This window comes from uncultured Massilia sp. (assembly GCF_913773735.1).
Lineage (GTDB): Bacteria > Pseudomonadota > Gammaproteobacteria > Burkholderiales > Burkholderiaceae_D > Telluria.
Map to the genome: position 1 here is coordinate 1 of NZ_CAJYEB010000005.1, position 47465 is coordinate 47465.

The following is a 47465-nucleotide window of genomic DNA, read 5'->3' on the forward strand; positions in this document are numbered from 1 at the left end:
GCCGTTCTTGCAGCGGTTCTTCACCATGCCGCTCCATGGCCGGCCGCTGCCGATGGTCGCCCACAGGTCGGCGAACGCCTCGGGCGGCATGTCGGGGTGGCGTACGATGTTCTGCGGTGCGCCGATCACTTCATCGAGAGCGAAGCCGCTGACCTCGAGGAAATACGGGTTGGCATAGGTGATGCGGCCCTTGAGGTCGGTCGTCGACACGATGGTGCGGCGCTCCGCGAGCATGACCTCGTGCTGGGTGATCGGAAAGTTCTTTCTCACGCGTGGACTCCTGGATGACGATGAAGGGGATGATCGTCCTCATGGCCTGGCCGCGCCGTCGACGCGGGGAGCAGGCGCCGGCCGCGGGCATGCCGTCGCGCACCCGCGGCCTGGGCGGGCCGGCTTGCTGGTTCGGAAAGCGATGGCAATCATACGGTTACCCTGTCCGGCAACGATCATGCAAGGATGCAGTTCATGACGACAACGGCGGAGTGGGGCCGTGGGGGGCCGGGCGGTCCGGAATGGGGCCGGCAGGCGGTGGAAGTCGCTCGGGCTGCCGCAGCAAAAGGGGCTGGGCGACCGGAAGAGCTGGTGCGATGACATCAAGGCTAGCATCACACTTGGTTGCATGCAATATCAGACCGAGGGGCAGGCCCCATTGCGTTCAAAATGATGTCATTAAGCAACACGGCAGGCGCTGGCGTGCACGTCGCCGCGGCCGGGGCGTCCCGCGCCTTCGCTGCCCGCGCCCGCCGTCTGGACCGGCGCCTACGCCTGTGCTAGGCTCGATCCCACCATCGCCGCGGCAGGGGCTGCCGTCCCGTCGTCCGTGGCGCGATGGCAGCCATGTCGCAGGAGACGTACCGATGTCAGCATCCATTCTGTTGGTCGACGACGACCCCCTCCTGGTGCGCATGATGGGGGTGATGCTGGGCGACCTCGGCCGGGTGCGTTTCGCCACCAGCGGCGAGGCCGCGCTGCGGCAGATGGCGAGCGAGCTTCCCGACGTGGTGCTGCTCGACGCGGAAATGCCCGGCATGGGCGGCCTCGAGGTATGCCGGGCGATTCGCGCCTGCGCCGAGTACGACGCGGTGCCGGTCATCTTCGTCACCGCCCACCGCGACGAGGAATTCGAGGCGCGCGGGTTCGACGCGGGCGCCGCCGATATCGTCAACAAGCCGGTCAGCGCGGCGCTCCTGCGCGCGCGGGTGCGCACGCACGTGCGCCTGAAACAGGCGCTGGAGACGATCCGGCGCCTGGCGCCGGCGGATCCGCCCGCCGGCCTGGAGGATGCGCAGCGCAGCGGGACCGCCGCTGCCGCTGCTGCTGCCGCTACGTGCGCGCGCGCCGGGGACGCGCTGTCGCCGTGAGCGCGGGACCGGCGCCGGCGCTGGCGGGCAGCCTGTGCTTCGTGCTCGGGGTGGCGCTTGCCGTGGTCGCGGGCAGCGCCCGCCAGCAGGCCAACGACGAACTCCTGGCGCGGCGCTTCGATGCGCTGGCCCGCCAGGTCACGGGCAGCGTGACCGCACGCATGCACAGCTTCGAATACGGCCTGCGCGGGATGCGCGGGGTGGTGGTGGCCCAGGCCGGCCTGCCGTCGCCCGAGCAGGTGCGCCGCTATGGCGCCAGCCGGGACATCGCGAAGGAATTCCCCGGCGCGCGCGCGTTCGGCCTGATCTGGCGCGTGCCCGAGGACGAGACGGCGGCGTTCGTCGCGCGCATGCGCGCCGCCGGCCGTCCCGGCTTCACCCTGCGCCAGCTCGCGCCGCACGCGGGAGAGCGCTTCATCATCGCCCACGTCGAGCCGCAGGCGCCCAACAGCACCGCCGTCGGCCTCGACATCGCCTCCGAGGGCCGCCGGCGCAGCGCCGCGCTGGCGGCCCAGGCCAGCGGCAGCACGGCGATCACCGAACCGATCACGCTGGTGCAGGAGACGGGGCGCAGGCTGCGCTCCTTCCTGATGCTGCTGCCGATCACGCATCGCTCCTTCCAGCCGGGAACGGCGAACCCGGACGTGGCGGGCTGGAGCTATGCGCCGATCGTCATCGACGACGTGCTCGCGACCCTCGAACTGCCCGAGGATATGGTGTGGCTGGAACTGCGCGATGCCGGCAGCGCCAGCGACGCGACGTTCTATGTGTCGGAAGGGGCCGAGCCGACGGCCGATGCGTTGCCGGCCACCGTCATCCGGTTCCCGATGTTCAACCGCGAATGGGTGGCGCGCGTCCGGGCGCGGCCGGCCCTGGCCGAGGAACTGCGCCTGACCTCGCCGGCGCTGGTGGTCGCCGTCGGCACGCTGCTGGCCGCCCTGGCCGGCGGCGTCAGCTTCCTGCTGGCGCAGCGCCAGCGCCGCGCGCGCAGCCTGCGCCTGGAACGGGCGCAGCGCGCCGCCATCGTCGAGGCCTCCGACGACGGCATCGTCGGCGTGCGGCTGGACGGCACCATCACGGAGTGGAACGGCGGCGCCGAGCGCCTGTTCGGCTTCGCCGCCGGGGAGGTGCTCGACCGGCCCATCAAGGACGTGCTGCCGGCGCCCGCCTGGCTCGACGAGGATGCGGCGGTATTCGCCAGCGTCGGCGCCGGCACCCGGGTCGCGCCGTTCGAGACCCAGCGCCGCCACCGCGACGGCAGCGTGGTCGAGGTGTCGGTGAGCGCGGCCCCGATCCACGGCCCCGGCGGCAACCTGGCCGGCCTGGCCATGACGTTCCGCGACATGCGCGCCGCCAAGGCCGCCCGCCTGGCGCTCGAAGCGCTGAACGCGTCGCTGGACCGCCAGGTGCGCGAGCGCACGGCCGCGCTCGACCGCACCCTGCACGACCTGCGCAACATCGTCGATGCGCTGCCGTCGATGATCGGCTACTGGGACCGGGACCTGCGCAACCGGATGGCCAACCGCGCCTATGCCGGCTGGTTCGGCATGGAACCCGAGCAGCTCAAGGGCCGCTCCATGGCCGAGCTGCTTTCCGGCGAGCGCTACGAACTGAATCGGCCGTTGTTCGAGGCCGCGCTGCGCGGCGAGTCGCGCACCGTGCACCGCAGCCTGCCGCGTCCCGACGGCGGCACCCCGTTCCACGGCCTGGTCCACTTCCTGCCCGACGTGACCGGCGGCGTGGTGCGGGGCTTCTACGTGCTGGTCCACGACGTGACCGAACTGCAACTGCAGCGCGCCGCGCTCGAGGCCGAGAAGCGCGAGAAGGCGGGCTTGCTGGCGACCATCGATGCCCATGCGATCGTGTCCACGACCGACCGCAGCGGCATCATCCTGTCGGTCAACGAGCGGTTCTGCCAGGTGTCCGGCCATCCCGCCGCGGCGCTGGTCGGGCGCACGCACCGGATCGTCAATGCGGGCGTGCACCCGCCGCAGTTCTGGCAAGCCGTATGGCGCACGCTCGCCGCCGGCGACAGCTGGCAGGGAGAGATCTGCAACCGCGCCCGCGACGGCTCCCTGTACTGGATCGACAGCATCATCGCGCCATTCCTCGACGAGCGCGGCCGCATCGAGAAGATCATCGCCTTCAGCACCGACATCACGGCGCGCAAGGCGGCCGAGCTCGCGTCGCGCCAGGCGCTGGCGACGCTCGAGTCGGTGCTGGAGTCGGCCACGCAGATCGCGATCGTCGCCACCGACCTGGCGGGAACGGTGACGCTGTTCAACGGCGGCGCCGCGCGCATGCTCGGCCATGCGGCGGCGGAGGTCGTCGGGCATGCCGGCGCGATGCGCTGGTACCGGCGCGAAGACCTCGCGGCCCACGCCGCCGACCTCGGCGCCCGCCTCGGGCGCAGCATCGCGCCCGAGGCGGTGCTGACCGACGGCGCGGCCGCCGGCCTGCCGTTCGACTGCCACTACGTGCGGGCGGACGGCAGCCTGGTGCCGGTGACGGTCTCGGTCGCGCCGATCCTGGATGCGGACGGCACCCTGCTCGGCCACATCCACGTGGCCTACGACATCCGCTACCGCCTGGCGCAGGAAGCCCTGCTGAAGGAGGCCGCCGCCGCCGCCGAGCGCGCGAACGAGGCCAAGAGCCGGTTCCTGGCCAACATGAGCCACGAGATCCGCACGCCGCTCAACGCGGTGCTGGGGCTGGCCTGGCTGCTCGAGCGCACCGCGCTCGACGGCGAACAGGCGGTCCACGTCGCCAACATCCGCGCCGCCGGCAGCGCGCTGCTGGCGATCGTCAACGACGTGCTCGACCTGTCCAAGATCGAGGCCGGTGAAATGCCGATCGAGCACGTCGCGTTCAGCCTGCGCGACGTGTGCTCCGACCTGCAGGCCCTGTTCGGCGCGCAGGCGCGGGCCAGGCACCTGGCGCTGCGCCTCGTGCCCGACGAGGCCCTCCCCGACGCGCTGGTCGGCGATCCCACGCGCTTGCGCCAGGTGCTGGTGAACCTGCTGGCCAATGCCCTCAAGTTCACGGAACGCGGCAGCGTCGAACTCGCGATCCGCAGGCTGGAGGCACCGGCCGACGCCTGCCGCCTGTGCTTCACGGTGCGCGACACCGGCATCGGCATCGCGCCGGAGGCGCTGGAGCGCCTGTTCCAGCCGTTCGCGCAGGCCGACGCCTCGACCACGCGCCGCTTCGGCGGCACCGGACTGGGCCTGTCGATCGTCAGGAACCTGGTGCAGATGATGGGCGGGCGCCTGGTCGCCGACAGCACGCCCGGCCACGGCAGCAGCTTCGAGGTCGAATTGACGTTCGGACTCGGCGATCCGGCCGCGCTGGGCGAGCGGATCGCCCGCGGGACGGAGGGCCAGCGCCTGCCGGGGGTGCGCGTGCTGCTGGTCGACGACAGCGAGATCAACCTGACGGTGGCCGGGCGGCTGCTGGAGATCGAAGGCGCGCTCGTCACGCTGGCGCGCAACGGCGCCGAAGCGGTGGACATCGCCGCCGCACGGGGCGACCTGCAGCTGGTCCTGATGGATATCCAGATGCCGGTCATGGACGGACTCGACGCCGCCCGCGCGATCCTGCGCCAGGCCGGGACGGCCCCGGCCGGCTCGTGCGTGCCGGTGCTGGTGGCACTCACTGCGGGCAATACCATCAGCGAGCGGCAACGGGCGCGCGAGGCCGGCTTCGTCGACATCTTTTCCAAGCCGATCGATCCCGAACGGCTCGTGCAGGACATCCGCCGCCTGCTGGCGCTCGCGCCGGCGCCGGCGGCCGCGCCGGCCGCGCCGACGCAGGACGGGGACTGGCCGGTCATCGAGGGCATCGACGCCGTCCAGGCGCGGCGCCGCTTCATGGGCGACACCGGGATGTTCGGCAACATGCTGGCCCGCCTGTTCGAACTCTGCGACGACGCCACCGGCCTCGGCGCGCGCATGCCGCGCGACCCGGCGGCGCTGGCGCGCCTGATGCACACGCTGAAGGGGAATGCGGCCACGCTGGGAGCATCCGGCCTGGCCGAAGCGGCCGCGCGCGTCGAGACGGCCTGCCTGCAGGGACTGGACGAGGCGCTCGGCCCCGCGCTGGCGGATCTCGAGCGCCTGGCCCATCGCCTCGACGAGGCGGCGACGGGGTTCGCGGCGCGTGCGGCGCCGGCATGGCCGCGCGCGGCGGCCGTGCCGCCCGACCGCGCGCGCCTGGCGGAACTGCTGGACGCCTTGCGCAGCCACGACCTGGGCGCGCTGGACCTGTTCCAGCAGCTGGCGCCGGGACTCCACGCGCTCCTCGGCGCGGCGGCGATGGCGCGCCTGGCGGACGAGGTCCACGGACTGCGTTTCAGCGAGGCGGCGGCGACCCTGCAGACCGCCTATGCGGATGGGGCACTGGATTAGCGGCATTCGATTTTTCCGGAATCGCGCAACACTTTCCGATAAAACTTTCGATTTTACGGTTTGAGACGTGCCGGTCATGATATTCTTGCAAGCAAGAAAATCAAGAAACGGCGAAATCGGAAATCATGAAAGCGGGTATTTTCCGTGCAATGTACGTGCTGAAGGTCATGGCGACCTGGTGCTGCCTGTCGCTGGCACTGCTCGCGGTGCCGGCCCGGGCGCTGCCCGCCACGCTGCGGGTCGTGGCCGACAATAACTATCCTCCCTACCTGTTCGTCGACCGCAACGGCCGCACCGAAGGCTATCTCGTCGACCTGTGGCGCCTGTGGGAAAACAAGACCGGCGTGCGGGTCGACATCCGGCCCATGCAATGGGCCGCCGCGCAGCGCGCCGTGCGCGAAGGCGACGCGGATGTCATCGACATGATCTTTCGTACGCCGGAGCGCGAGCCGCTCTACGATTTCTCGCAGCCCTACGCGACGCTCGACGTCAACATCTACGCCGACCGTTCGCTCGCCGGGCTGCACGACGTGCGTTCGCTGGCCGGCATGGCCGTGGGCGTGCAGGCGGGGGATGCCTGCGCCGATTACCTGGTAGGCAAGGGTATTTCCTTGCTGAAGAGCTATCCGGACTACGATGCCATCCTCGCAGCCGCCCGCACGCAGGACATCCAGGTCTTTTGCATGGACGAGACGCCGGCCCATTACTACCTCTACCTGCACCAGGACCAGCAACGCTTCGTCAAGGCATTCACCGTGTATTCCGGCCGCTTCCACCGCGCCGTCCGCAAGGGCGACGCGGCGACCCTGGCCCTGGTGGAAAGGGGCATGGCGGCCATCGGCCAGGACGAGCTGGAGGCGCTGCGGCGCAAGTGGTTCAGCGAGCCCGTGGGACTGGGCCCCTACCTGCGCATCCTGGCGTTCGCCGCGCTGGCCGCGCTGGCGGTGCTGGCCGCGACGCTGGCCTGGATCCGCGCGCTGCGCCGCGCCGTGCATGCGCGCACCGCCGAGATCGACCGCAAGACCGAGCAGCTCGAGCAGGCGGCGCGGGCCCTGCTGGCCGACCAGGCCCAGTTGCGCGCCGTGTTCGACGGCAGCCCGGACGCCATGGCGCTGAAGGACGCCAACCGGGTCTACGTGCATTGCAACCGCGAGTTCGAGGCGCTGGTCGGCCTGCCGCGCGAGCGCATCCTGGGCCATGGCGACGCCGACGTCTTCGCCGATGCGGCGTTCGTGGCGCTGCTCAAGGAGCGCGACGAGGAAGTCCTGCGCGACGGCCGCACCTACCGCAGCGACGAAGCGATCCTGACGCGGGACGGCGTCGAACACCACCTCGAAGTCATCAAGGTGCCCATCCGCGGCCTGGAGGGACGGGTCACCGGGGTGCTGGCGGTATCGCGCGACATCACCGCGCGCCGCAACGCCGAGCGCGAGCTGCGCATCGCCTCGGTCGCCTTCGAAAGCCAGGACGGCATGATGATTACCGATGGCACGGGCACGATCGAACGGGTCAACGCGGCGTTCCAGCGCATCACCGGCTATCCGGCCGACGAAGCCGTGGGCCGCGCGCCGCGCCTGCTCGCCTCGGGAACGCACGACCGCGCCTTCTACGAGGAGATGTGGCAATCGCTGCTGCGCACCGGCTACTGGATCGGCGAAGTCGTCAACCGGCACAAGAGCGGTCGGCTGTACACGGCGCGCCTGTCGATCACCGCCGTCGCGGACCCGCGCGGCCGGACGATGCACTACGTCGGGAACTTCCAGGACATTTCCGAGGAACGGCAGGCGCGCGCGCTGGCCGAGCGCCTGACGCAGTTCGACCACCTGACCGAGCTGCCGAACCGCTCCCAGTGCGCCGACCGGATCGCCGCGGCCGTGGCCGAGCGCGCCCAGCTCAGCGAATTCGGCGCCGTCATGATGCTGGACCTCGACCACTTCCAGAAGGTCAACGACTCGCTGGGCCACGCGGTCGGCGACCAGCTGCTGGTCAGGGTGGTGCAGCGGCTCCAGGCGGTGCGCCGTCCCGGCGACATGCTGGCCCGCTTCAGCGGCGACAATTTCGTCCTGCTGTGCGATGCGCTGGGGCCGGACCGGGTGGTCGCCGCCGCGCGCGCGATGGCGGTCGCCGAGGCGGCCCGGCTCGCCATGACGGACCACGTCGTCCTGGAAGGGCAACCGTTCGCCTGCAGCGGCTCGGTCGGCGTGACGCTGTTCCACGACGACAGCGCCGGCGCCGACGCCCTGTTGCAGCAGGCCGAACTGGCCATGTACAAGAGCAAGCAGGGCGGGCGCGACACGGTGCGTTTCTTCGAGGGGGCGATGCAGGTCGACCTCGACGAGCGCAACCGGCTGGAGGGTGCGCTGCGCGAAGCCATCGAGCGGGACCAGCTGGTGCTGCACTACCAGGTCCAGGTGGACCGGAACGGCAATCCGGTCGGCGCCGAGGCGCTGGCGCGCTGGCGCCATCCCGAACGCGGCATGATCGCGCCCGGCGCCTTCATTCCCCTGGCCGAGCAGACCGGCCTGATCCTGCCCATCGGGCGCTGGGCGCTGGCGACGGCCTGCCGGCAACTGGCCGCGTGGAAGGGGCGGCCCGTGCTGGAAAACCTGACGCTCGCGGTCAACATCAGTCCGCTCCAGTTCAAGGTCGAGGACTTCGTCGACGACGTCCTCGACGAACTGCGCGCCGCCGGCGCGCCGGCCTCCAGGCTCAAGCTGGAAGTCACCGAGAGCCTGGCCATCGACGATTTCACGTCGTCGATCTCCAAGCTGAACAAGCTGAAGTCGCACGGCTTCAGCATCTCCCTCGACGATTTCGGCACCGGCAACTCATCGCTGAATTACCTGACCAAGCTCCCCCTGACCCAGCTGAAGATCGACAAGTCCTTCGTCGACGAACTGCCGTCGAGCCAGCGCGACGCCACGGTCGCGCAGACCATCATCGCGATGGGGCAGGGCCTGGGCCTGGAGGTCATCGCCGAAGGCGTGGAAACCGCCGCCCAGCGGGATTTCCTCGTCGCCCACGGCTGCCACGCCTTCCAGGGCTACCTGTTCGGCAGACCGCTTCCCGCGGCCGAGTTCGAGGCCGCGGTGCTGGCGGCGGTGCCGCACTGACGGGGCGGGCGCGCCGCGCGGGCACGCCCGCTCATTTGCGCCGCTCGCTCGCGGGCGCGGACGCGCGGGCCGCGGGCAGGTCGGTCCGCGGCGGGGCGAGGGCATTCAGGGCCTCGGCCGCCTGCAGCAGCTCGGTCGCGACCTCGTTGAGCTTGCGGTGGTTCGAGCGCGCATGGTTGCGCAGCAGGCGCAGCGCGTCGTGGCGGTCGATGCGGTAGCGTTCCATCAGCACGCCCACGGCCATGCCGGTCTCGCGTCCTTCGCGCAGGGCCAGCGTCAGGCGCTGCTCGGCGGCGCGCAGCTCGTGGATGTCGGCCGCCCGCGCCAGGGCGGCGCGCACGGCGGGAAGCAGCTGGGCCGGATCGATCGGCTTGAGCAGGAAGCCGACGGCGCCCGCGGCGGCGGCCTGCTCGGCGACTTCCGTGCCGCTGCTGGCGGACAGGAACATGTAGGGAATGCCGTCCAGCTGCGCGGCAAGGTCCAGTCCCGACATGTCGGGCATCGCGATGTCGAGCACGGCCAGTTGCGGCCGGGCGTGGTCGGCCTGCAGCAGCGCCAGCGCCTGCCGGGCATCGCCGGCCGCGCACACGCGAAAACCGTCCGCCTCCAGCGCCCGCGCCAGCACCGCGAGCAGCAGCGCGTCGTCGTCCACCAGCAGGATCAGCGGGGCGCCGGCGGGCACGGGCGTGGCGGACGCCGCGCCGGTGTCGGCGGGACACGAACCCGGCGCGTCCGCCTGCGCGGCGGCGCACAGGGCATCGAACGCCGCGCGGCTGCCGGCCAGGTCGGCGGCCCGGCACGCGGCGTCGAGCGCGGCGGCGGCGCTGCCGACGCGGCGGCAGCCGAACGTGGCGGCCGAGCCGGACAGGGTATGCGCGATCGCCCGCACCGCGGCGAAGTCGCCTTGCCGCAGCGCGCCGCGCACGCGCGCCAGTTGGTCCGGCAGGCCATCGGCAAACGCCGCGCGCAGGTCGGCGAGGCCGGGCGGGTGCGCTTGGGTCGTATCGTTCATCACGCGTCCAGAGTGGATGATGTGTCAATATAGCACGAGATATCGCGCGAAAGTTGCCCCGGCGGTTACGCCGCCCGCAGACGGGCCGGGCACCGGAAACGCCGCCGCCGCGCTCTCCTGATTGACACAGGAATTGTTTGAGCGCAATATTTTAACCGTCCGAACACGGTGCGCGCGGCCACTCCCGCCCGGGCACGCCGGACCCTTTCCACGCCCGCCAGTCCCGCGCCGGACGGCGCGGCCCGCACGGCCTCCGATCGCCGTTGCCGTCATCTGCCGCGCCGCGTGCGCGGCGTGTCGCCGAACGGAAGCGCCGATGCCGACGTCGTTCCACAGCCACTCCCGTCCATCGTGCGTCCCGCCGCGGCGTGCGGCGCCGTGCCGTCGTGCACGCGACCGTCTTTGCCAGGGGTGAAACCATGCTGAGAAAAATCGATATCGCGCAACTGCGCACCGGGATGTTCATCCATGAACTCGATTGCGGATGGATGGCGCATCCGTTCGTGCGCAGCCGCTTTCGCGTCGACAGTCCCGACCAGATCGCCCGCCTGCGGGCGTCGGGCATCCGCGCCATCACGATCGACTGCGCGCGCGGCCAGGCCGTGGACGACGCGCCCAGCGTGGAAGAGGCCAGGGCGGCCACCGAGGCGGCGGTGACGGCGATCGCCGCGGCCCCGGCCCCGGCCCCGCTGGCGGCGCCGCGCCTGGCGCTGGCCGAAGAGCTCGACCGGGCCGCGGCGATCCGGCGCCGGGCGGCGAACGTGGTCAGGACGGTGATGCGGGATGCGCGGCTGGGCAAGGCGGTCTCCCTGGATACGGTGGCGCCCGTCGTCGAAAGCGTGACCGCATCGATCCTGCGCAATGCCGGCGCGCTGGTCGGCCTGTCGGTGATCAAGGACAAGGACGACTACACGTTCCTGCATTCGGTCAGCGTCTGCACGCTGCTGGTGGCATTCTGCCGCGCGCGCGGCCTGGATGCCGCCACCACCTACGAGGCCGGCATCGGCGGACTGCTGCACGACACGGGCAAGGCGCTGGTGCCCGACGCCATCCTGAACAAGGCGGGCAGCCTGACCGACGCGGAGTTCGAGATCGTCCGGCGCCATCCGCGCGACGGCTACGACATCCTGCGCCGCACCCCCGGGATCGGCGCGATTCCCCTCGATATCACGCTGCACCACCACGAGCGCCGCGACGGCACCGGGTATCCGGACCGCTTGCCGCTGGACGGCATCGGCGAACTGGCGCGGATGGCGGCCATCGTCGACGTCTACGACGCGATCACGGCCGATCGCTGCTACCGCAAGGGCATGCCGCCGGCGCAGGCCCTGCGCAAGATGTACGAATGGAGCGCGTTCCACCTCGATGCCGAGCTGGTGCGGGAATTCATCCGCTGCGTGGGCATCTATCCGGTCGGCACGCTCGTGCTGCTCGAATCCGGGCTGCTGGGCGTGGTGATCGCGCTACACGACAGCAATCTCCTGACGCCGAAGGTGAACGTGTTCTACAGCACCAGGCGCCGGGTGCACGTCAAGCCCTATACGGTGGACCTGGCCAGGCCGGCAGGGCATGGCGGCGCGGACAGGATCGTCTCGCACGAGCCGGCCGAGAAGTGGCAGGTCGATCCGTTGCGCTTCATGACGATCGCCTGAGGCGGGCGCCGAGGCGGACGCCGGGTTGCGCACACCGCGCACGCCGCTCAGGACGGATGCGCGAGCGCGGTGCGCGCCGCCGCGCGCTTGGACGCGTACATGGCCCCGTCGGCAGCGGCGAGCAGCGCCGCCGGATGGGACGTATCGTCGGGGTAGACGGCGATGCCCAGGCTGAGCGAGACATCGAGGCTGGCGCCGGGCACCGCGACCGGCGCGGCCATGGCGGCGGCGATGTGGTCCGCGATCGTGCGCGCGTCGCCGGGCGTCGCGAGTTCCTCGACGAGGATGACGAATTCGTCGCCGCTCAGGCGCGCCACCGTGTCCGACTCCCTGGCGCAGCGCTGCAGGCGCGCGGCGATTTCCCGCAGCAGGAGGTCGCCGGTCGCATGGCCGTAGCGGTCGTTGACCTGCTTGAACCGGTCGACGTCCGCGAACAGGAGCGCCAGGCGGCTGCCCTTGCGCGTGGCGCGCGCGACGGCCGTCGCCAGGCGGTCGTGGAACAGCCGGCGGTTCGGTAGTCCGGTCAGTTCGTCGTACTGGGCCGCGCGCGCCAGGCCGGCGAGCAGGCGCCGGCGCTCCAGCGCCAGCGCGGCGCACCCGGCGAGGAAGCGCAAGGTGTCGTGCAGCGCCGGCATGCGCCCGTGTTCTTCCGGATAGCGCAGGTAGAGCGCCCCGGCCAGGCCGTGCTCGTGCGGAAAGCGCAGGCACACGGGCGGCGCGGCCGCCGCCGCCGTGCCGTCGCGGTACCAGTCGCAGGGGGACTCGCCCGGCGCCAGGCGCCCATCCACGTGGATGGCGTCGATGCCGCCGTCGCCGGTGTCGAGGACGATGGCCAGCAGCGTGACCGGGACGATGCCTTCGAAGGCGCGCTGGATCTGCCGGCACAGGGTCGCCATGTCGGGCGCGGTATGCGAGGCTTCCAGGATCGCGTGGGCGGCCGCTTCGCGCAGCTCGACCAGCCTGCGCCGGCCGATGTCGCGCGCCACGCCGATCCGCAAGCGTTGCGCGGGGAGGCAGCGGGCCGACCACATCAGGTGCACCAGGTGGCCGTCGCGGTGCCGGTAGCAGTTCTCGAAACCGACGTGCCTGGCGCCGGCCAGGATGTCGGCGGCCTCCCTGGCGGTGCGCTCGCGGTCCTGCGGCGCCTGGAAATCGGCGAGCGGTCGTCCGATCATGTCGTCCGGACGATAGCCGAGCACGCCGTTGCAGGCATCGTTGACGTGCACGATGATGCCCTCCCGGTCGACCACGAAGACCATGTCGAGCATGAAATCCAATACCGTTGGGAGCAGCGTGTCAATATCGAATGTCATGATCCTGGTCAAAGGATGTCAATACATTCCGTGATGTTAGCACTTGCTTGAATTAACGCAAATTACAACGTTGTCATCTCCGTGTCGGCCTCGGCTGCCGCTGCCGCTGTGGCTGCGGCCGCGGCAAGCCAGTCGACCAGGCCGGCGAGCGGCATGGGCCGGTGGAACAGGTAACCCTGCATGTGCGCGCCGCCCTGCCGGTCCAGGAACGCGGCCTGTTCGGCCGTTTCGATCCCCTCGGCCACGACGCGCAAGCCCAGGTGGTGCGCCATCGCCAGGATCGATTGCACGATGGCCGTGCCGTTGGCGTCGTGCGGCGTGTCGCGCATGAAACTCTTGTCGATCTTCAGTTCGTACAGCGGCATCTTCTTCAGGTAGGCCAGGTTGGAGTAGCCGGTGCCGAAGTCGTCGATCGAGAAGCGGATGCCGAGTCCGGCCAGGTCGTCCATGCGGGCGATCGTCTCGGCGATGTTCTCGACCAGCAGTCCCTCGGTCACTTCGAAGATGAGCTGGTCCGCCGGCGCGCCCGTCTCGCGCAGGATGGCGCGCACCTGCGCGGGGAATTCCGGCTGGCGGAACTGCAGCGGACTGACGTTCACCGACAGCGGCAGCCGGTGGCCGGCCCGCGCCAGCGCCAGCCAGCCCAGGCAGGCCTGGCGCAGCGCCCAGTTGCCCAGCGCCACGATGATGCCGCTCGCCTCGGCAACGGGGATGAAGACGTCGGGCGGCACGAACGTGCCGTCGGCGCGGCGCCAGCGCATCAGGAGTTCGGCGCCCGCCGGCTTGCCGGCGCGGTCGACCTGGAGCTGCGCGTGCATCGACAGCTCGTCGTTCTCGATCGCCTGGGCGAGGCCATGCTCGAGGCTCAGCGTCCGCTCGGCCTGCGCCAGCATGCGCTTCTCGAACACGGCGATGCCGTTGCGGCCCTCGCGCTTGGCGTGGTACATCGCCGTGTCCGCTTCGCGCAGCAGGTCGTGGCCGGTGCCGCACGCGCGCTGCAGCAGGGCGATGCCGATGCTGGCGGAGGCGTGGTAGTGCCGCTCGCCCAGCGGGATGGCCTGCTTGAGCGCATGGCGAATGTCCTGGGCCAGCCCGAGCGCCGTGGCGGCGGCGGCGGCCGGTTCGTCGTCCAGGTCGGCGAGCAGCACGACGAATTCGTCGCCGCCGATGCGCGCGACGGTATCCTGCGGACGCACCGAGCGGGCGATGCGCGCGGCCACGTGGCCGAGCAGGGTGTCGCCGACGACATGGCCGAGCGCGTCGTTGACGCCCTTGAAGTTGTCCAGGTCGAGGTACAGCACCGCGCCGGCCGCGCGGCCGGCCGCCGCGCGCGCCACCTGCTCGTCGAGGCGTTCCATCAGCAGGCGCCGGTTCGGCAGGCCGGTGAGCACGTCGTAGAACGCGAGCCGGTGGATCGCGTCGGCCGCGGCGCGGCGCTCGGTGATGTCGCGCCCGACCACGACCCAGTGGCTGGGCGGCTCGCCCGGACGGCCGAACGGCAGCGCTTCGATCTCGACCCAGAATCCCTCGCCGTCGCGGGTGAAGGTCATCAGCTCGGCGGCGCAGGGCTGGCCGGTCGCCATCGACGCGGCCAGGCGCGCGCCGACGTCCGGCGCCACTTCCAGGCGCGACAGGGTGCGCAGGCCGCGGCCGATGACGTCGCCGCGCGCATGGCCGGTGCGCCGCAGGAAGGCGTCGTTGGCGAAGCGGATCGGGTAGGGGACGGCGCCGTCGCCGGCGGTCCTGGCGATCAGCACCATGTCGTTGAGGTGCGACACCGCGGCCGACGTCAGCGCCAGCTCGTCGTTCAGTTCCTCCAGCGCCCCCTGGTTGGCCGCGAGCGTGCGCGCGGCCGTGCGCGCCCCGTCCAGCGTGAGCGACAGGCCGGCGAGCAGCTTGTGGCAGGTGAGGGACAGCATCGCGCCCACGCCGAGGTAATTCAGCGCGGCGATCAGCGCGGCTTTCAGCGGGTCGTGTTCCCACCCCGGCACGCCCAGGTCGATCTGTCCGCCGGCGCCGAGCGCGACGATCGTCAGGGCGCCCAGCGCCAGCGCGAGCAGGGCGGGCCGCAGGTTCAGCAGGATGGCGGCGATCACGGGTGGCCCCAGCAGGTAGCTCAGGCTCGCGACGCCGACGGACAGCAGCAGGGCGAGCGCCAGCCCGTAGCCTGCCAGCAGGAACGCCATCACGCGCAGCGTGTACGGCAGCCGCCGGAAGCGCCAGATCGCGAAGATCCAGGCGAGGGCGACGGTATCGGCCAGGACCACGGCCGCCATGCCGTGGCGCAGCAGGAATGGCACGACCGGCACGGTGGCGATGCCGCCGACGATCAGCACGACCGTCAATAGCGAGGAAAAGATCCGTTCGCGCCACGCGGCGATGTCGTCGGCGATACCCATGTGGCGACTCCAGTCAGCAGCGGCAACGTTTCGGCCGCTTTATTTGTTTCGGCAGGGCATCTTAGATTTCATTGCGGAAATTGTCATCAGATTTCGCAAATTTTTTGCAATCGGCGTCGCCGCTGTCGCGCGGGGGCACGGCGTCTCGCGGGGGGCGTTCAAACGAACCGGGGGATTGGTAAAGTTTCTATAAAATCCCACCATGCTTTGTATGACGAGGGGCATCATTACCCATTCTTATTGGAAACAGCAATGGATTCACGATCGACCCGGATGGCCACCGGCGTACCCGAACTGGATGCCGTCCTGCGCGGAGGCCTGCTGCGGCACCGCATTCACCTGATCGAAGGCCGCCCGGGCACGGGCAAGACCACGCTCGGATTGCGCTACCTGATGCACGGGATCGAAGACGGCGATTCCTGCCTGTACGTCACCTTGTCCGAGACGGTGCAGGAACTGCAGGCGACGGCGACCAACCATGGCTGGTCGCTGTCCGGCATCCGCATCGAGGAGCTGATGCCGCTGCCGCCGGACGAGCAGCCGGCCCAGACCGTCCTGCTGCCCACGGATACCGAGCTGTCGGCGCTGGTCGACCGCATCGCGGACCTCGTGGCGAGCGTCGGCGCCGACCGCGTCGTGATCGACTCGATGGTCGAGATCCGCCTGCTGGCGCGCGACAGCGCGCACTACCGGCGCCAGGTCATCGACCTGCGCCGCCGCCTGTCGGCGGTCGGCGCGACGGTCATGCTGCTCGACGACCTGACCTCGGACGGGCGCGAGTTCGAACTGCAGAGCGCCGCGCACGGGGTCATCACGCTGGAGCAGATCGAGCGCAGCTTCGGCGCCGCGCGGCGCCGCCTGCGCGTGGTGAAGTTGCGCGGCGGCGACTTCCAGAGCGGCTGGCACGACTTCGCCATCCTGACCGGCGAGATCCTGGTGTTCCCCAGCCTGATCGCGCAGGAGCACCGGCGCGACGATCCGGAAATCCGCATCGTCAGCGGCGTCGACGGCTTCGACGCCATGTTCGGCGGACCGATGGCGACCGGCAGCTCCACCATGCTCATCGGCCCGTCCGGCGTCGGCAAGACGACGCTGGCGCTGCAGTACGCGCTGTCGATGGTGCGGGCCGGGCAGCACGTCGGCTACTTCGCCTTCGACGAGTCCACGGCGACCCTGCGCTCGCGCCTGGTGGACCACATGGGCACGGACGAGCGCACGCGCCAGCCGCGCAACTTCCACCTGAGCCGGGTGAACCCGTCGCGCATCTCGCCCGGCGAATTCGTCTGGAAGGTGCGGCGCCTGGTGGAGGACGAGAACGTCCGCCTGATCATCATCGACAGCATCAACTCCTACCTCGACGTCATCCGCGAGGAGAAGTCGCTGCTGATGCAGATGAACGAGCTGTTCTCCTACCTCGGCAACATGAACGTGATGTCGATCGTCATCGGCGCCCATTCGGCCAGCCTGGACACGTCCAAGGAGCCGGACGCGCTGAGCATCATCACCGACAACATCATTTCGCTGCGCTACCTCGAACGCGACCACTGCGTCGACAAGGCGGTGTGCGTGCTGAAGAAGCGCCATGGCGCGCATTCCCACGACATCCGGCTGCTGCACCTGACCGACGACGGCATGCGGGTCGGGGCGGCGGTCGCGCCGGCCGGCGCGCCGGGAGCGCTGCCGCTTGCGTCCTGAATCCATGCCCGCGCAGCCGGTCCTGCTGTTCGCGCCGATCCCCGGCGACGCCCATGCGCTGGAAGCGGTGCTGCGCGAGCTCGGCCTGACCGTGCGGGCGTGCGCCACGCCGGAGGCGCTGTACGCGGGACTGGCCGGCGACGCGCTGCTCGCCGTCGTCACCGAGGAGGCGCTGGTCTGCTGCCGGATCGAGGACCTGGCCGCCGTGCTGCAGCGCCAGCCGCCATGGTCGGACATCCCGCTGCTGGCGCTGGCCGACAGCGCGTCGGGAAAGGTCGACAGCGGCCGCTTCGCGCAACTCGCGGGACTCGGCAATTTCACGTTGCTGGAGCGGCCGACCTCGCGCCAGGTGCTGCTGATGTCCCTGCGCTCGGCGCTGCGCGCGCGCCGGCTGCAGTACGCGGTGCGCGAGCACTGGCGCGAGCTCGAGTCGCACTCCGCGCGCCTGGAATACGCGGTGCAGGAGCGCACGCGCGAACTGGAGCACGAGGTCAGGGAGCGCGGCCGCGCCGAGGCCGCGCTGGAAGATGCGCGCCGGCTCGAATCGCTGGGCCGCCTGACGGGCAACGTCGCCCATGATTTCAACAACGTGCTGCAGATCGTCTCGGGCAGCGAAACCCTGGTGCGGCTGGCGCTCAAGAAAGGGGCCGACGCGGAGCTCGACCCGCGCATCGCGCGCGCGCTCGACAGCATCCACCGCGCCGCCGAGCGCGGCGCCGCGCTGACCCAGCGCCTGCTGGCCTATGCGCGGCGCCAGCCGCTGGTGAACGTCACGCTGGACCTGGCGGCCCACCTGCGCGTCACCGCCAACCTGCTGCTGCGCTCGGTGGGGCAGGCGGTCGCGCTGCGCCTCGACGTGGCGCCCGGCCTGTGGCGGGTCCAGGCCGACCCGTCCCAGCTGGATGCGGCCATCCTGAACATCGTCGGCAACGCGCGCGACGCGATGCCCGACGGCGGGCACCTGGTGCTGGCGGCGCGCAACGTCGTGCTGCCCGATCCCGGCCTCGCCGAGGCCGCGCAGCTCGCCGGCGACTACGTCTGCCTGACGTTCTCGGACGACGGCACGGGCATGTCCGACGAGGTCGCCCGCCAGGCGTTCGAGCCGTTCTTCACGACCAAGGCCGTCGGCGTCGGGACCGGGCTCGGGCTGTCCCAGGTCTATGGCTTCGCCCTCCAGAGCGGCGGCCAGGCCTTCATCCGCCGCGAACGTCCGGGCACGACGATCGGCCTGCTGCTGCCCCGCAGCGCCGCGCCGGAATCGCTGCCGGAGCCGGAACGCCCCGTCGCCGGCGACCTGGCGGGCCTGCGCCTGCTGTGCGTGGAAGACGACCGCGACGTCGCCGAGCCCACGCTGGACATCCTGCGCGGACTCGGCGCCGACGTCGCCTCGGCCGACAGCGCCGACGCGGCCATCCGGATGGACCTGGCGCGCTTCGACCTGGTGCTGTCGGACGTGATGATGGCCGGCAGCATGGACGGCATCGGCCTGGCCAACTGGCTGGCGGTCCACCATCCCGGCCTGCCGGTCGTCCTGTGCAGCGGCTACATGCTCGCGCCGCAGCGCCTGCAGTCGCTGCGCGTCGCGTTCCTGCGCAAGCCGTACCGGATGGCGGAGCTGGTCGACACGATACGGCAAGCGTTGCAGCGCCCCGATGCCGATGGTTGAGCGCCGCCCCGGCCGGCGCCGGCATGCGGGTGGCGCCGGCGTTTTTCGGGTACGATAATATTTATCTCGATAATGATGCCATTCCCACGATGAGCAATAGCGACAAGCGGCGCGAGGACGTCGCCATGCTGGGCGACTTCATGTGCTTCGCGGTCTACTCGACCAACCTGGCGTACTCGCGCGTCTACAAGCCGGTGCTCGATGCGCTCGGCCTGACCTACCCGCAGTACGTCACGATCATCTGCCTGTGGGAGCAGGACGACCAGACGGTCAAGGGTCTGAGCGAGAAGCTGTTCCTGGAGCCGAGCACCATGACGCCCATGCTCAAGCGCCTGGAGGCGATGGGCTACGTGCGCCGCGAGCGCGACAGGCAGGACGAGCGCAGCGTGCGCGTCTCGCTGACCGATGCGGGGCGCCGGCTGCGCGAGCAGGCGTTCGACTACCGCGCCGTCACGGCCAGCGCGGCCGGCCTGGCGCCGGACGAATTCCGCGCGCTGCAACGCGCCATCGTCCGGCTGCGCACCAACCTGGTGGAGGCGGCCGGGCGCGCGCCCGGGGCGGACCCGGCGCCATGATGCCGCCGGCGATGTCGTCCGGCGACCCGCTCGCATTGCGCAAAGCCGCCGGGCGCGTGCCAGGATGTGTATACTCGGCATATTTCCGATGTAGTCCCATGGCAGCCGATCGACAAGATACCACTTCTCCCCTGGCCCCTCGCGTGCGGCGCACATCCGCCCGCGGCGCGGCGGCGGCGCTGCTCGCGCTGGCCGCCCTGTGCGCCGCCGGCCCCGTGCTGGCGCAAGCCGGCGGGCCGGCCACGGCCGCGGCGCCCGCCGTCGCCGTCAAGCTCGACACCGTCACCGTGCAGCGCGGCGACATCCGGCAGACGGTCGACGCGGCCGGCAAGCTCCAGCTGCGCAACTGGGCCGATATCTACGCCCAGGTCGCCGGGCAGGTGAAGGAGGTGCCGGTGGCGCTCGGCGATACCGTCCATGCCGGCCAGCCGCTGCTCGACATCGCCCCGACCCAGCAGCCGGCCAAGGCCGAGAACCTGCGCGCCCAGATGGCGCGGCTGCAGGCCGAACTGGCCGACCAGCGCGCGCAGCTCGATTTCGCCCAGCTCCAGCTCAAGCGCCAGACCCAGCTCAAGGCGCAGAACGCGACGCGCGAGGAAGCCGTCGAATCGGCGCGGATGAACGCCTCCACGGCCAGCGCGCGCGTCGACGCGATCACGGCGCAGATCCACGAACTCGAAGCGACTTCCAGGCTCGACGAGGAGGCGCGCCAGAAGACGCTGGTCAAGTCGCCGATCGCCGGCACCGTGGTGGCGCTGGCCGCGCGCCCGGGACAGATGGTGGCCGCCGCGCAGGCGGCCACGCCGCTGTTGCGGATCGCCGACCTGGGCGAGATGACGGTGGCCGCGCGCGTCGCGGAAACCGACGTGACGCGCCTGCGGCCCGGCATGGCGGCCAGCTTCACGACCCCCGGCTATCCCGGCCGGCGCTGGTCGGGCAAGGTGAGCCAGGTCGTGCCGACTCCGGTCGACGGCACCGGCGAGCAGGGCAAGCAGGCCTTCTATATCGTCCTGTTCGAGGTGGCCAACAAGGACCGCGAATTGATGAGCGGCATGAGCGCGCAGGTGCAGTTCGTCGTCGCCCAGGCGCGCGACGCGCTGCTGCTGCCGGTGGGCGGCCTGGGCGAGCAGGACGAGGACGGCCTGTACGACGTCAACGTGCTCGACGCCGGCCGCCATGTCGGCGCCCGCAAGGTCAAGGTCGGATTGCGCACGGCCCAGCAGGCGCAGGTGCTGTCCGGATTGAGCGCGGGGGAGACGGTGCTGGTCGGCCCGGTCCCGCGCGCGCTGCTGGCGCCGCCGGCGCCGGCGGTGCCTGCCGTACCGGAAGGCGCGGCCCGGCCGCCGGTGGCGTCCGCGGCCGAGGCGCGCCGATGACGGCGCGCGCCCCGGCCGCATCGGCGCCCGCGCGGCGGCGCGCCCCGGCCGCATCTGCGCTCCTGCTCGCCCTGGCCTGCGCCGTGCTGGCGGGATGCGCGGGACGTGGCCCGGTCAAGGAGCCGCCGCCCCGGGTCGACCTGCCGGCCGCCTGGTCGGAAGGCGCGCCGGCCCACCCGGAATGGCCCGACAGGAACTGGTGGCAGGGCTTCGGCAGTCCGGAGCTGGCGCACCTGGTCGACGAAGGCCAGGCCGGCAATCTCGAACTCGCGGGGGCGCTCGCGCGCGTGCGCCAGGCCGAGGCCGGGGCGCGCATCGCCGGCGTGGCGCTGCTGCCCACCGCGAGCTTCTACGGCGGCGCCAGCCGCACCGTGCCGCTCAGGAGCGGCAGCGCCGGCACGTCCGCCGACAGCGGCGTGCAGGTCTCGTACGAAGTCGATTTCTGGGGCAAGAACAAGGCGGGCGCGGCGTCCGCGCAGGCGGCGCTCGCGGCCAACCGGTTCGACCGCCAGACCGTGGCATTGACGGTCACCAGCGGCATCGTCTCGACCTACCTGCAGGTGCTGTCGCTGCACGACCGGCTGGCCGTCGCGCGCGAGAATGTCGCGAACGCGGAGCATGTGCTGGCGCTGGTGGAGGCGCAGAAGAGCGTGGGCGCCGCCTCGTCGCTGGACCTGGCGCGCCAGCGCTCCGCCGTCGCGCAGCAGAAGGCCGACATCCCGGACCTGCAGCAGCAGGAGCGCGAGGCCCAGGCGGCGCTGGCGATCCTGCTCGGCAAGGCGCCGCAGACGTTTTCGATCGGCCGCAAGGGCCTGGACACGATCACCTTGCCCGAGGTGTCCCCGGGCCTGCCGTCCGAGCTCCTGGCGCGCCGGCCCGATATCCGCCGCGCCGAGGCCAGCCTCGCCGCGGCGAATGCCGACGTGGCCGTTGCCCGGGCCAACCTGTTCCCCAGCATCCAGCTCACCGGCTCGATGGGCACGCAGAGCAGCGCCCTGCTGTCGCTGCTGAACGCGCCTAACCTGCTCGCCAACGTCAGCGCCTCGCTGGTCGCGCCGATCTTCGATGGCGGCCGGCTCAAGCGCGAGCGCGACCTCGCCATCGCCCGCAAGGAGGAGCTGGTCGAGGCGTACCGCGCGACCGTGATCGCCGCGCTGTCGGAAGTGGATACGGCGCTGGGCCAGATCCGCAGCCTGGACGAGCAGCGGCGCCTGAAGGCGACCGAACTGGAACAGGCGCGCCGCGCCTACGACCTGTCGGAAATCCGCTACAAGGCGGGCGCCGAGGATTTCATGACGGTGCTCGATACGCAGCGCGCGCTGTCGGATGTGCAGAACGACGTCGGGATCCTGAAGCTCAAGCGCCTGCAGGCGACGGTCGCGCTGTTCAAGGCGCTCGGCGGCGGCTGGCAGGATGGCCAGGACGTGAGCGCCGCCGGCGCGCCCGCGCACGTCAGGGCGCCGCCGGCGCGTCCGGCGCCGCCAGGAACGCCTGCAGCAGCCGGTTGAACGCGGCCGGATGGGTGACGGTCATCCCGTGCGATGCCCCCGCGACGACGCGCCGCTGCGCCCGCGGCATCCAGGCTTCCAGCTGCGCCACGTTGTCGCGGTACATGCGCGGACTCCGTTCGCCGGCGACCAGCAGGGTCGGGCAGTGCACGCCGCGCGCCAATGCCTGCGTGTAGGGCGGCAGCGGATCGCGGAACTGCTTCGGCAGCGTGGTCGCATTGGCGAGCGCCATCGTGCGGAACGACGCGGGACTGCGTTGCCAGGTGCCGGGCAGGCTGACCGAATCGACGAAGCGCTCGACGCCGGCGGCGATGGCGCCGCCGTCGATCAGCGCGGCCACCTGCGCGCGCACCGCCTCGGTGGCCGCCGGCAGGGCCGCCGGCGCCGTCCCGTCGACCTGCAGCGGGCCGCCCGGGTCGGCGAGCGTCAGCGTACGTACCAGGTGCGGGTGGGCCTGCGCCAGCCGGAACGCGACGCAGCCGCCGCGCGAGTGGCCGACCAGGTGGACCGGCCCGAGGCGCAGCGCGGCGATGAACGCGGCGAGTTCGGCGACGTGCGTCTGCCAGGAGAACGCGTGGGCGGCGCCGGGATCCTCGCCCGGCCAGTAGTGGCTCAGGCTGACTGAAATGCACAGGAAGTGCCGCGACAGGACGCTGGCCTGGGCCTGCCAGTAGCGGTAGTCGCACAGCGAGCCGTGCACGAACAGCAGCGGCGCGCCGCCGCCGCACGCCGTGTAGGGAAGGCGCACGCCGGAGGGCAGGGCGGCGAAGCGGGTGTCGGGAAGGGCGTGGACGGCCGGGTCGTGTCGTGCATTCATGGTGGAACTCCTTTCCGACACTATGCCGGATCGACTCGCCCAAGAAAATCGCATAATATTGATCATTCCTATCTGGTTTTCTGATACTGACTCCCTATACGCATGAAGGCACTCGACCTGGACGTCCTGGCGATGATCGTGGCGGTGGCCGACACCGGGAACATCAGCCGCGCGGCGGAGGTGGTCCACCGTTCGCAATCGGCCGTCAGCATGCAGATCAAGACGCTGGAGACGGCGCTCGGCAAACCGCTGTTCGTGCGCCGGCCCAGGAGCGTGACGCCGACGCAGGACGGCGAAGTGCTGCTGGCGTACGCGCGGCGCATGCTGGCGCTGCGCGACGAGGCCTGGGCCGCGGTGGTGCGGCCCGACGTGACGGGCCGCGTCGTGATCGGCGTGCCCGACGACTACGCGTCGTCGCTGCTGCCGCCCATCCTCAAGAAGTTTTCCGCCTCCTACCCGAAGGTCGAGATCCAGGTGGTGGGACTGCCGAGCATCGCGCTGGCCCCGCTGGTCAAGGACGGTTCGGTCGACCTGGCCTGCGCGACGCGCGTGAAGGGCCTGTCCGGCGAATTCGTCCGCTTCGAACCGATGGTCTGGGCCGCCTCGCCCGGCGCGCAGGAGATCTGGCGCGAGCGGCCCTTGCCGATCGCGGTGTTCCTGCCCGGCAGCGTGGCGCGCGAAAACGCGGTCCGCAGCCTGGAGCGCGCCGGCATCGGCTACCGCACGTCGTACGAAAGCCCGAGCCTGCTTGGCCTGCTGAGCATGGTGGAGGCGGGCCTGGCCGTGGCGCCGCTCGCGCGCTGCGCCGTCCCCGCCCACCTCAGCCTGCTCGGCCAGGCGCAGGGCCTGCCGGAAATCGACGCGCTGGAAATGGTGCTGGCGCGCAGCAGCAAGTCGAGGCGCCCGCCGTGCGACTTCCTGGCCGAAAAGATCATGGCGGAACTGCGCCGCTGAGCGCGCGCCTGCCGACGGGCGCGTGGCGGCGCCGATGTGGCGCCACCGCAACGTGAAAAGTGCGGGCGGGAAAATCTGCTAGAATCGCCCGTGCCGTCCCGCTCCCGACGTCCCGCCCCCGACATACCGGTATCGCACGATATCGCCCCCCCCGGCCCAGACCACGCCGATACCTCAAGCAAGCGTTTCCACGCGCACTCTTCGGTTATCGATTCCCATGGCCTTCCATCCCGACACCCGCGTACTCATCGTCGACGACAACCGCGACGCCGCCGAACTGCTGAGCGACCTGCTGGCCGCGCAGGGCTTCGTCACCGCCACCGCCTACGACGGCTTCATGGCCCTCGACGTGGCGCTGGCGTTCCAGCCGCACATCATCGTGCTCGACCTGGGCATGCCCAGGTTCTCGGGCGACGAGGTGGCGCCGATGCTGCGCCAGCTGAAGACGTTCGAGGACGTCTACATCATCGCCCTGACGTCGTGGGACGACAGCGAGGCCCGCGCGCTGACCCGCCGCACCGGCTTCGACCTGCACCTGTCCAAGCCGGTCGACCTGTCCGAGCTGTTCGCCGCGCTCGAACTGGGGGAGTGCCGCACGCGCGCCTTCGGCGAGCACGGGCAGGCCGCCGCCGCGGCCTGAGGCCGGCGCGCCGGCGCGCATCGTCCGAAGCGTGGCGCCGGCCGGCGCGCGCCGGGTGACAGGCGGCGGATAAAGGCGTTATACTTAAAAGGTCATAAGTATAGCCTTTAGTTTTTTAGGCCGTCATCGCCCCGCCGTCATCGGCACCACCAGGAGACCCCATGCCCGACGCCTTCATCTGCGACGCCCAACGTACCCCTTTCGGCCGCTACGGCGGCAGCCTGGCCGGCATCCGCGCCGACGACCTGGCGGCCGTGCCGCTGCGCGCGCTCGTCGCCCGCCATCCCGGCGTCGACTGGGAGGCGGTGGACGACGTGATCCTCGGCTGCGCCAACCAGGCCGGCGAGGACAACCGCAACGTCGCGCGCATGGCGCTGCTGCTGGCGGGCCTGCCGCAGGGCGTGCCCGGGACCACCGTCAACCGCCTGTGCGGCTCCGGCCTGGACGCGCTCGGCACGGCCGCGCGCGCGATCCGGGCGGGCGAGGCCGGGCTGCTGGTGGCCGGCGGCGTCGAGAGCATGAGCCGCGCGCCGTTCGTCGTGGGCAAGGCCGACAGCGCGTTTTCGCGCGCGCCCACGATGGAAGACACGACCATGGGATGGCGCTTCGTCAACCCGCGCATGCGCGCGCTGTACGGCGTCGACACCATGCCCGAGACGGCCGAGAACGTGGCCGCGCAATTCGGCATCGGCCGCGCGGACCAGGACCGGATGGCCTGCGCCAGCCAGGCGAAGGCGCTGGCGGCCCAGGCGGCCGGGCTGTTCGATGCCGAGATCGCGCCGGTCGCCGTGCCGCAGAAGAAGGGCGAGGCCATCGTGGTGGCGCGCGACGAGCATCCGCGCGCCACCACCATGGAAGCGCTGGCCAGGCTCAAGCCGGTCGTGCGGCCGGACGGCACCGTCACGGCCGGCAACGCGTCCGGCATCAACGACGGCGCCGCGGCGCTGCTGCTGGCCGGGGAAGCCGCCGCCGCCAGGCACGGCCTGGCGCCGCGCGCCCGCGTGGTGGCCATGGCCACGGCCGGCGTGGCGCCGCGGCTCATGGGCATCGGCCCGGTGCCGGCCACGCGCAAGGTGCTGGCCCTGGCGGGCCTGCGCCTGGCCGACATGGACGTGATCGAGCTGAACGAGGCGTTCGCCGCCCAGGGGCTGGCCGTGCTGCGCCAGCTCGGCCTGGCGGACGACGACCCGCGCGTCAATCCGAACGGCGGCGCGATCGCGCTCGGGCACCCGCTCGGCGCTTCCGGCGCGCGCCTGGCCATGGCGGCGGTGAACCAGTTGCACCGCCAGGGCGGGCGCTATGCCCTGTGCACCATGTGCATCGGCGTGGGGCAGGGGATCGCGCTGGTGCTGGAACGCGTGTAGTCCACCGGGCCGGCCCGCCTGGCGCCGGCCTGTTCTTCGATCCATAAAAGCCAATAGGTCAATTGATTGACCATAGGAGACAGCATTGAACACACCGTATCTCGCGGCGGCCGTCCTGGCCGCCCTGGCCGCCCTTGCCAATCCCGCCCGGGCGCAATCGTCCGTGTCGATCTCCGGCATGCTCGACGTGGGCCTCGTGCATGAATCCGGCGGCGTGGCCGGCGCTGCCACCAAGGTCACCAGCGGCGTCGAGAAGGGCTCGCGCCTGCTGTTTCGCGGCAGCGAGGACCTGGGCGGCGGCACCAGCGCGATCTTCCTGCTGGAGTCCGGCTTCCAGGCCGACAGCGGCACGCTCGGCCAGGGCGGCCTGCTGTTCGGCCGCCAGGCCTACGTGGGGCTGGCCAGCCGCAACCGGGGCACGCTGCTGCTGGGGCGCCAGTACACGCCGAACTACGTCACCATGGCGACCGTCGGCGATCCCTTCGCCGCCGGCCTGGCGGGCGTGTTTTCCAGCGTGTTCGCCAATTCCGGCGGGCGCATGAACAACACGGTCAAGTACCTGACGCCGCGCGTGCGGGGCTGGGGCGCGGAATTCGCCTACGGCGCCGGCGAGGTGGCCGGCAGCACCCGCACCGGCAGTTCGGCCGGCGCCGCGCTGGGCTATTCCGCCGGCCGCCTGAACGCGCGCCTGGGCTACCACTACCGCAACAACGACACCGCGACGGCGCAGGGCCGCAGCCCGGCGCGCAACGTCCTGCTGGCGGCGAACTACGACTTCACGCGGATCAAGGCCTACTTCGCCTACGGCATCAACCGCGGATTGAACAGCGCCCAGCTGCCCGCCGCCAACGCCTACCGCGCCGCGGTGGCGCCCGTCGCCAGCACCGACAGCCGCGACCTGCTGCTCGGCGCCACCGTGCCGCTGGGCGCGGGCAAGCTGATCGCGTCGACCATCCACAAGGACGACCGCGGCCGCGCCGACCAGGACGCGTCCCTGTACGCGCTCGGCTACGTCTACTACCTGTCCAAGCGCACCGACCTGTACGTCGCCTACGGCTACATCGACAACCGCAACGGCGCCGGCTACGTCGTCAATTCGGCGATCGACGTGGGCACCGGCAACCGCGCCTTCAACCTGGGGATGCGCCATGTCTTCTGACGCAAGCGCCGCGCGCATCGTGTCGGCCACCCTGCGCCCGTGCAGCCAGGCGCTGAGCGACCCGGACTGGAAATTCGCGCGCGCCACCGTGCCGCGCCTGGACGGCTGGGTCGTCGTGCTGGAAGACGGCGCCGGCGTGCGCGGGCTGGGCTATGCGCACGCGATACCGGCCATCACCGACGTGGGCGACGGCGTCGCGGCGGCGCTCGCCTTCCTGCTGCCGCTGCTGCCGGGCCGGGCGCCGGCCGCGCTGAACGGGATCATGCGCGACGTCGATGCGCGCCTGGCCTTCGCCAACTCGGCCAAGGCCGCGATCGACATGGCGCTGCACGACCTGCTGGCGCGCCAGCTGGGCGTGCCGCTGCACGTGCTGCTGGGCGGCGCCGTGCGCGCCGCCGTGGCGCAGGCGCGCATCGTGCCGATCAAGGCGCCGGCCGCCATGGCCGCCCATGCCGCGCAGCTGGCGCAGCAGGGCTACCGGCAACTCAAGCTCAAGCTGGCCGGCGACGCGCTGGACGTGGCGCGCGTGGCCGAGGTGCGCGCCGCCGCCGGGGCGGACGTGGTGCTGACGCTGGATCCGAACCAGTCCTACGACGCCAAGCGGATGATGCGCGCCTTCGCGCGGATGGAGCGGCACGACATCGCGCTGATCGAGCAGCCGCTGCCGGCGGCCGACTGGGCCGGCATGAAGCTGCTCGCCGGCGCCCTGCCTCCGGCGATCGAGGCCGACGAGAGCGCGGCCACGCTGGACGACGTGCTCGGCCTGGTGAACGGGCGCGTGGTCGATGCGATCAACCTGAAGGTGACCAAGCTGGGCGGCCTGCGCAAGTTCGCGGCGGCGGCGGCCATCTGCGAGGCCGGCGGCGTGACCTGCCGGGTCGGCGCCACCTTCGGGCCGGCGCTGCTGCAGGCGGCCGCGCTGCACGCCGCGGCCTGCGTCGGCAGCCTGCCGCTCGGCTGCGAGCTGGCCGAGCACCTGCACCTGCGCGACGATCCGTTCACGCCGCTGCCGGTGGCGCAGGGCGAGATCGCCGTGCCGGACGGCGCCGGCTGCGGGGTCGCGTATGCGGACTGACGACGATGGCGCGGCGCGCCGGCGCGTGCTGCTGCCCACGGGCGACGCGCTGATCGACACGATCGTCGAGGGGCAGGGCGGGGCGGTCGTGCTGCTGCCGTCGTCGCAGCGCGGCAGCGAGGACTTCGACGAGGTCGCCGCGCGCATCGCGCGCGCCGGCCATCGCGTGCTGCGTCCGCAGCCGCGCGGCATCGGCGCCAGCAGCGGCGCGCTGGAAGGCCTGACGCTGCACGCGCTGGCGGCCGACGTCGCCGCCGTCATCCGCGCCTTCGGCGCCGGCCCGGCGATCGTGGTGGGCCATGCCTACGGCCATTACGTGGCGCGCGTGACGGCGCGCGATCATCCGCGCCTGGTGCGCGGCGTGGTCATGGCGGCCGCGGCCAGCGCGCACGCCGATCCGGGCCTGGCCGCCGCGCTCGACCTGGCCGCCGATGCCGGCCAGCCCGAGGCGCTGCGCCTGGCCGCCCTGCGCCGCGCTTTCTTCGCGCCGGGCAGCGATCCGCGGCCATGGCTGGCGGGCTGGCATCCGCACCTGGCGCCGGCCTACCGGGCCGCGGCCGCGACGCCGGCGCGCGCGCTGTGGACGGCAACGTGCCCTGCGCCGGTGCTCGACCTGCAGGCGGCCGGCGACCCGTGGCGCCCGCGCGCGAGCCTGCGCGAGGTGCAGGATGCGCTGGGCGCGCGCGCCAGCGTGGCGGTGATCGAGGGGGCCAGCCATTCGCTGTTCCCGGAACGGCCCGCGCGGGTGGCGCGGGCCATCGTCGACTGGGCCGCCGGCCTGGCGCGCTGAGCGAGGCCGGCGCGCGCCGCTCAGCGGCCCACGAAGACCGGCGCGCGCTTTTCCCGGAACGCCAGCTGCGCCTCGCGCGCATCCTCGGTCAGGCCGATCGCCGCCGTCATGTCCTGCTCGTAGCGGTAGCCGTCGCGCAGGCTCATGTCCTCGATCACGTTGAGCGTATGCTTGCCCATGCGCGTGGACACCGGGCTCTTGGCCGCAATGGCCGCCGCCAGCTCCAGCGCCGCCGGCATCAGTTCCTCCGGCGCCGTGCAGGCCTCGACGATGCCGAGGCGGTACAGTTCCTCGGCGCCGACGCGGTGGCCGGTCAGCGCCATGCGCCGCAGGCGCGAATGGCCGAACAGGCGCATCGCGTGGCTGCAGCCGCCCAGCAGGCCGACGTCGACCTCGGGCAGGCCGAGCACGGCGCGCTCCGAGGCGACCAGGATGTCGGCCGACGCCACCATCGCCAGGCCGGAACCGAGCGCGGCGCCGTTGATGGCGGCGACCACCGGCTTGGCGCATTCGCGGATGGCGTGGAAGCATTCGCGCGTGCGGCGCGCGTGCGCGCCCATGTCGCCCGGATGGCGGATGGTCTCGGCGCGGCCCTTCAGGTCGGCGCCGGCGCAGAACACCTTGCCGGCGCCGGTCAGCACCACGGCGCGGATGTCGGGCGTCTCGCCGATGATGTCGAGGGCCTGGGTCAGTTCGTCGTTCAGGGTGCGCGTCAGCGCGTTGACCGGCGGGCTGTCGAGGGTCAGGACGGCGACGTGGCCGTCCTGCCGGAAACGGAGTTGGGTGAATGCGATCATGCTGGTTCCTCGGTGGCGGGAAAGCCGTACAGCGCGGCGGGATTGTCGACCAGGATGCGCCGGCGCAGCGCCGCGTCGGGGACCCAGTCGTGGAACAGGTCGAGCAGGGCGCCGGCGTCGGGGGACCGCTCGCCCATGCGCACGTAGGGCCAGTCGGACCCCCACAGCAGGCGCGCCGGATTGGCCTGCAGCAGCGCGTCGTGGAACGGGCGCAGGTCCGGGTAGGCGGGCGCCTGCTGCGACACGCGGCACAGGGTCAGCTTGACCCAGGCGTCGCCCGCGCGCAGCGCCGCCAGCACGGCCTGGAAGGCCGGGTCGGCGAGTCCGCGCTCCGGCTTCAGGCAGGCCATGTGGTCGAGCACCACCGCCACCCCGGCCGCGCGCAGCTGCGGCAGCAGGCGCGGATAGTCGTCGACCGGCGCCCACAGCTGGGCGTGCAGGCCGACGCGGCGCAGCGCGGGCGCCATGGCCAGCAACTGGTCGATGCCGACGCTGCCGGCGTAGGGCGTGCCGTCCGGGGCGCGCATCTCCACGAAGCGCAGGCCGCGCACGCCGCCGTCGAACAGCGCGCGCAGCTGCGCCTCGCTCGCCGTGGCGTCGGCCACGGCCACGCCGCGCAGGCGGCCGCCGGACTGCACCAGCGCGTCCAGCAGCGCGGACGCGTCGTGGCCGTACGGCGCCGGCTGCACCAGCACGCCGCGCGCCGCGCCGAGGATGTCGAGCATCCCGCGGTGCAGCGCGGCGGGCGCCAGCGGCGGCGCGTAGCTGGGCGCGTGCGCCAGCGGGAAGCGCGCGTAGGGGCCGAACACGTGGGCATGGCTGTCGCAGGCGCCCGCCGGCGGCGCGTGGCGCGGCGCCTGCGGCATGCGCGGGGTCTCGGTCGCGGTCGGGACGTTCATGCCGCCACCGCCGGCAGTACCGTCAGCGCCGCGGCGCCGTCGGCGCCGGCGCACGCCAGCGGCGGCTGCGCGCCTTCGTCCGGCAGCGGGATCCGGTGCGCGTTCAGGGTCAGCGCCACCATCGAGTAGTAGCCGACGATGGCGGTCAGCTCGACGGTGCCGGCTTCGCCGAAGCGTTCCAGCACGGCCCGGTAGGCGGCGTCGCCGACGCTGCCGTGCTGCAGCAGCTGGCGCGTGTATTCGTAGACGGCGGCGTCGCCGGCCTCGTCGAACGCGGGCGCGCGCGCGACCTGCACGGCGTCGATGACGGCCTGCGGCAGGCCGGCGGCGCGCGCGTCGGCGGCATGGATGTACCATTCGAGCTGGCTGTTCCAGCGCCGCGCCGTGACCAGGATCGCCAGTTCGCTGCTGCGCGCCGGGATGCTGGTGCCGAAGCGCAGCAGCGCGCCCAGCTTCTGCCAGCGGTCGGCGAGGGCGGGGTTGTGCAGCGCCGCGCGCAGCGGCCCGACGAGGCGCGCGCGCGGGCCGCTGACGATGGCGTCGTAGACCGCGCGCTGTTCCGGGTTCATGCTGTCCGGATCGGGCAGCGAAATGCGCGGCATGGTGGATGGTGGGGACATGTGTTGCTCCGCCTTGTATCGATGGTGTATGGGAAAACGGATGGGTCAGATGATGCCGTCGCGCGCCAGCCGCGCGATGCGCGCCTCGTCGAAGCCCAGCTGGGCCAGCACCTCGGCGGTATGCTGCCCCAGCAGCGGCGGGGCGCGGTCGAATGCCAGCTGCGCCTCGGCGAAGCGCATCGGGCTGCGGATCTGCGGCACCGCGCCCGCGCTCGGGTGCGGCAGCGACATCAGCATGCCGCGGTGCCTGACCTGCGCATCCTCGAACACTTGCGGGATGGTGTTGATCGGGCTGCACGGCACGCCGGCCTCGTCCAGCAGCGCCGCCCATTCCTGCATGGGCCGTTCGCGGAACAGCGCGGTCATCAGCGGCAGCAGCGCGTCGCGGTTGCGCACGCGCGCGCCGTTGCTGGCAAAGCGCGCGTCGGCGACCCATTCCGGCCGGCCCGCCACGTCGCAGAAGCGGGCGAACTGGCCGTCGTTGCCGACGACCAGCACCACGTGGCCGTCGGCGCACGCGAACACGTCCTGCGGCTGGATGTTCGGGTGCTTGTTGCCGGCGCGCCGGGGCGTCTTGCCCGACACCAGGTAGTTCATGCCCTGGTTCGCGACCGAGCCGACCATCACGTCGAGCATGCCGATGTCGATGTAGTCGCCCTGGCCGGTCTCGGCCCGGCGCGCCAGCGCCGCCAGCACCGCCACCGACGTGTACATGCCGGTCATCAGGTCGACGATCGGCACGCCGACCTTCTGCGGGCCGCCGCCGGGCAGGTCGTCGCGCTCGCCCGTCACGCTCATCAATCCGCCCATGGCCTGGATCATGAAGTCGTAGGCGGCGTGGTCGGCCTTCGGGCCGTCCTGGCCGAAGCCGGTCACCGAGCAGTAGATCAGGCCCGGATTGATCTCCTTGAGGCTGGCGTAGTCCAGGCCGAAGCGGGCCAGCGTGCCGACCTTGTAGTTCTCCAGCAGGATGTCGGAGCGCGCCGCGAGCGCGCGCACGATCTCCTGGCCCTCGGCCGTGTTCAGGTCGACCGTCACGGACCGCTTGCCGCGGTTGGCCGACAGGTAGTAGCCGGATTCGCGGGTTTCGTTGCCGTCGGCGTCCTTCAGGAACGGCGGACCCCAGCTGCGGGTGTCGTCGCCGACGCCGGGACGCTCGACCTTGACGACGTCGGCGCCCAGGTCGGCCAGTACCTGCCCCGACCACGGGCCGGCCAGGATGCGGCTCAGATCGAGCACCTTGATGTGGGAAAGAGGACCTGCCATGTCGTACTCCTGTATGCGATGGGATGCGGCGGGCGCGGCCCGCCGTGGATGGGCGGCGCTCAGGCCTGGGCGTCGTCCGGGACGGTGGCCAGCACCGACGGCCGCTGCGCGAAGCCGGCATGCCAGCCGGCCAGCGCGGGATGCGCGGCGCGCCAGTCGAGGTCGGGGAAGCGGTAGTCGAGATAGGAGAGCATGCAGCCCACGCTGACGTGGCCGATGTCGAAGCCGTCCCGCGCCAGCGCCGCGGCTTCGTCCTCCAGCCGGGCGAGGCAGGCGTCGATCTTGGTGGCGAAGGCGGCCAGCCATTCGGGAAGCCGGCGCCCGGCGTCCTTCATGCGTTCCTGGCGCCACAGCAGCAGGATCGCCAGCATGCCGTCGGCCAGCGCCTGGCGCCGCAGCGCGGTCCAGCGCGCCGCGCCGGCCGGCGGGAAGAAGCCCGCGCCGCCGTGCAGGCCGTCGAGGTATTCGCAGATGACGGGCGAGTCGTACAGGACCTGGCCGTCGTCCAGCACCAGGGCGGGGATCTGGCTGAGCGGGTTGTCCCGCATCAGCGCGGGGTTCGGGACCGCGATCGCGGCCACCGAGCGGACCCGTTCGACCTGCGCATCCAGGCCGGTTTCCAGCAGCAGGATCGCGACCTTGCGGACGAAGGGCGACCGCGGGGACCAGTGTAGTTTCATGCCATTCCTTCTCGTTCGGGAAGCAACGGCATGGGCCGTCACTTCAGTTTGATGTCGAGGCGCACCACGTCGCCCCGGTAAATGCCTTGTCCAACGAATACCAGGCAGCCCTCGCTGTCCACGGCCGAGCGCGCGACGTGCGCGACCGGCGCGTTCAGCGGCAGCTCCAGCAGCTCGGCCAGCGCCGGGTCGGCCGACCCCAGCGTCAGCGTCTGGTGCGCGGCCGCGATCTCCAGGCCCGGCAGCTCGCGCAGGATGCGCATCGACGTCTTGGTCTCGAACGACTCCGGCGCGATGCGCGCGCACACCCGTTCGTCGATGTAGACGTCGCCCAGGTAGTAGGGCTTGCCGTTGCGCCAGTGGCGCCGCCGCCAGTGCTGGTAGAACGGCGCCATCGCGCCGATCTGCGGATCCGGCGGCGCCGGCGCGCGCCGCTCGCCGCGCGTCAGGATCTCGATCGTCACGCCTTCCGGCGCGATCAGCTGGCCCGACCAGTCCGACGCCACCTCGCACCAGAACTGTTCCTGCGGCTTGCCGGTCACGAACGTGCCCTTGGCGCGGTAGCGCGCGATCAGCTTTTCGTCCTCCAGCAGGTCGAGCGCCTGGCGTACCGTCGCGCGCGCCACCTGGCATTCGACGGCCAGTTCGTCCACCGTCGGGATCTGCTGCCCCACCCGCCATTCGCCCGCCTCGACGCGGCGCCGGAACAGGCTGGCCAGCTGCACGTAGCGGGGCACCGCGCTGCGGCTGAAATCGATGGCCGTCGCGCCTGGAATATGTGCTGTCTTCATCAACGTTCTCTCTTGGTTGGCATAACACCCGATACGGTATTATCGCCTAATCAGTTGATGAACCAGCTTTTTGACTTATTCGCTCGTCAACTCCCCTTGTAGCGTGGCGGCCGCTTGTCCAGGAAGGCACGCATGCCCTCGCGCTGGTCGGCGCTGTCGAACAGCAGCTGGAACGCCTTGCGCTCGAGCAGCAGGGCCGTCTCCAGCGGCGCGTCCTGGCCCTGCTGCACCACTTCGCGGATCGCGCGCACCGCCAGCGGCGGCATGGCGGCGACGGTGCGCGCCAGCGCGCGGGCCCGCTCCAGCGCGGCGCCGTCCGGGCACAGTTCGGACACCAGGCCGAACGCCCAGGCGTCGCGCGCCGCGATCGGTTCGCCCGTCAGCATCATGCGCAGCGCCTGGTACTTGCCGATCGTGCGCAGCAGGCGCTGGGTGCCGCCGGCGCCGGGCATGATGCCGACCCGGATTTCCGGCTGGCCGAAGCGCGCGCCCTCGGCCGCCACGATCATGTCGCAGGCCAGCGCCAGCTCGCAGCCGCCGCCCAGCGCATAGCCCTCGACCGCGGCGATCACCGGCTTGGCGCTGTGGCGCAGGGTCGTGAACACCCGGTCGGTGGCCTGCAGCGTGTGGCTGGTCGGCGTCATGCCGGCCATCTCGTCGATGTCGGTGCCGGCCACGAAGTAGCCGCCGGCGCCGGTCAGCACGATGACCCGCGCCCGTTCGTCGGCGCCCAGCGCCAGCACGGCGTCGGTCAGGCGCTGCTTGACGTCCAGGTTGAGCGCATTGCGCCGGCGCGTACGATCGATCGTGACGACGGCCACGCCGTCGTCGTCCACGCTCCAGCCGACCGGCGCCGTGGCCTGCGGCGCGCTCATGCCGCACGCTCCGGCGCGGCGGCGGGCGCGTGGAAGGGCTGGCCGGCCAGCGCGCGCCGCAGCAGCAGCGGGCTGGTGCGGTAGCGGTCCTCGCCGTACGCGGCGGCCAGGTTGGCCAGCACGCGCTGCAGCGGCGCCGGGCCGACCAGGTCGGCCCAGGCCAGCGGCCCGCGCGGGTAGTTGACGCCGCCGGTCATCGCCAGGTCGGTGTCGGCCGCGCTGGCGATGCCTTGCTGGACCACGTCGGCGGCCTCGTTGGCGAGCATCGCCACCGTGCGCATGACCACGAGCCCGGGCGCGTCGTCGACGACGGCCACCTGCTTGCCCAGGGCCTGGAAGAAGCCGACCGCGGCGTCCAGCGCGCCGGCCGGCGCCTGGTCGGCCACGGCGACGGCGATGACGGCGGCGCCGGCATAATCGAAGGCCAGGTCGAACACGACGGCGGCGTCCTGTGGGTCCGCGGCCAGGCGCCGGGTCGCGCCGCGGCCGTCGGTCAGCGCCAGCGCCACGCCGTCCACCCGCAGCAGGGCGCGCGCGCCGGGAACGTGGCGCACGGCCAGGCCGGCGTCGGCCGCCAGCCGGGCCAGCGGCGCGGCCACGCCGAGGTCGCCCTCGACGACGACGGCGGACGGCCGGGGCGCCGGCGCCGCCAGCACCGGCGCGGGGCGCGCCGCGTCGTCGCCGTAGCGGTGGAAGCCCCGTCCGCTCTTGCGGCCGAGCCAGCCCGCGTCGACCAGTTCCCGCTGCAGCAGCGACGGCTTGTAGCGCGGATCCTGGTACAGCGCGTCGTAGACGGACCTGGTGACGGCGTAGTTGACGTCGTGCCCGATCATGTCCATCAGCTCGAAGGCGCCCATGCGGAAGCCGCCGCAGTCGCGCAGGATGGCGTCCAGCGTCGCGGCGTCGGCGGCGCGCTCGGCCAGCAGGCGCAGCGCTTCGCCGTAGAAGGGACGCGCCACGCGGTTGACGATGAAGCCGGGCGTGGACGCGCAGCGCACCGGCACCTTGTTCCAGGCGCGCGCGGTGGCGAACAGGGTGTCGGCCACGGCCGGATCGGTGGCCTTGCCGCTGACGATCTCCACCAGCGGCAGCACTGGCGCCGGGTTGAAGAAGTGCAGCCCGGCCACCCGCGCCGGACGGCGCAGGCGCGCGCCGAGCGCGGTCACCGACAGCGACGAGGTGTTGGTGGCGACGATGGCGTCGTCGTCCAGCACGGCCTCGACCTCGGCCAGCACGCGCGCCTTGACGTCGATGTCCTCGACGATCGCCTCGATCACGAGGGCGGCGCCGGCCAGGTCGGCGACGCCGCCGGCCCGCACCAGCCGCGCCATGCGGGCGGCGTGGGTGGCGGCGTCGATCCGGCCCTTGTCGCGCAGGCGCCGGTAGGCGGCGTCGATCGCGCCGATGCCGCGCTCGAGCGCGGCGGGCGCGGCGTCGTACAGGGCGACCCGGTGGCCGGCGTCGAGGGCGACCTGGGCGATGCCGCTGCCCATGGCGCCGGCGCCGATGACGGCGATGAAGTCTTGTGGTGTCAGTGCGTTCATGGAAATGCCTGGTGGATCGTTGGTTTCGGTCGATGGGTCAAGCGGCGGCGCGCCGTTCGCCCAGCGCGTCCGGCTTGACGCCGACGAGCAGGGTCACCGCGCCGAACAGCATCAGGGCGGCGAAGTAGTACTGCCCCATGGCCAGGCTGCCGGTGGTGGCGGACAGCCAGCCCACCAGCATCGGGCTGAACACGCTGCCCACGCCGGCGAAGGTGCTCAGCAGGGCGATGCCGCCGGCCGCGGCCTTGCCGGTCAGGAAGGACGAGGGCAGGGTCCAGAACGGCCCGGTCAGGCCCAGGGTGCCGGCCGTCGCCAGCGTCAGCGCCAGCATCGACAGCGGCACGCTGCCCTGCACCGACGGCAGCGCGGCCCAGCCGAGCGCCGCCAGCAGGGCGGGGATGGCCACGTGCCAGCGGCGTTCGCCGGTGCGGTCGGAGTGGCGCGCATTCAGGAACTGGACCACCAGGGCGATCAGGAAGGGGATCACCGACAGCGCGCCGATGCTCATCACGTTCTCGATGCCGGACTTGCGGATCACGGTCGGCAGCCAGAAGAACACGCCGCCGGTGCTGACCAGCACCGCCACGCCCATCCCCGCCAGCCAGTACAGGCGCGGATTGGCCAGCGCGGCCAGGAACGAGTGTTCGCCGCCCTCGCGCCGCGCCGTGTGGCGCGCCAGGTCCTCGGCGATGATCTGCTTCTGGCGCGCGCTCAGCCAGCGGCTGTCGGCCGGGCCGTCCTGCAGGTAGTACCAGGCGACCACGCCCAGCAGGCAGGCCGGCGCGCCCTCGATGATGAACATCCACTGCCAGCCCTTCATGCCGGCCACGCCTTCGAAGGCGTGCATGATGGCGCCCGAGAGCGGGCCGCCGATCATGCCGGCGAGCGGGATCGACGCCGTGAACAGCGCGTTGAAGCGGGCGCGCCGGTTCAGCGGCACCCAGTAGGTGAGGTACAGCAGCATGCCCGGGAACATGCCGGCTTCGGCCGCGCCCAGGAAGAAGCGCATCAGGTAGAAATGGGTCGAGGTCTGCATGAAGGCCATGGCGGTCGAGAACAGGCCCCACAGCAGCATGATGCGCAGCAGGGTGCGGCGCACGCCCGACTTGTGCAGCACCATGTTGCTGGGCACTTCGAACAGGATGTAGCCGACGTAGAAGATGCCGGCGCCGATGCCGTAGATGGCATCGTTGAAGCCCAGGTCGGCGATGAAGTGCAGCTTGGCGAACCCGATGTTGGCGCGGTCGATGAACGACACCACGTAACACAGCATCAGGAATGGCATGATGCGCCACAGTACCTTGCGGTAGGTGGCGTCGGCCTCCCGCTCGCGCAGGACCTGGTCGGCGGTGCGCGCCGGCGCGCCGGCGGTTGAATCGGCTACTGACATGTTGTCTCCAGAATGGTCGTTATTGTCTTGGTCGTTCCCGGCCCGGCGGACCGGATGCAGCAGTGATGAAAGTATTATAGGTCAGGTTTATGGCCTATACAAGCGCATCGAGTCGTGTCCGTGGATGCGACAGTACCTGCGAGGGCCGGCATCGGCGTCGCGGGCCGGCCCGTCGCAGTCAATCGGCGAGGAAGTGCTCGATTTCGTCGCCGTCGAACGACGCGATGACGGTGCGCTGTGCCAAGGCTTCCGCTTCCAGCTTGGCGACCAGGGCATCGATGCGCTTGTTCTCGTCGTCGAGGAGCGACAGTTCCAGCTTCCGCTTGTCCGTCAGCGTGCCTTGCTTGATCGCCTTTTTGTGTTTTTCCAGGTAGTCGCGCAGCTTCTTTTTCGCGGTAGTGATGCCCCATGTGAGCGCGGGTTCCGGTTGGTAGGCATGCGCTACCGAAGGGGCTTGGTGGAAGGAGGGATCTTCGGCTGTCGGATCCGGATGGATGATGACGTGCTTCTCGTCGACGAGAACGGCCGCGGTCTTGATGCGCGCATCATGGACGTCATGGAGGATGTTGGATAGCGAATACAGCGTGCGCATGCGCCAGGAGCCGGTCTCGAAATCCGCGTTCCTGTAGTGCGTGATCAGGCTATCGATATCGTCGCGCAAGGCCCTGGTCTTCTGGAACGCCGACAGGAGATTTTCCTTGTGCGGCAGGTACAACTGCAGCAATCCGGCAAGCTGCTCTCCCAGGTCCGCATTGTCGTTCGCGAAGACTTGAAACGCCTGCCGGCCCTGCTCGGCAGTCAGCGGCTGCGCGAGCCAGGCCGCGTAGCTATCCTTTATGGCGGCGATGCCCTGTTCGAAGCCGGACGACAACGAGGTGAAGTCGGTCGCGGCTTCGCAGAAGGCGTCGAAGACTGGGATCCTGGGCGCTTCGGACACCATGACGGCGTCGTCGGCATCCTGCGCGGGGAGGGTCGCGCCTTGCAGCTTGTTCGCCAGTTCCATGCCCGACGTCATGACCTTGCCAGCGGTCTTCCAGTGCTCTTCCAGGAGTCCCACACTGTTGTACCATTGTTCGAAGCGCAGGCATAGCGCAACCAGCGCCCTGTCGCTGTCGGGCAATCCCGCCTTGCCGGCCTCGACCATTTTATCGCCGAGAAACGCCAGCAAGTTTTCCCGTTCCTTCCGGCGCGCGCTCGCTTCCAGCAGCTCCAGTTCGTCGTTGATCACTTCCAGGTCCTCGCACCATCCCATGTAGCGGTCTTCCGCCTCGTCGGCATCGAATTCTTCCAGGTGGAAGGTGTTAATCGACTCCACCAAGTCGTTCAACTGGTTGTAATACATCTGGCGCGCCGCCTCGCGCATGTCGTTGCTGATCTTGATCTTGGCTTTCATGTAGTCCTGCAGCGAAGCCTGCAAGGCGAGGTAGTGCGCCCCCACCGGTGCCACGGACAGCGGCGGCCACGACTGGACGTTGGCGGACGAGGTATAGCCGGTGGTCGGCGGCGTGCCCATGGTCGTGCCGCTCACCCTTTGAAAACTGCCTACGAGTTCTTGCGACCATGCCAGGATGCAGTCTTGCGACAGCGCAGAAAATTCCGCCAGCGGCGACGCGCTGAATGCCAGCCAGCGCATCGCCTCGGTCGAGTTTTCGAACGGGGAGGGCGCCTGCCACAGATTGCGCCTGGGACTGTCGTCGTACGCGGCCTGGCAATACTCCGCCAGGTCTTTCTGGGTGGTCTCGCCGCTGTGCTGGTCCGCCTTCAACGCCTTTATCCTGTCGACGATCCCGGACAGCACCTGCTGCAGTTTCTCGCTGCCGACGATGTCATGGCAGGCCAGGATGAACATGGAGCGCAGGAACGCGATATGCCGGTGGCGCGCGGTGACCAGATCGACCCGGTTCAGGCCCAGCGCCCTGATCATCATGCCGACCCGCGCCCCGACGACGCTGACCCTTTCGTCGACGACGCTGACCGCTTCGCCGGTCACGACGTCGAAGGCAAGGTAGGCGCGCGGATTCTCGACCGCCGGATCGATCAGGACGGCATTTTCTTCGAGGTTCGTTTCCACGTCCTCGCCGACCTGCAGGCGGTTGGATGGCGCGATCAGGCCTTCCACCGCGGGCATCAGCGCGAAATAGGTGCCCTTGTAGGTCTCGTTGCACATGTCGCAGGCCAGGAACAGGTTGCGCCAGTCGTAGGCCAGCCAGAAGTAGCCCAGGCCGGCCTGGGACTCGCCGGAGTACTTGGCCTTGGGACGGAAGTGCTCCACGTCGCCGTGGCTGACGCTCAGGATGCGGGTTTCGCAGTAGGCGCATTTGCCGAAGTGGGTTTGCACCAGCTGGTTCTTGACTTCGGCGGACCGGTAGGCCGCGGTGATGTAGATCGTGTCGCTCGCGGCCTTGTCTGTCTTGTGCGCCGACGAAACCTTGGTCTTGTCCTTATGCTTGCCGTGGATGGCCAGATTCTCTTGCGTCAACGTCGCGTTCAACGCGTCGAGTTCGTCCGGTGCCGGACCCTTGTCGATCCTGATCATGGTGCGGTGCTCCTGTGCTGGTTGCCGTGCACCGCCAGCAGGCGCGTGCGCGTGGATTCATCGTGTTCGCCGGTCTGCCCCGGGCCCTCGTGCGCCTGGAGCGCGCGCAGCGCTTGCTGCGTCGGAGCATCGATCGTGCCGCTGATCTCGGGGATCGCATCGCTTCCGTCAGCGGATCGATCGTGCGCAGGCTGACACCGAATGTCCGCTGCAACGGCGCGTCGGGACGCACGAAGCCGTCGAGCATGCCGTCGGCGTCGAGGAAGCCGGGCATCCGGGTGCCGGGTGGATAAGCATGCAAAGTCAAGGGTGAGCGGTAGCGCAGGCGCGCGCGGGCAAGATTGTTGCATTTCCAGCAGATTTTGCAAGCCGCCGGCCCGGGCAGCGCCGTGCCATCGTTGGTTGACCGGATGTTGCACTTCCGCCCAAAAACTGTTGACCTCCCCACCAACTCCGTTTAGCATTCCGTGATACCGGTATCATAGCGTGCGCGAGCCCAGCCATCCGACCGGCCCGGCAACCGTATCCATCCACGTTTCATCCAAGACGACGAGGAAATCATGAGCATGAGGAGCAGTCCGCGCCTGGTGGCGGCCATCGCCCGCACGACCCTGGCTTGCGCACTGGCGGCCGCCGGAGGCGCGCACGCCGCCGCCATCGAGGCGAGTCCGGCGAACGCGGCGAACAAGCACATCTACGTGGGGCAGTACGACATCTACACCAACCTGTGGGGGATCGGCGGCGCGGGTTCGGGCTGGTACGAGTACATGTACACGAATTCGACGACGGCGCCCTCGAATGCGGGCTGGAAGTGGTCCGGCTTCGCGGGCGACACCACGACCGTCAAGTCCTACCCGAGCATCCGCAAGGGCGGCAGCAATGCGCAGAACGATCCGGCCGTCTCGGGCCTGCCGTACCAGTTCGGCGACAATACCAGGGACGTCGACGTGCTGTGGTCGTTCGCGCCCAGCGGCTACGACGGCACCGGCAACGTCTCGGGCACCTACAACCATGCGATCGACGTGTTCTTCCACGCGGGCACCGTGTTCGACCGCGCTTACCTGAAGGCGGAGATCATGGTCATTCCCGAGTCCTCGTCGGCGTCGCAGACGCAGGGCTGGGGCATCCGGGACGCGACGCCCTTCGTCATCGACGGCGAGACCTGGGACGTCTGGCACGCCACGATGAGTTCCCACGGCTACAGCTGGCCGGTGATGCAGTTCCGCAAGCGCGTGATGGCCCGCTACTTCAACAAGAACCTGCGGCATTTCTTCGCCGAGGCGGCCCGGCGCCGGCCCGACGTGTTCCTGCCGGCCTACTACGTCTCGATGGTCGAGGCGGGAACGGAAGTGAAGTCGGGGTCCGGCAAGGTCCACGTCAACAGTTATGAAGTGAACGTCCATTGAGACGGGACGCCGGTCCTGATACCGGTATCAAAATCAATCACCAGGAGACCACATGTTCGTCCTTTCCCGCATGCTCGGCGCGGCCGCATGCGCCCTCGCCCTGAGCTGGCAAGCGCCGGCCGCCGCCCAGGCGCCCGCCCAGCCCGCCGCAACGCCGGCACCGGCGCCGCTGCTGCAGAACGCCTACGGCCGCCAGCACCTCAGCCTGAACGGGCGCTGGAACTACATCATCGACCCGTACGAGATGGGCTACTACGACTACCGGCGCCAGCCCTTCGACGCCTCGCCGAGCGGCAAGGGCGGGTTCTACGAGGACCTCAAGCCGAAGAACAAGGGCGAATGGGTCGAGTACGACTTCGACCTGGCGCCGACGCTGAACGTGCCGGGCGACTGGAATTCCCAGGCCGAGAAGCTGTCGCTGTACGAAGGCACGGTGTGGATGCGCCAGGTGTTCCAGGCCGAGCCGAAAGCGGATAAACGGTATGTGCTGTACTTCGGCGCCGTCAACTACGAGGCGCACGTCTACCTGAACGGCAAGAAGCTGGGCACGCACAAGGGCGGCTTCACGCCGTTCCAGTTCGACGTCGGCGGCAAGTTGAACAAGGGCCGCAACGTCGTCATCGTCAAGGCCGACAACACGCGCCACCAGGACGAGATCCCGACCGTGAACACGGACTGGTGGAACTACGGCGGCATCACGCGCGACGTCATGCTGGTCGAGCTGCCGGCCACCTATATCGCCGACTACAAGGTGCAGCTGGCCAAGGGCGACCCGAAGCGCATCGACGTGGCCGTGCGCGTCGACGGCGCGCAGCCGGCGCAGGACGTCGTCGTCGAGATTCCCGAGGCCGGCATCAAGGCCAGTGCCCGTACCGACGCGGGCGGGCGCGCCGCCTTCAGCATCCCGGCACGCGCGCTGCGCTACTGGTCGCCGGAAGACCCGAAGCTGTACCGGGTGCGCATCGCGGCCGGGCCGGACAGCGTCGAGGACCGCATCGGCTTCCGCACCATCGAGACGCGCGGCAAGGACATCCTGCTGAACGGGAAGTCGATCTTCCTGCGCGGGATCTCGCTGCACGACGAGAACCCGCTGATCCCGGGCCGCCTGCGCGGCGAAGGCGACATGCGCATGATGCTGCAGTGGGCCAAGGAACTGAACGCCAACTACGTGCGCCTGGCGCATTATCCGCACAGCGAGCGCATGGTGCGCCTGGCCGACGAGATGGGCCTGCTGGTGTGGGCCGAGGTGCCGGTGTACTGGACCATCTCGTGGAACAACCCGGACACCTACCGCAACGCCAGCAGCCAGCTCACCGACCTCGTGGTACGCGACAAGAACCGCGCCAGCGTGATCGTCTGGTCGATCGGCAACGAGACGCCGGTCAGCGCGCCGCGCAACGCCTTCATGGGCCGCCTGGCCGACACGGTGCGCGGCCTGGACGACACCCGCCTGGTGGCGGCCGCGCTGGAAGTGCACCGCGAGGGCAAGAACGTGGTGGTGCAGGATCCGCTGGCCGACAAGCTGGACCTGGCCAGCTTCAACGAGTACGCCGGCTGGTACTGGAGCAGCACCAAGGACATGCTGAACTACCGCTTCGACATCAAGTACGACAAACCGGTCGTGATCACCGAGTTCGGCGCCGACGCGCTGGGCGGCTACCACGCCGACGACGAGACCCGCTGGAGCGAGGAATACCAGGCGCTCATCTACCGCAACCAGTTCAGGATGCTGACGGCGATTCCCGGCCTGCGCGGCATGACGCCCTGGGTGCTGGCCGATTTCCGCTCGCCGCGGCGCCAGCATCCGTACTTCCAGGACTTCTGGAACCGCAAGGGCCTGGTCTCGGAGACCGGGCAGAAGAAGAAGGCCTTCCAGGTGCTCAAGGACTTCTACGACGAGATGCAGAAGACGTACAAGTGAAGCGGACCATGACGACGAACGTGAACAAGGCGCTGCTGCTGGCGGCGCTGGCATCGGTGGCCGCCGGCGCCATGGCGCAGGACGGCGACGTCGCGCGCCGGGTCGAGGACCTGATGCGGCGCATGACGCTGGAAGAGAAGGTCGGCCAGCTGCACCAGCTGTCGGGACGCCAGATGACGGGACCCGGCAGCGAGAAATTCGCCGACAAGCTGGCCGACATCCGCGCCGGCAGGGTCGGCTCGATGTTGAACGTCAAGGGCGTGGCCGAGACGCGCGAGATCCAGGCGCTGGCGCTGCAGTCGCGCCTGAAGATCCCGCTGCTGTTCAGCCTCGACGTGATCCACGGCTACCGCACCGTGTTCCCGGTCCCGCTGGGCGAGGCGGCGTCGTGGGACCTGGACGCGATCCGCGAATCGGCGCGCGTCGCCGCCAGGGAAGCCGCCGCCAGCGGCATCCACTGGACCTTCGCGCCGATGGTCGACATCGGCCGCGATCCGCGCTGGGGCCGGGTGATGGAGGGCGCCGGCGAGGATACCTACCTCGGGTCGCAGATCGCGGTGGCGCGGGTCCAGGGTTTCCAGGGACCGAAGCTGGGCGCGCTCGACCGCGTGATGGCCACCGCCAAGCACTTCGCCGGCTATGGCGCGGCGATCGCCGGGCGCGACTACAACGCGGTCGACATGAGCGAGCAGCAGCTGCACGAGGTCTACCTGCCGCCGTTCAAGGCGGCGGCGGACGCGGGCGTCGCCACCTTCATGAACGCGTTCAACACACTCAACGGCGTGCCGGCCACCGCCAGCGCCGTCCTGCAGCGCGACATCCTGAAAGGGCAGTGGGGCTACCGCGGCTTCGTCGTCAGCGACTGGGCGTCGATCAAGGAGCTGGTCGAGCACGGGCATGCGGCCGACCTGTCCGAGGCGGCGCGCCAGGCGATCGAGGCCGGCAGCGACATGGACATGGAGGGCTATGCCTACAGCCGCCACCTGGCCGCGCTGGTCGCGGGCGGCAAGGTCAAGCAGTCGGTGCTGGACGACGCCGTGCGGCGCGTGCTGACCAAGAAGTTCGAGATGGGCCTGTTCGACGATCCCTACCGCTTTTCCGACGCGGCCCGCGAGCGCGCCGTGCTGGCGGATCCTTCGCATGCGCGCATCGCGCGCGACGTGGCGCGCAAGTCGCTGGTGCTGCTCAAGAACGAGGGCCAGGCGCTGCCCTTCGCCAAGGACGTCGGGTCGCTGGCCGTGATCGGGCCGCTGGCCGATGCGCGGCGCGACCTGGAGGGCGGCTGGATCGTCCAGTCCGATCCGCAGCGGGTGGTGAGCATCCTCGACGGCATCCGCGGCCAGGTGGCGCCGGGCATGCGCCTGGTCGTGGCCAAGGGCTGCGACGTGGCGTGCACCGACACGTCGGGCTTCGCCGAGGCCGTCGCCGCGGCGGGCCGGGCCGACGCGGTGCTGCTGGTGGTGGGCGAATCCTGGGACATGAGCGGCGAGGCCAAGTCGCGCGCCGACCTCGGGCTGCCGGGACGGCAGGCGGCCCTGTTCGACGCGCTGGCCGCCACCGGCAAGCCGGTCGTCGTGGTGATCCTGGCGGGCCGGCCGCTGGTCTTCAATGGCGTGGCCGACCGGGCCGCCGCGATCCTGTACGCCTGGTTCCCCGGCGCCCAGGGCGGCAATGCGGTCGCCGACGTGCTGTTCGGCGACTACAACCCGTCCGGCAAGCTCCCCATGACCTTCCCGCGCAGCGTGGGCCAGGTGCCGATCTCCTACCAGCAGTACCGCACCGGACGGCCGGTGGTGAACGCCGCGAACGTCGTCTACCGCTCGGCCTACATCGATTCGCCCAACACGCCGCGCTACGCCTTCGGCCACGGCCTGAGCTACACCACCTTCGCCTACAGCGACCTGGTGCTGAGCGAGCCGGTCATGGGGCAGGGCGACAAGGTCGAGGTCAGCTTCACGCTGGCCAACACTGGCCGGCGCGCCGGCGAGGAGGTGGCGCAGCTGTACATCCGCGACCGCGTCTCCTCGATCGTGCGGCCGCTGATGGAGCTGAAGGGCTTTCGCAAGCTCAAGCTGGAGCCGGGCGAGCGGCGCACGGTGCGCTTCGTGATCGACCGCGACACGCTCGCCTTCACCGACGGCAAGTTGCGCCGGGTCGCGGAGCCGGGCGAATTCGACCTGATGATCGGCTCGGCGTCGGACGCGATCCGGCTGCGCGGCACCCTGACGCTGCGGGACTGAAGCGGTCGGCTGCACGCGACGTTCGCGCCGTGCCGGCCGCTTCGTTGCCGGCCGCCGGGCATGCACGCGTCACGCGTGGGCAGCGCATGGGCAGCGTGGTCATTGGCCGGACGGGTGGCGCTGCCCACCCTACGGCTGCGCGATTGAACCGGGGACTGCGGGTGGCGTGTGGCGCAGCCGCCCACCAGAGGCGCGCCCCCGCCAGGTTACCGCAACCATGGGGCCGGTGCTAAAATCGTCGCCATGGACAATCCGGAAACGAAATCGGCGGAAAAAGCGGCCGCACCGCGCAAGAGCCGCAAGGGCGCCACGCCCACGGTGCGCGACGTGGCGCGCCTGGCCGGCGTGGCGCCGATGAGCGTGTCGCGCGCGATGAACAATCCGGATGCGGTCTCGCCCGACATCCTGCAGCGCGTGCGCGACGCCGTCGAGCAGCTCGGCTACGTGCCCAACCTGCTGGCCGGCGGCCTCGCTTCCAAGAAGAGCCGCATGGTCGCCGCCGTCGTGCCCACGATCAGCGGCTCGGTGTTCCTCGAGATGGTGCAGGCCCTCACCGATGCGCTGGCCGCGCGCGGCTACCAGCTGATGCTGGGCCAGGCCGGCTACGAGAACTCGCGCGAGGACGCGCTGCTCGAGGCCATCATCGGCCGCCGCCCGGACGGCGTGGTCCTCACCGGCATCATGCGCTCCGAGCAGGGGCGCCGCCGCCTGCTCGCCAGCGGCATCCCCGTGGTCGAGACCTGGGACCTGACCGCCGACCCGATCGACATGCTGGTCGGCTTCTCGCACGAGAAGATCGGCAAGGCCGTGGCCGAGTACCTGCACCGCCTGGGGCGGCGCCGGATCGCCGCCATCAGCGCCGACGACGAGCGCGCGGTGCGGCGCAACCGGCATTTCGCCGAGACCGTGCTGGCGCTGCAGCCGGCGCTGGGCCAGGATCCCGCCGCCGTCCCCACCTGCATCGTGCCGGCCCCGACCTCGCTGGGCAGCGGCCGCGCCGGCCTGCGCGCGCTGCTCGCGCGCGATCCCGGCATCGACGCCGTGTTCTGCAGCTCCGACATGATGGCCCAGGGCGTGCTGCTCGAGGCGCTGGCCAGCGGCATCAAGGTGCCGCAGCAGCTGGCCGTCGTCGGCCTGGGCGACCAGTCCTTCTCGCGCGACCTGTATCCGCCGCTGACCACGGTGCGCATCGACGGCACCGCCATCGGCGCGACGGCCGCGCAACTGCTGATCGACCGCGCCGAAGGCAAGCCGGTCGACGAGCGCATCCGCGACGTGGGCTTCGTCATCGTCGAGCGCGGCAGTACCTGATTCCTGCGCCGCCCCGCGCCTGCGCATTCCTCGTCCGACCGTGCCGGCCTACCGGTCGCGGCGCATTCCCCTTGCAAAAAAATGGCGCTGTTCGCGTTAATTGTGTTCCCTGTCCAGCCGCTTGCCGAACTGGACCGCTGCCCGCAAGAGCAGCGCCGGCGTCGTCAGCCGCTTGTCGTCCAGCACTCGCTGCCAGCCCGAGTAGTCGATCAGGTAGCGGCTGGCCACGCCGCGAAAGCGCAGCAGCCAGGTCTTGAAACGGCTGTGCCAGCCGTTCACGTTCTGCAGGTGGATCGCGCCGCGCGTGCGGATGC

Annotated in this window: 35 protein-coding genes and 1 pseudogene; 20 read left to right on the plus strand and 16 right to left on the minus strand. The window is 70.8% G+C overall.

Translation table 11 applies throughout. The features are described from left to right. Positions 1-270: PAS domain-containing protein (locus tag QZ749_RS02510; protein WP_296942927.1), on the minus strand; the 270-nt coding region annotated here is incomplete at its 3' end. A 587-nt stretch (positions 271-857) separates the two neighbouring features. On the opposite strand from QZ749_RS02510, the gene QZ749_RS02515 reads away from it, so the two are divergent. The 3 genes from QZ749_RS02515 to QZ749_RS02525 all read left to right on the plus strand — a co-directional run bounded on the left by QZ749_RS02515 (position 858) and on the right by QZ749_RS02525 (position 8880). Then, positions 858-1361, plus strand: a complete 504-nt coding sequence (locus QZ749_RS02515) for a two-component system response regulator (RefSeq protein WP_296942929.1) — start codon at positions 858-860, stop codon at positions 1359-1361. Continuing rightward, positions 1358-5767, plus strand: a complete 4410-nt coding sequence (locus QZ749_RS02520) for a PAS domain S-box protein (RefSeq protein ID WP_296942930.1) — start codon at positions 1358-1360, stop codon at positions 5765-5767. The genes QZ749_RS02515 and QZ749_RS02520 overlap by 4 nt, the downstream gene beginning before the upstream one ends. 125 nt (positions 5768-5892) lie before the next feature. Next, complete coding sequence (locus tag QZ749_RS02525) at positions 5893-8880, plus strand: EAL domain-containing protein (RefSeq protein WP_296942932.1); 2988 nt, start codon at positions 5893-5895, stop codon at positions 8878-8880. 31 nt (positions 8881-8911) lie between these two features. Here QZ749_RS02525 and QZ749_RS02530 read toward each other — a convergent pair whose 3' ends face one another. Then, entirely contained in the window at positions 8912-9892 is a 981-nt protein-coding gene (locus QZ749_RS02530; RefSeq protein ID WP_296942934.1) for a response regulator, read from the minus strand. A gap of 419 nt (positions 9893-10311) precedes the next feature. On the opposite strand from QZ749_RS02530, the gene QZ749_RS02535 reads away from it, so the two are divergent. Further along, positions 10312-11544 (plus strand): HD-GYP domain-containing protein, encoded by a 1233-nt coding sequence (locus QZ749_RS02535; protein ID WP_296942935.1) that lies wholly within the window; start codon positions 10312-10314, stop codon positions 11542-11544. Positions 11545-11591: 47 nt separating this feature from the next. Here QZ749_RS02535 and QZ749_RS02540 read toward each other — a convergent pair whose 3' ends face one another. Next, positions 11592-12857, minus strand: a complete 1266-nt coding sequence (locus QZ749_RS02540; RefSeq protein WP_296942937.1) for a diguanylate cyclase domain-containing protein — start codon at positions 12855-12857, stop codon at positions 11592-11594. 62 nt (positions 12858-12919) lie between these two features. Continuing rightward, positions 12920-15256, minus strand: coding sequence for a bifunctional diguanylate cyclase/phosphodiesterase (locus QZ749_RS02545; protein WP_296942939.1), 2337 nt, complete (start codon positions 15254-15256; stop codon positions 12920-12922). Positions 15257-15508: 252 nt separating this feature from the next. Between QZ749_RS02545 and QZ749_RS02550 the strand changes: the two genes are divergently transcribed. The 5 genes from QZ749_RS02550 (at position 15509) to QZ749_RS02570 (ending at position 22076) form a co-directional block, all read left to right on the plus strand. After that, a complete protein-coding gene (locus QZ749_RS02550) occupies positions 15509-16951 on the plus strand; it encodes an ATPase domain-containing protein (protein ID WP_296942942.1) in 1443 nt (480 codons plus the stop codon). Beyond that, on the plus strand, positions 16941-18617 hold the full coding sequence (locus tag QZ749_RS02555; RefSeq protein ID WP_296942944.1) for an ATP-binding protein: 1677 nt from the start codon (positions 16941-16943) through the stop codon (positions 18615-18617). The genes QZ749_RS02550 and QZ749_RS02555 overlap by 11 nt, the downstream gene beginning before the upstream one ends. 89 nt (positions 18618-18706) lie before the next feature. Beyond that, complete coding sequence (locus tag QZ749_RS02560) at positions 18707-19192, plus strand: MarR family winged helix-turn-helix transcriptional regulator (protein ID WP_296942946.1); 486 nt, start codon at positions 18707-18709, stop codon at positions 19190-19192. Between the two features lie 143 nt (positions 19193-19335). Further along, the gene (locus QZ749_RS02565; protein ID WP_296942947.1) at positions 19336-20568 is read left to right on the plus strand and encodes an efflux RND transporter periplasmic adaptor subunit; all 1233 of its coding nucleotides are present in this window, start codon (positions 19336-19338) and stop codon (positions 20566-20568) included. Beyond that, on the plus strand, positions 20565-22076 hold the full coding sequence (locus QZ749_RS02570; protein ID WP_296942948.1) for an efflux transporter outer membrane subunit: 1512 nt from the start codon (positions 20565-20567) through the stop codon (positions 22074-22076). The genes QZ749_RS02565 and QZ749_RS02570 overlap by 4 nt, the downstream gene beginning before the upstream one ends. Here QZ749_RS02570 and QZ749_RS02575 read toward each other — a convergent pair. After that, positions 22021-22893: an alpha/beta fold hydrolase gene (locus tag QZ749_RS02575; protein WP_296942950.1), complete on the minus strand. Its 873-nt coding sequence runs from the start codon at positions 22891-22893 to the stop codon at positions 22021-22023. The genes QZ749_RS02570 and QZ749_RS02575 overlap by 56 nt on opposite strands. 102 nt (positions 22894-22995) lie before the next feature. Here QZ749_RS02575 and QZ749_RS02580 point away from each other — a divergent pair, with 102 nt between their 5' ends. The 6 genes from QZ749_RS02580 to QZ749_RS02605 all read left to right on the plus strand — a co-directional run bounded on the left by QZ749_RS02580 (position 22996) and on the right by QZ749_RS02605 (position 28875). Further along, a complete protein-coding gene (locus QZ749_RS02580) occupies positions 22996-23847 on the plus strand; it encodes a LysR substrate-binding domain-containing protein (protein WP_296942952.1) in 852 nt (283 codons plus the stop codon). 217 nt (positions 23848-24064) lie between these two features. Continuing rightward, positions 24065-24487: a response regulator gene (locus QZ749_RS02585; RefSeq protein ID WP_296942954.1), complete on the plus strand. Its 423-nt coding sequence runs from the start codon at positions 24065-24067 to the stop codon at positions 24485-24487. Positions 24488-24648: 161 nt separating this feature from the next. Beyond that, complete coding sequence (pcaF, locus tag QZ749_RS02590; protein WP_296942956.1) at positions 24649-25851, plus strand: 3-oxoadipyl-CoA thiolase; 1203 nt, start codon at positions 24649-24651, stop codon at positions 25849-25851. 85 nt (positions 25852-25936) lie between these two features. Next, complete coding sequence (locus QZ749_RS02595) at positions 25937-27010, plus strand: porin (protein WP_296942958.1); 1074 nt, start codon at positions 25937-25939, stop codon at positions 27008-27010. Next, entirely contained in the window at positions 27000-28085 is a 1086-nt protein-coding gene (locus tag QZ749_RS02600) for a mandelate racemase/muconate lactonizing enzyme family protein (RefSeq protein ID WP_296942960.1), read from the plus strand. The genes QZ749_RS02595 and QZ749_RS02600 overlap by 11 nt, the downstream gene beginning before the upstream one ends. Further along, on the plus strand, positions 28075-28875 hold the full coding sequence (locus tag QZ749_RS02605) for an alpha/beta fold hydrolase (protein ID WP_296942962.1): 801 nt from the start codon (positions 28075-28077) through the stop codon (positions 28873-28875). Before QZ749_RS02600 ends, QZ749_RS02605 begins: the two co-directional genes overlap by 11 nt. A gap of 20 nt (positions 28876-28895) precedes the next feature. Here QZ749_RS02605 and QZ749_RS02610 read toward each other — a convergent pair whose 3' ends face one another. The 10 genes from QZ749_RS02610 to QZ749_RS02655 all read right to left on the minus strand — a co-directional run bounded on the left by QZ749_RS02610 (position 28896) and on the right by QZ749_RS02655 (position 40273). Continuing rightward, positions 28896-29672, minus strand: coding sequence for an enoyl-CoA hydratase/isomerase family protein (locus QZ749_RS02610; RefSeq protein WP_296942964.1), 777 nt, complete (start codon positions 29670-29672; stop codon positions 28896-28898). Next, positions 29669-30571 (minus strand): amidohydrolase, encoded by a 903-nt coding sequence (locus QZ749_RS02615; protein WP_296942966.1) that lies wholly within the window; start codon positions 30569-30571, stop codon positions 29669-29671. The genes QZ749_RS02610 and QZ749_RS02615 overlap by 4 nt, the downstream gene beginning before the upstream one ends. After that, positions 30568-31191, minus strand: a complete 624-nt coding sequence (locus QZ749_RS02620) for a carboxymuconolactone decarboxylase family protein (protein ID WP_307726645.1) — start codon at positions 31189-31191, stop codon at positions 30568-30570. The genes QZ749_RS02615 and QZ749_RS02620 overlap by 4 nt, the downstream gene beginning before the upstream one ends. Positions 31192-31236: 45 nt before the next feature. After that, on the minus strand, positions 31237-32457 hold the full coding sequence (locus QZ749_RS02625; protein WP_296942968.1) for a CaiB/BaiF CoA-transferase family protein: 1221 nt from the start codon (positions 32455-32457) through the stop codon (positions 31237-31239). A gap of 59 nt (positions 32458-32516) precedes the next feature. Beyond that, complete coding sequence (locus QZ749_RS02630) at positions 32517-33137, minus strand: glutathione S-transferase family protein (protein ID WP_296942970.1); 621 nt, start codon at positions 33135-33137, stop codon at positions 32517-32519. A gap of 38 nt (positions 33138-33175) precedes the next feature. After that, positions 33176-33928 (minus strand): GntR family transcriptional regulator, encoded by a 753-nt coding sequence (locus QZ749_RS02635; RefSeq protein ID WP_296942972.1) that lies wholly within the window; start codon positions 33926-33928, stop codon positions 33176-33178. A gap of 86 nt (positions 33929-34014) precedes the next feature. Further along, a complete protein-coding gene (locus QZ749_RS02640; RefSeq protein WP_296942974.1) occupies positions 34015-34803 on the minus strand; it encodes an enoyl-CoA hydratase-related protein in 789 nt (262 codons plus the stop codon). Next, entirely contained in the window at positions 34800-36347 is a 1548-nt protein-coding gene (locus QZ749_RS02645) for a 3-hydroxyacyl-CoA dehydrogenase (protein WP_296942976.1), read from the minus strand. The genes QZ749_RS02640 and QZ749_RS02645 overlap by 4 nt, the downstream gene beginning before the upstream one ends. A gap of 37 nt (positions 36348-36384) precedes the next feature. Continuing rightward, a complete protein-coding gene (locus tag QZ749_RS02650) occupies positions 36385-37737 on the minus strand; it encodes an MFS transporter (protein WP_296942978.1) in 1353 nt (450 codons plus the stop codon). Positions 37738-37915: 178 nt separating this feature from the next. After that, complete coding sequence (locus QZ749_RS02655; RefSeq protein ID WP_296942979.1) at positions 37916-40273, minus strand: hypothetical protein; 2358 nt, start codon at positions 40271-40273, stop codon at positions 37916-37918. A 14-nt stretch (positions 40274-40287) separates the two neighbouring features. On the opposite strand from QZ749_RS02655, the gene QZ749_RS02660 reads away from it, so the two are divergent. The 5 genes from QZ749_RS02660 (at position 40288) to QZ749_RS02680 (ending at position 47151) form a co-directional block, all read left to right on the plus strand. Further along, a complete protein-coding gene (locus QZ749_RS02660; RefSeq protein WP_296942981.1) occupies positions 40288-40566 on the plus strand; it encodes a hypothetical protein in 279 nt (92 codons plus the stop codon). Positions 40567-40833: 267 nt separating this feature from the next. Beyond that, positions 40834-41679 (plus strand): hypothetical protein, encoded by an 846-nt coding sequence (locus QZ749_RS02665; protein WP_296942983.1) that lies wholly within the window; start codon positions 40834-40836, stop codon positions 41677-41679. 52 nt (positions 41680-41731) lie between these two features. Further along, entirely contained in the window at positions 41732-43600 is a 1869-nt protein-coding gene (locus QZ749_RS02670) for a glycoside hydrolase family 2 protein (protein WP_296942985.1), read from the plus strand. Positions 43601-43608: 8 nt separating this feature from the next. Beyond that, positions 43609-45840, plus strand: coding sequence for a beta-glucosidase BglX (bglX, locus tag QZ749_RS02675; protein ID WP_296942987.1), 2232 nt, complete (start codon positions 43609-43611; stop codon positions 45838-45840). Positions 45841-46083: 243 nt separating this feature from the next. After that, on the plus strand, positions 46084-47151 hold the full coding sequence (locus tag QZ749_RS02680) for a LacI family DNA-binding transcriptional regulator (protein WP_296942989.1): 1068 nt from the start codon (positions 46084-46086) through the stop codon (positions 47149-47151). A gap of 96 nt (positions 47152-47247) precedes the next feature. On the opposite strand, the pseudogene QZ749_RS02685 reads toward QZ749_RS02680, so the two are convergent. Further along, positions 47248-47465, minus strand: a pseudogene (locus QZ749_RS02685) (hypothetical protein); the annotation flags it as partial.

Excerpts from the sequence above, each read along its gene's own strand:
- QZ749_RS02600 (WP_296942960.1), top strand. The coding sequence starts at position 27,000 with ATGTCTTCTGACGCAAGCGCCGCGCGCATCGTGTCGGCCACCCTGCGC.
- QZ749_RS02615 (WP_296942966.1), bottom strand. The coding sequence starts at position 30,571 with ATGAACGTCCCGACCGCGACCGAGACCCCGCGCATGCCGCAGGCGCCG.
- QZ749_RS02580 (WP_296942952.1), top strand. The coding sequence starts at position 22,996 with ATGAAGGCACTCGACCTGGACGTCCTGGCGATGATCGTGGCGGTGGCC.
- QZ749_RS02635 (WP_296942972.1), bottom strand. The coding sequence starts at position 33,928 with ATGAAGACAGCACATATTCCAGGCGCGACGGCCATCGATTTCAGCCGC.
- QZ749_RS02665 (WP_296942983.1), top strand. The coding sequence starts at position 40,834 with ATGAGCATGAGGAGCAGTCCGCGCCTGGTGGCGGCCATCGCCCGCACG.
- QZ749_RS02620 (WP_307726645.1), bottom strand. The coding sequence starts at position 31,191 with ATGTCCCCACCATCCACCATGCCGCGCATTTCGCTGCCCGATCCGGAC.
- QZ749_RS02585 (WP_296942954.1), top strand. The coding sequence starts at position 24,065 with ATGGCCTTCCATCCCGACACCCGCGTACTCATCGTCGACGACAACCGC.
- QZ749_RS02545 (WP_296942939.1), bottom strand. The coding sequence starts at position 15,256 with ATGGGTATCGCCGACGACATCGCCGCGTGGCGCGAACGGATCTTTTCC.
- QZ749_RS02570 (WP_296942948.1), top strand. The coding sequence starts at position 20,565 with ATGACGGCGCGCGCCCCGGCCGCATCGGCGCCCGCGCGGCGGCGCGCC.
- QZ749_RS02650 (WP_296942978.1), bottom strand. The coding sequence starts at position 37,737 with ATGTCAGTAGCCGATTCAACCGCCGGCGCGCCGGCGCGCACCGCCGAC.
- QZ749_RS02515 (WP_296942929.1), top strand. The coding sequence starts at position 858 with ATGTCAGCATCCATTCTGTTGGTCGACGACGACCCCCTCCTGGTGCGC.
- pcaF (WP_296942956.1), top strand. The coding sequence starts at position 24,649 with ATGCCCGACGCCTTCATCTGCGACGCCCAACGTACCCCTTTCGGCCGC.
- QZ749_RS02640 (WP_296942974.1), bottom strand. The coding sequence starts at position 34,803 with ATGAGCGCGCCGCAGGCCACGGCGCCGGTCGGCTGGAGCGTGGACGAC.
- QZ749_RS02680 (WP_296942989.1), top strand. The coding sequence starts at position 46,084 with ATGGACAATCCGGAAACGAAATCGGCGGAAAAAGCGGCCGCACCGCGC.
- QZ749_RS02630 (WP_296942970.1), bottom strand. The coding sequence starts at position 33,137 with ATGAAACTACACTGGTCCCCGCGGTCGCCCTTCGTCCGCAAGGTCGCG.
- QZ749_RS02625 (WP_296942968.1), bottom strand. The coding sequence starts at position 32,457 with ATGGCAGGTCCTCTTTCCCACATCAAGGTGCTCGATCTGAGCCGCATC.
- QZ749_RS02560 (WP_296942946.1), top strand. The coding sequence starts at position 18,707 with ATGAGCAATAGCGACAAGCGGCGCGAGGACGTCGCCATGCTGGGCGAC.
- QZ749_RS02610 (WP_296942964.1), bottom strand. The coding sequence starts at position 29,672 with ATGATCGCATTCACCCAACTCCGTTTCCGGCAGGACGGCCACGTCGCC.
- QZ749_RS02525 (WP_296942932.1), top strand. The coding sequence starts at position 5,893 with ATGAAAGCGGGTATTTTCCGTGCAATGTACGTGCTGAAGGTCATGGCG.
- QZ749_RS02530 (WP_296942934.1), bottom strand. The coding sequence starts at position 9,892 with ATGAACGATACGACCCAAGCGCACCCGCCCGGCCTCGCCGACCTGCGC.
- QZ749_RS02645 (WP_296942976.1), bottom strand. The coding sequence starts at position 36,347 with ATGAACGCACTGACACCACAAGACTTCATCGCCGTCATCGGCGCCGGC.
- QZ749_RS02605 (WP_296942962.1), top strand. The coding sequence starts at position 28,075 with ATGCGGACTGACGACGATGGCGCGGCGCGCCGGCGCGTGCTGCTGCCC.
- bglX (WP_296942987.1), top strand. The coding sequence starts at position 43,609 with ATGACGACGAACGTGAACAAGGCGCTGCTGCTGGCGGCGCTGGCATCG.
- QZ749_RS02535 (WP_296942935.1), top strand. The coding sequence starts at position 10,312 with ATGCTGAGAAAAATCGATATCGCGCAACTGCGCACCGGGATGTTCATC.
- QZ749_RS02550 (WP_296942942.1), top strand. The coding sequence starts at position 15,509 with ATGGATTCACGATCGACCCGGATGGCCACCGGCGTACCCGAACTGGAT.
- QZ749_RS02540 (WP_296942937.1), bottom strand. The coding sequence starts at position 12,857 with ATGACATTCGATATTGACACGCTGCTCCCAACGGTATTGGATTTCATG.
- QZ749_RS02670 (WP_296942985.1), top strand. The coding sequence starts at position 41,732 with ATGTTCGTCCTTTCCCGCATGCTCGGCGCGGCCGCATGCGCCCTCGCC.
- QZ749_RS02575 (WP_296942950.1), bottom strand. The coding sequence starts at position 22,893 with ATGAATGCACGACACGACCCGGCCGTCCACGCCCTTCCCGACACCCGC.
- QZ749_RS02655 (WP_296942979.1), bottom strand. The coding sequence starts at position 40,273 with ATGATCAGGATCGACAAGGGTCCGGCACCGGACGAACTCGACGCGTTG.